This is a genomic window from Propionibacterium cyclohexanicum, assembly GCF_900111365.1.
Classification (GTDB): Bacteria; Actinomycetota; Actinomycetes; order Propionibacteriales; family Propionibacteriaceae; genus Propionibacterium; species Propionibacterium cyclohexanicum.
Genome location: NZ_FOGZ01000001.1, coordinates 171,592 through 228,515, shown reverse-complemented (window position 1 = coordinate 228,515; position 56,924 = coordinate 171,592). Strand labels below are relative to the sequence as shown.

The following is a 56,924-nucleotide window of genomic DNA, read 5'->3' as shown; positions in this document are numbered from 1 at the left end:
GGGCTCGGGCGCCACAGCGCGTAGACCTCGCGGACGGCCTGCGGAATGTCGATGTAGCGCTGTGTGCTCGCCTCCTGGGCGATCAGCCCCATAGGAAACAGCGGTGCCAGATCGGCGGGCGTCACTGGCTCGTCGGTGGCGGGGTTGAGCGCTGGCGCGAGGGGCTCGGGAAAGTCGGCATTGAGGTTGTACCACTGGCGAGGGACGCTCGACGGCACTTCCTCACCAAGGGGGCGGATGGCTTCTTGCGCCTCGGGATATCGAAGCTCGTGGTCGTGGTTCACGGAATCCCTCCACTGCATCATCGGCAGGTGACCGGCCGCCGGTGCCGCCCGATCTCGAGTCGGGAGCCCACGCCGAGAAGCGGGGCCGTTTCGACCCTATGCAAGCAGGCCCCGGCCCACAAACCCATCTCATTGCGGGCACGCCTCGCGCCGCGCGCCGGGGAATCGACCTCGACGGGGTGATGATGGGTTACGGCGGGAAGTGCCCGCCAGCGAATCGCTCGCGCCGAGCCGAGCCGAGGAGACCGTCTCATGGACACCGCCGCCAGCCTTCCGGATCGTTGTGCCGCTGTGGAGGATCCCCCGCTCTACCGGGCGGTCGTGGTGAACACCGGGGGTATTGCGGGACGCGTCGAGGAGACCGAGACCGGCACCCGTGTCCCGACCGGGGCACCAGGCCACCCCGAGGCGGGTGCGAACCCGGAACAGTTCCTCGCGATGGCGTGGAGCACCTGTCTCAACGCGACGGTGATCTCCGTGCTGGAGCGCAATCACGTCGACGCCACCAGCCGGGTGCGCGTGGAGGTGGAGTTGCACCGCGAACCGAATGGCCAGTACTTCTTCACCCCGACTGCCTACGTGGCCATCGAGGGGCTCGACCGAGACCGGGCGCAACGCTTTGTCGCCATGGCCCACAGGCGCTGTCCGGTCTCCAAGCTCCTCGCCGGGGATCGCGGCGTTCGTGTCCTGCTGGAGGACTACTGAGTCGTGGCACAGCCTGGGCGCATGAGTCTCCACCGGCCCGGGCCAGGTTGACTGACCAGCCCTGCCAGTTCCAGACGCACCAGGGCACCCTGGCATGCCGCAACGCCGATTCCCGAGGCGACGGAGATCTCGTCGAAGGTGGCCTCCCCGCGCGCCGGCAGAGCCTCGCGCACCGCGAGCAGAGTGGGGTCGAGGTCATCGAGCTCCCGGGCCCTGCCCACCAGTGGCAACTCGTCCTGCTCGCCGACCGGGGTGATGAGTGCACGGACATCGTCGGCGCCGGTGACGAGCACTGCTTCGGCATCGCGGATGAGTCGATGCGGGGTCTCGCTCAGCGCCGAGCTCACCGGACCGGGGACAGCAGCGAGCACTCGTGACAGCGCCGTCGTCCAATGTGCCGTATTGAGTGCACCGGAGCGTGCTGCGGCCTCCACGACCACCGTCGCCACCCCCAGCGCTGCGATGAGCCGATTGCGTGCCAGGAAGCCTGCCCGGGTGGGCCGAATGCCGGGCGCGAGCTCGCTGATCACCAGCCCTTGGCGGGTGATGCGATCAAGGACCGCGCTGTTGCCCCGCGGATACCAGGCGTCCAGTCCGCCGGCCATGACGGCCACCGTCGTCCCTCCCGCAGCCAGGGCACCCCGGTGGGCCGCGATGTCGATGCCGTAGGCTCCCCCGCTGATCACCGGGAACTCCCCGGACAGCCGCGCCGCGAGCTCGGTGGCCACGGCCTCGCCATAGCGGGTCGAGCTGCGCGCACCGACGATCGCCACCGGCCGATGGACGTCCTCGCACAGCTCGTCCAGGCGAGCTGGGCCCTTGGCCCATAGCGCGATCGCCGACCCGGACATCTCGCCGACCGGCACGAGCCGGTCCAGATCTGCCAGCCGGGAGGGCCACTCCTGGTCCCCGGGCACCACGAGACGCAGCCCGCAGTGCTCGGCCGCCCTCATCAGATCACTGACATCGAGTGCTGCGGCACGCCGGGCCCAGGCGCTGTCGTCTCCCAGGGCCCGCAGGCCCTGGTAGACCTGTTCGGCACCCTGCTCCTCGACCAATCGGGCAAGTCCGGGTTTGGCTGGCTCGCAGATGTGGCTCAGTGCGGCCCTGGCGAGGCGTTCGCGGGACCACTGCTTCATGATGCTGCCCCGCTCAGCCAGGAGCCGCTCCTCAGCCCCATCGCCGCGGCGAGATCATCACTGGCGATGCGATCATGCCCGGCGAGATCGGCCAGCGTCCATGCGACGCGCAGCACCTTGTCGACGCCCCGGGTGCTGAGCAGCCCCCGGTCCACGGCGGCGTCGATGATGCCGATGTCGTGGGGAGCGGGAAGCTCGTTGCGCACGATGGTGCCCGGCAGTTCCGCATTCGTATGCCATGGGCTGCCGCGCAGCCGGCGCGCCTGCCTGTCGCGGGCTTCCAGCACGCGCTGGCGCACCACCTCCGAGGACTCGGCAGTGCACTCCTGGGCCGCCTTCAGCCCGATGGCCCCCTGGGCGCTGAGATGGACATGGATGTCGACCCGGTCGAGGACGGGTCCGGACAGCCGCTGGGCGTAGCGGCGCACGGTCATGGGTGTGCACCGGCAGCTGCGGCCCGCCACGCCATGGTGCCCGCACGGACAGGGATTGGCCGCCAGCACCAGCTGGAAGCGAGCCGGGTAGCGTACCGTGGCGCCGCTGCGGGCGATGGTGACCCATCCCGACTCGAGTGGAGTGCGCAGGGCCTCGAGGACGCGCGGCGAGAACTCAGGGGCCTCGTCGAGGAAGAGAACCCCCCGGTGGGCCAGCGAGATGGCACCAGGGCGGGCGACCCGCGCACCACCGCCGACGATGGCGGCGACCGTGGCATTGTGATGGGGGTCGGCAAAGGGCGGGCGGCGCACCAGGCCATTGCCGAGTTCGAGACCGGCCAGCGAATGGATGGCCGACACCTCCAGTGCCCGCTCGTCGTCCAGATCGGGCAGCAGCCCCGGAAGCCGATGGGCGAGCATCGTCTTGCCAGTTCCGGGCGGGCCATGCATGAACAGATGGTGCGCGCCGGCGGCAGCCACCTCCACCGCCCAGCGGCCTTCGTCCTGACCCGCGACATCGGCCATGTCCGGACACGGGGTCTGCGGATCGGGAGGTCCTGCCTCCTCGGGCGCGGTGGTGCACACGGGACGGCCGTGCAGCACCTCCACGAGCTGAGCCAGATCGCTGACACCCCAGATCGTGAGCCCCTCGACGAGGCTGGCCTCGCGCACCTGCCCGGCAGGCACCACGGCTGTCTCGAAGCCCGCCTGCCGGGCGGCAAGCAGGGCAGGCAGGATCCCACGCACCGGCCGCACCCGCCCGTCGAGGCCCAGTTCGCCGAGCAGCACGGTACGCGCGGCGATCGCCGGCGGCACAATGGCGGCACAGGCGAGCACGGCGGCAACGATGGCCACGTCATAGTGACTGCCGGCCTTGGGAAGGTTGGCAGGAGTCAGATTGATGGTGACCAGGCTCTCGGGCCATTTCAGGCCGGCGCCGAATACCGCTGCCCGGCAACGGTCGCGGGCCTCGTAGAGCGCAGCGTCTGGCAGCCCGACGAGGACGGTGCGGGGCAAGCCCGCGCCCTGGGCTGCTTCCACCTCGACGGGAGTCCCCTGCACCCCGACCAGCGCCACGGACCACGCCGACCCGGTGGTCACGTCAGCCCCCGCACATGACGCATGAGCGGCATCCGGCCCGGGAGCTTCGTGATGCCGATGGCGTCGATCCGGATCGCCGACACCGGTCCGTTGGCCGCCAGCCAGCTCGCGGCGCACCGGCGCAGATGCCTCATCTTCGCCGCCGTGATGGCCTCCAGCGGATCGCCGAAACCCACCCCAGTGCGTAGCTTCACCTCGACGAAGACCACAGTGTCGTCGTGCCCGCCGCCTGGTTCTCGCGCGATGACGTCGAGCTCGCCAGCCGGGCAGCGCCAGTTGCGGGCCAGGATCTGCCAGCCGAGCCCTCGTAGATACCCGACCGCCGCGTCCTCACCCATCCTCCCGGTGACAACTGTGCTCACCGTCGCCATGATCACCACCTCCGCCAGGAGTGTTGGTGAATCCGGCGACTCCACACCATGTGCCCGCTTGCCGGGGACAAGGCTCGGGGCCATCATCCACAGGGCTTGACGCCCTCGATGACGCCTGTTGGTTGGTGGCCGCCGCGGATCAGTCCCCCTCGGGAACCTCCAGGTCGCTGTGCTGGATCTCCTCGATGGAGACATCGCGGAAGGTGAGCACCTTCGCCGACTTCACGAAACGTGTGGGCCGGTACATGTCCCACACCCACGCATCGCGCATCGACACCTCGTAGTACACGTCGCCGCCCTCGGTACGCACCTTGAGATCGACGGCGTTGCACAGGTAGAAGCGCCTCTCGGTCTCCACGGCGTACTTGAAGATGTTGACGACGTCCTTGTACTCGCGGTACAGATCAAGCTCGAGCTTGCTCTCGTAGGCATCCAGATCATCGGCGCTGCTCATGGTTCGACCAGCCTAGCCGCTCTCCGGACGTTCGCGTAGCTGCGCCTGTGCAGCGCGCAGGGCCCCAGGGTTTCCAGCCGACGCTGGTGCTCAGCCGTCGGGTAGCCCTTGTGGATCGCGAAGCCATAACCGGGAAAGTCGCTGTCCGCCGCCACCATGACCCTGTCCCGGGTCACCTTGGCGATGATCGATGCCGCCGCCACGGCGGCGCACACCTGATCCGCCTTCCACATGCCCAGTGCGGGCACCGTGAGCCCTTCCACCCCGAAGCCATCGGTGATGACGAATCCGGGAACCGTGCCGAGACGGCACAGCGCCCGCCGCAAGCCCTGCAGGTCGGCCTCCTGCATACCGAGCCGATCGCACTCACGGGGCTCGACGCTCACGGCAGCCCATGACACGGCCTTCTCGGTGATCTGGCCGTAGAGCCGCTCTCGGGCCGCCGGACGCAGCAGCTTGGAGTCGCGCAGGCCTTCGATTCGACACTCGGGGCGGTCGTCCAAGACAACCGCAGCAGCGACCAGAGGGCCGGCACAGGCCCCGCGCCCAGCCTCGTCAGCGCCCGCCACCGGGCCAAGACCTGCCGCGCACAGCGCGGTCTCGTAGCGGGAGACGAGTGCGGCACCGCTCATCGGTGCAGGTCAGCAGGGCTTCTCGGTGACGACCGGGGTGGCCGGCGCGGGACCCGGGGCAGGCACCGAGGCGAAGCTTGCCGGGATGTGGAAGCGGGTCAGCCGGTCGAAGGGCATCGCAATGCCCACCACTGGCCCCGTGATATCGGACTCGGGCACAAAGGCGTTCTGACCCGGCGTCTGGTTCGCCCCGACAGCATCGCACAGGTGGTATCGCGAGTCCCGCGAGTCACTGCGATTGTCGCCCAGCACGAAGACCTCTCCGGCGGGCACGACGACATCGAAGTTGATGTCGCTGGGTCGCACCTGCACTCCATTGGCCGAGTAGAGATAGGAGCGCTCGTCGAGCGCCACCCCATTGACCGCGATCTGTCCGGTCGCGGTGCAGCAGCGCACGTGGTCACCGGGGACACCGATCACCCGCTTGACCAGATGGTCGGTGGACGACGCGGGTGCGATACCGAGGAACTCGAAGACCTCGCGGACGGGACCCACCGACACTGGGGTGCTCTCCAGCCAGTTGTCGGGATCCTTGAAGACCACCACGTCACCGCGGTGATAGCTTGCGGTCTTCACCACGACGACGCGGTCGCCGATGGCCAAGGTGTTCTCCATCGAGGCCGAGGGAATGATGAACAGCTGCACGAGGAAGCTGCGGATGAGCGCCGAGATCACCAAGGCGATGAGGACGATGAGCGCGAACTCGCCCAGAAAGCCGAAGAAACCCTGCTTGCGCTGGGGTTTCTTCGGCTTGTCGGTGGCACCGTTCGGATCGGGTGCCGCAGCCGGCTGGCTCACGCGTTCTCGCGCTTCTCCTTGATCTTCGCGGCCTTGCCGCGCAGACCGCGCAGGTAGTAGAGCTTGGCGCGTCGCACATCACCGCGACGCTCGACCTCGATGTGGTCGATGATCGGGCTGTGCAAGGGGAAGGTACGCTCCACGCCGCATCCATAGGACACCTTGCGCACCGTGAAGGTCTCCTGCACACCTGCCCCATCGAGGGAGATGACCACACCGGCGAAGACCTGGATGCGGGACTTGTTGCCCTCGACCACCTTCACGTGGACTCGCACCGAATCGCCGACGCGGAAGGCAGGAATGTCATCGCGCAATGATTCCTCGTCGAGCGCGGCAATGAGGCTGTTGGTCATAGTGTTTCCTCGCCGGTGCCACAGGTCACCCGTTGACAGATCACGATTGGTGCTGGGTTCTGGGCAGTCCCCCCGTGGCAGGAGCCATGAACCGCAACGACCAGCCATTCTTGCACACCAGGAGCGCTGACACCAATCACTCGCCGGTGGATGCCCGGGCGCCGACGACTCGCCGTCGAGTGACCGGGCATCACGGCAGGTCAGGAGGCGAGTAGCGAGAACCCGCCTCCTGACCTGCCGGTCGTCCTACTGGGCCTTGCCGACACCGCTGAACAGCGACGCGATGAAGTCGCGGTTCAGCTGGGTGATGCTGTCCAGCGTGATGCCCTTGGGGCACACGGCCGCGCACTCGCCGATATTCGTGCAGTGCCCCAGCCCCTCGGCATCGTGCTGGGCCATCATGTTCTTGACACGCAGCTTGCGCTCGGGCTGCCCCTGGGGAAGGTTGGCCAGATGGGCCACCTTCGCCGAGGTGAACAGCATGGCCGAGCCGTTCGGGCAGGCCGCCACGCAGGCGCCACAGCCGATGCAGGTGGCTGCATCGAAGGCCCGATCCGCCTTGAACTTCGAGATGGGCGTGGCATGCGCGTCCGGCGCGGCGCCGGTGTTCACCGACACGAAGCCGCCGGCTTCGATGATGTGATCGAGGGCGGAGCGGTCCACGACAAGGTCCTTGACGACCGGAAATGCGCCGGCCTTCCAGGGCTCGATGGTGATGGTGTCGCCATCCTTGAACCAGCGCATGTGGAGCTGGCACGTGGTGGTGCGCACCGGAGAGACACCGCGGCCATGGGCTGTGCCGTTGATGACGACGCCGCACATGCCGCAGATGCCCTCACGACAGTCCGAGTCGAAGGCAACCGGCTCCTCGTTCTTCTCGGTGAGATCCTCGTTGAGCTGATCGAGCATCTCCAGGAAGGACATGTCGGGGCTGATGCCGTCGATCTGGTAGGTCTTCATCGCGCCGGTGGACTCCGCGTTCGCCTGGCGCCAGATGTTCAGTGTCAGCTTCACTTGTAACTCCGTTGCTTGAGTTCGATTGCCTTGTAGACCAGGGGCTCCTTGTGAAGCACGGGCTTGACGCCCTCGCCCTTGAACTCCCAGGCCCCGACATAGAGGTACTTGTCGTCGTGGCGCAGCGCCTCGCCCTCGGGTGTCTGGTGCTCGACGCGGAAGTGCCCGCCGCAGCTCTCGCGGCGGTGCAGCGCGTCGACGCACATGAGTTCACCCAGCTCGAAGAAGTCCGCGACCCGCCCGGCGCGCTCGAGGGTCTGGTTGAGATCCTCGTTGACACCGGTGACCTTGACGTTCTCCCAGAACTCCTTGCGCAGCGCCCGGATCTTCCCGATCGCCGTCTTGAGGCCCTCGTCGCTGCGCGCCATGCCGCAGTACTCCCACATGATGTGGCCGAGCTCCTTGTGGAAGGAGTCGACCGAGCGGTTGCCATCCACGGCGAGCAGCTTCTGGATGCGCTCCTTGGCGGACTCGACGGCCTCGAGCACCGCGGGGTCGTCGTCGGCCAACCGGCCAGGATGGTTGTCGGCCAGATAGGAGTTCACGGTATTGGGCAGCACGAAGTAGCCGTCCGCAAGACCCTGCATGAGCGCCGAGGCGCCGAGGCGGTTCGCGCCATGGTCGGAGAAGTTCGCCTCGCCGGCCACGAACAGGCCGGGCACCGAACTCTGCAGGTCGTAGTCGACCCACAGTCCGCCCATGGTGTAATGCACCGCCGGGTAGATGCGCATCGGAACCTCATAGGGATCGTCAGCGGTGATCTGCTTGTACATATCGAACAGGTTCCCGTACTTGGCGGAGACGCCGTCCTTGCCGAGTCGCGAGATGGCTTCGGAGAAGTCGAGGTAGACACCGCGGCGCACCAGGCGCTCCGAGCCGTCGGGTCCGATCTCCTTGACCTCGGGTCCGACACCGCGGCCCTCATCGCACATGTTCTTGGCTTGGCGCGAGGCGATGTCGCGAGGCACCAGATTGCCGAACGAGGGGTAGATGCGCTCCAGGTAGTAGTCGCGGTCCTCCTCGGGAATCTGACGGGGATCCTTCGCGCAGTCCTCGGCCTTCTTCGGCACCCAGATGCGGCCGTCGTTGCGCAGCGATTCGCTCATCAGCGTGAGCTTCGACTGGTTGTCGCCGTGCACCGGGATGCATGTGGGGTGGATCTGCGTGTAGCAGGGGTTGGCGAAATAGGCACCCTTGCGGTGTGCCCGCCAGATGGCCGTAGCATTGCAGCCCATCGCATTGGTCGACAGGAAGAAGACATTGCCGTAGCCACCGGTGGCGAGAACTACTGCGTCGGCCGTCCAGCTCTCGATCTCGCCGGTGATCATGTCGCGGGTGACGATGCCGCGGGCGTGCCCGTCCTTGACGATGATCTCGACCATTTCGTGACGGGTGTGCAGCTCCACCCTGGCCGCCGCGACCTGGCGCGAGAGTGCTTGGTAGGCGCCGATGAGCAGCTGCTGCCCGGTCTGGCCGCGGGCATAGAAGGTGCGCTCCACCTGGACGCCGCCGAACGAACGGTTGTCGAGCAGGCCGCCGTACTCCCGGGCGAAGGGAACGCCCTGGGCGACGCACTGGTCGATGATGTTGGCGCTGACCTCCGCGAGCCGGTAGACATTGGTCTCGCGGGCTCGGTAGTCACCGCCCTTGACCGTGTCGTAGAACAGCCGGTAGACCGAGTCGTTGTCGTTCTTGTAGTTCTTCGCCGCGTTGATGCCGCCCTGGGCGGCAATGGAGTGGGCGCGCCGGGCGCTGTCCTGGTAACAGAAGTTGAGGACCTTGTATCCCGCCTCGCCGAGCGAGGCGGCCGCGGCGCCACCGGCCAGGCCGGTACCGACGACGATGATGGTGCGCTTGCGCCGATTGGCCGGATTCACCAGCTTCGCGTTGAACTTGCGATCCGACCAGATCTTGTCGATCGGCAGATCGGTGTTCGCCTTGGTGTCGTGGATCTCGGCACCGATCTCGTAGTACTGGTCGTCACCGGACGGCGCGAGGCCGCGCGTGCTGGTGGGCGAGGTGTTCTCGGTCACGAGTTGATCACTCCAAACGCGATGAGGGTCGGGACCAACATGAACCCGGCGAAGATGAGAAAGGCGACGATCCAGGAGCATGCCTTGATGACCACCGTCGAGGAGTGCCCCACGCGCCAGCCCAGTGTGCACATGGCCGAGTAGAACCCGTGCCACACGTGCAGGGAGACCGCCGCCATGGCGACGAAGTAGATCGCGTAGATGCCCCAGTTCTGGAAGGCGAAGACCACTCGCAGATGGGACGGCGTCGACGGATCGGAGTAGCCGATCTTGATGATCTGGTCAGTGAACATGAACAGATGGAAGGGGATGAACAGCAAGACGATGAGCCCGCTCCAGATCATCGTGCGTGCCGCGAAGCTGCCCTCGAGGTAGCGGCGCATCGTGTACCGGCGCACGCTCAGACCAGCCGAATGCGCATGCCGAACAGTGTCACGGATCACCAGGTGCAGCGCCATGACGACATGAATGAGGACGGCCGCGGCGATAACCAGCCGGAAGATCGTGAGGAAGAAGTACGGAGGGAGAACCGGCTCGAGAAAGTGCCTCAGGTAATGGGCGTAGGCGTCGAAGTCCGCACCACTGATGAGCAGCTTCAGGTTGCCGAACATGTGCATGAGCAGGAAGGCGACCAAGATCATTCCGGTGATCGACATCGCGAACTTCTTGGTCACCGACGACCGAAGCGCCCTGCTCTGCGGGGTCGTGTCCGCGGAGAGAGTAGTTAGAGTTGCCACGGCAACACACTAGATCACGCCCTCCTCGTTCGAGACACCGCCTCGCGCTGGTGCGCGGCTGCGCGGTTGGCCTTCTCATCTGCTGGTCACCGGGCGTCTCGACGTTGCTAGTCTCAGGGCATGCCCAGATGCGAGGTGAGCTTCCGGATCGACGCCGATCGGGACGCGGACCTGGGTCTGGCAGTGGCGATCGCGCCGGGCGGGGCCTACGAGATGATCGCCGATCACGAGGGGGAGCCGGTGGCCCGCTGGTTCGCCTCGGTGGGAGTCAGCGCAGCAGTGCTGGACTACCCGGTGGGGCAGCGGCATCCGGCGCCTTTCGATGCCGCAATGGAGGCCTTCGACGAGCTGCGCCGCCAGCCGTCCTGGCGTGGCCGCACGGTCGGGATCGCCGGGTTCTCTGCAGGAGGCCACCTTGCAGCGATGTGCTCCACCCCGCAGGCCTACGGCTGCGCCGCCGTGCCCCCGGCCTTCAGCGTACTCGGCTATCCCGTCATCGCGATGGACGCCCAGGGCCATGAGCTGTCGACCGCAAACCTGCTCGGCCCCACGCCGGACGACGCGACGAGAACCCATTTCAGCGTGGACACCGTGGTAGGCGCCGCCACCCCGCCGGCCTTCATATGGCACACCGCCGACGACCCGAGCGTTCCGGTCTCCCACTCACTGCGCTACACCGCTGCCTGCCGGCGCGCGGGAGTGCCGGTGGAGTTGCACGTCTTCGAGCACGGGGCACACGGACTGGGCCTGGCCGAGCATTCGCAAGCCGAGCCCTGGCCCGGGCTGTGCGCCCGCTGGCTCGCGCGTCGTGCCGGCGCATCGCACCCGGGTCGTTGACGCCGGGGCAGCACTCAGCTGCGTGAGGGTGGCTGGCCCAGCAGATCGGGACGGCGCGCCCGAGTGGTCTCCAGGGAGCGGGCCGCCCGCCAGTCGTCAACCGCGCCGTGGTCGCCCGACAGCAGCACTGGCGGCACGTCGAGCCCGCGCCAGCGCGCAGGCTTGGTGTACACCGGGTACTCCAGCATCCCCTCGGTGTGCGGTGAGTACGACTCCTCGACCAGCGACTCCGGGTTCCCGATCACCCCGGGGACCAGCCGCACGATCGCCTCGATCATGGCGAGCGCCGCCACCTCGCCGCCGTTGAGAACGTAGTCGCCCAGGCTCAGCTCGCGCACCTCGAAGTACTCGCGAGCCCAGACCATGACCCGCTTGTCGATGCCCTCGTAGCGTCCGCAGGCGAAGGCGAGTCTGGGGGCACTGGCCAGCTGCCCAGCAACCCGTTGGGTGAAGGGCTCGCCGGAGGGCGTGGTGAAGACGAGGACCGGCCGCTCCGTGCCCGGCGGACAGCTCCCGAGCAGCGCATCGAGCGCCTCACCCCACGGTTCGGGCTTCATGACCATGCCCGCCCCACCGCCATAGGGGGTGTCGTCGACGGTGCGGTGGCGGTCGTGGGTGAACTCGCGCAGATCGTGGGTGTGAAGCTCGATGAGCCCGGCGGCCAGGGCCTTGCCGATGAGGCTGAGCCGCAGCACATCGAAGTACTGCGGGAAGATGCTGATCGTGTCCAGGCGCAGTGCCGGGCGCGCCGCCCGCTCCTCACTCACCGCCACCACTACCGTCGTCGATTGCCCGGTCGTCCACCAGCCCGGGGACATCGGCCAGCTGGACGAAACCCTGCGCGAGGTCGACCAGCGGGACCAGCGCCGAGACGAAGGGCACGAGCCGGGCACCGGCGTCGGTACGCACGCTCAACAGGTCCTGGGCAGGCATATGGAGAACCTCGCCGATGGTGCCCACGGACGTTCCCTGGGCGTCACGCACGTCCAGTCCCACGAGCTGGCGGTCGTAGTACTCGTCGTCGTGCTCGGGAGTCTCCTCGGCGGGTACCTCGGCCAGCAGGACGGCACCGCGCAGCTCTTCTGCACTCGTGCGGTCGCCGACCCCCTCGAAGCTGACAAACAGATGGCCAGCTGACCAGCTCCTCGAGGCGATGCGCAGGGCCCGGCGCGAACCCTCGACGAGAAGGTTCTGGCCGGGCCCCAGACGCCTCTCGGGCTCGTCGGTGCGCAGCGTGAGGCTCACCTCGCCGCGCACGCCGTGGGGCCTGCCCACGACGGCGACGACGATCTCCACCGTGCCCGCCATGGCGCCTCAGCGCCGACGCGGGCCGTGGCGCTCGACGTCGACGAAGTCGATGCGCAACTGCTCGTGTCCGGCCAGGGCAGACATGACCGTGCGCAGCGCCGTCGCAGTGCGCCCCTGCCGACCGATGACCTTGCCGATGTCGTCGGGGTGGACGCGCACCTCGAGCATCCTGCCGCGACGCAACTCCTTGTCCCGGACCACCACGTCGCCGGGATGCGTGACGATCCCCGAGACGAGATGTTCCAAAGCCTGCGACAGCACGCTCAGGCCTCGGTGGCAGCGGGCTCGGAATCGGCGGCCGGGGCGTCCTCGCCGGCGCCCTTGGACCTCTTGGTGCTGATGGCGCTGGCGGTGGGCTCACCATCGGCCTCGGCCAGGGCGGCGTTGAAAGCGGCCAGCTTGTCGGGCTTGGCCGGCTGCTCGTCGACACCCGAGGGGATCGAATCGTCGCCGGTGAACTTCTGCCAGTCCCCCGTGCGCCTGAACAGCGCGACAACGGCCTCGGTGGGTTGGGCGCCGACGCCGAGCCAGTACTGTGCGCGCTCGGAATCGATCTTGATGACCGAGGGATCGCTCTTCGGATGGTACTGGCCGAGCACCTCGATGGCCCGGCCGTCGCGCTTGGCGCGCGAGTCGATGACGATGACGCGGTAGTGCGGCTCGCGGATCTTGCCGAACCTCTTGAGACGAATCTTGGTGGCCACGAGTGTGGTTTCTCCTGTGACGAATGCCCGGGAACTGCCCCGGGACGGGTTTGGTGGCCGCGATCCGGCGCGTGGGGACACGTCGAAGCCGTCCAGTGGTCTCCATGCGCATGGCGTGAGAGGGCACCATGGCACAGATGCATCGTCCATTGTGCCAGATTGTGGGGACGGGCGAGAATTCACCCCGGACCCGCCGTCAGCGCGACCGCAGACGACCTCTCAGCATCACGGCGCACGGACGCCGGCACACCCTCAGGTCGGGGCGCGGGTCAGCGTCGAAGATCACCAGATCGGCACTCTCCCCCACCCCCAGCCCGGGCGCGCCGAGCCAGCCCCGAGAGCGCCAGGACGCCGCACCGAGCGCGAACTGCGCGTCACCCAGCTGTCCGAGCGCGACGATCTCGTCGCCGATCCGGCCGTGATGGATGGTGCCTCCGGCGTCCGTGCCGGCATAGAGGGGCACGCCGGCCTCCCGTGCGGCCCGCATCCGGTCCAGATGCCCGTGATAGAGCTTTCGCATGTGCTGGGCGTATCGCGGATAGCGCGCCTGGCCCGAGTCGGCGATCGCCGGGAAGTTCTCGATGTTGACAAGGGTGGGGACCATAGCCACCTGGCGCCGCGCCATCTCGTCGATGACCGCCGGGCTCACCCCGGTGCCATGTTCGATGCAGTCGATTCCAGCCCCCACCAGTTCGGCCACGGATTGCTCGCCGAAGCAGTGTGCCGTGACCCGGCAGCCCAGCTCGTGGGCCCGCCCGATGGCGCGCGCCGCGATGGCTGGCTCCCACAGCGGCGCCAGGTCGCCCGTGCCGCGGTCGATCCAGTCGCCCACCAGCTTGACCCAGCCGTCCGAGCGGCGGGCCTGGCGGTCCACCTCGTCGATCAGCTGTTCGGGTTCGATCTCGACGGCGAATCCTCGCAGATAGCGGCGCGGCCGGGCGATGTGGCGCCCGGCCCTGATGAGCCGCGGCAGGTCGGGCTCGTTGTCGAACAGATGCGTGTCGATGGGCGATCCGGCATCGCGGACCAGCAGCGTACCGGCGTCGCGGTCGGTGCGGGCCTGCTGGCGGGCGTCGCCGATGCTCACTGCTCCCTGGGGCCCAAGTCCGATGTGACAGTGCGCGTCGACGAAGCCAGGAAGCACCCAGCAGTGCCGGTCAAGCTCCCGCGCTCCCGCGACGGGGCCCTCGACCACCCGCCCGTCGTCGATCCACAGATCACGCGGCTGCTCCTCGGGGAGCACGACGCCGTGCACATGCCACGCACCGCCCACGGATCTGCCGGAACCTGCCGGCGAGGCCGCGATCATCGCATGGAACTCACCTGCCGAGTTGTCTGTCACCAGCCGACGTACCTGTCACTTGTCGAAGTACTTGCGCAGTTCAGGAGGCAGCTCGAAGTCCCCGGCGGCACCGGGCGACGGGGCGCCGAACGGGCCAAGAGCCTGGCCACCGGGCGAGGCCATGCCACCGGCTGGTGCACTGCCCTGGCCGGCATCCGGTGCGTTGCGCTGGGCACCGCGACGCACCGGAGCGCCGTTCTTGCCCTTCTTCTTGCTCTTCTTCTTGCTGGTGCGCGCCTGGTGGCCGCCGCCCATCGCGGAAGGCAGACCGGGCATCGCACCCCGTCCCCCTCCCATCATCGGGCCCATCGACTGCATCATCTTGCGAGCCTCGACGAAGCGGTTGACGAGCTGGTTCACGTCGTGCACCTCGACACCCGCGCCCCTGGCGATCCGTGCGCGTCGCGAGCCGTTGAGGATGGACACATCGGCCCGCTCGGCGGGCGTCATCGACAAGATGATGGCCTCCAGATGGTCGACCTCGCGCTCGTCGAGATTGTCCACCGCATCCTTCATCTGCGCGCCCATGCCCGGCAGCATGCCGAAGATCTTCGACAGCGGACCCATCTTGCGGATCTGCTTGAGCTGGTTGAGGAAGTCCTGCAGGCCGAACTCCCCGCGTCCCCGCATGAGCTTCTCGGCGCTGGCCCGCGACTCCTGCGCGTCGAAGGTCTTCTCGGCCTGCTCGATGAGTGTGAGGACGTCGCCCATGCCGAGGATGCGGCTGGCCATCCGGTCGGGGTGGAAGAGATCGAAATCGCCGAGCTGCTCGCCGTTCGAGGCGAACATGATGGGCTTGTCGATCACCCGGGCAATCGACAGGGCCGCACCACCGCGGGCATCCCCGTCGAGTTTCGAGAGCACGACGGCATCGATGCCGACTCCTTGCTCGAATGCCTTCGCGGTGTTCACGGCATCCTGGCCGATCATCGCGTCGACGACGAACAGCGTCTCGTTCGGACTGACGGCGGCCTTGATCCGGCTGGCCTGGGCCATCATCTCCTCGTCGACGCCCAGTCGGCCTGCGGTGTCGACGACGACGACGTCGTAGAGCTTGTGATGGGCTTCCTCCAGCGACTGCCTGGCCACCTCCACCGGATCGCCCACGCCATTGCCCGGCTGGGGGGCGAAGACCGGGACACCGGCCCGCTTGCCCACCACCTGCAGCTGCTGCACGGCGTTGGGGCGCTGGAGATCGGCCGCGACGAGCAGCGGGCTGTGTCCCTGTTCCTTGAGCCACCGGCCCAGCTTGCCGGCCAGAGTGGTCTTACCGGCACCTTGGAGGCCGGCAAGCAGGATGACGGTGACCTCCGTGCCCTTCGAGAAGCGGATCGTGCGGGTGGAGCCGCCGAGGATGGCGATGAGCTCGTCATTGACAATCTTGATGATCTGCTGACTGGGGTTGAGCGCCTTGGACAGCTGGGCGCCGTGGGCACGCTCCTTGACGCGGGAGACAAACTCCTTGACGACCGGGAGCGCGACATCGGCCTCCAGCAGCGCGATGCGGATCTCGCGCGCGGTGGAGTCGATGTCGGCGTCGGTGAGACGCCCTTTGCCCCGCAATGACTTGAAGGTCTCGGCGAGGCGGTCCTGGAGTGTGTCGAACACAGGCTCATTCCTTGGTCGCAAGTGTGATGACAAGAATACGTGGCGCTGCGGCGCGGCCCCGGCCCCTGGCTGGTCCGCCCGCGCTCCCGCGGTCGGACACCGAGGAGAGGCTCACTGGCCGAGGAGGCCGTCGACGAACTGCTCGGCGTCGAAGGGTGCCAGATCGTCGGGACCCTCGCCCAGACCGATGAACTTGACCGGGACGCCCAGTTCGCGCTGCACCTGGACGACGATGCCACCCTTGGCGGAGCCGTCGAGCTTGGTGAGGACGATGCCGGTGACATTGACGACCTCGGCGAAGATCCGCGCCTGCGTCAGCCCGTTCTGCCCGGTGGTCGCGTCGAGCACCAGGAGCACCTCGCCGACCGGCGCCTTCTTCTCGATGACGCGCTTCACCTTGCCGAGCTCGTCCATGAGACCGACCTTGGTGTGCAGCCGGCCGGCCGTGTCGATGAGCACGACATCGGCGTGCTGCGTGATGGCCTCGTCGACGGCGTTGAATGCCACGGAGGCGGGGTCCGCCCCCTCCTCGCCGCGCACAGTCTGCACCCCGACCCGCTCGCCCCAGGTGCCGAGCTGTTCGGCGGCAGCTGCCCGGAAGGTGTCGGCTGCCCCGAAGAGCACGGATTTGTCCTGGGCCACGAGCATCCGGCCGAGCTTGCCGACGGTGGTGGTCTTACCGGTGCCGTTGACCCCTACGAGCATGATGACGGCGGGCAGCCCCGGTTCGTGATCGAGGGTGAGGCTGCGCTCGAGGGTGGGATCGACGAGGGCGACGAGTTCGGCGCGCAGCACATCGCGGGCCGCCGCAGGTTCGGAGATGCCCTCGACAGCGAGCTCGCTACGCAGCTTCTTGACGAGTTCGGTGCTGGGTCCCACCCCGAGATCGGAGGTGATGAGGGTGGACTCGAAGTCGTCCCAGGTGTCCTCGTCGATCCGGTCGGCACTCAGTAGCTCGGCGAGTGCCCTGGCCAGCGCATTGTTGGAGGTGGCGAGCCGGCGCCGCAGCCTGACCAGCCGCGAGGCGGGCGCCTCGGGGATCTCCCGGACCGGTTCCGGCGGCGCGGGGGTTTCGGATGCGGGGGCGAGCGTGGCGATGCCACCCTCGGGTGCCGCCGGGGACGTACCCGGCCCCGATTCCACCTGCCCGACAGGCGGCTCGGCCTCGACGGCCTTCTTGTCGCGTCCCAGATAGATCGACGCGAGAGAGACGATGACCGCCAAGGCGATCCCGGCCATGATGATCCAGAAGACCCAATCCACCCCCGCAGTCTACGGGACGGGTCGACGGACGAGCCGGAGCCAGGGCCTCAATGCTTCGGCGACGCGTCCTCGAGGCCGGTGCTCACGGGAGGTGGCTCGCCGTTGAGGAGCCGGGCGATGCGATGCAGCAGGCGGGCGAGGCGGGGGTTGCGATCACGGTAGTAGCCCTGGATGCCGATGGCCACGACCGCACCCACGGCCACCGCCAGCGCGAGCGCGGCGATCAGCGCGAGGATGAAAACGGACATGTCAGCTCCCAGGTTTCGATGATGAACCTCACGGTCGAAGGACACTACGCATCAAGTATGAGCCGACACGGAGGGATCTCAGGTGTCCGCCGCCCGCGCCGAGCTGCAAGCCGGCTGCCGGGCACCCTCCCAGCGGCCGTTCAGCCCGCCAGTCGCTGGGAGATGACCGTAGTCACACCGTCACCGCGCATCGTCACGCCGTACAGGGCGTCGGCAATCTCCATGGTCCGCTTCTGATGGGTGATGACGAGAAGCTGAGAATCCTTCCGCAGTTCTTCGTAGATGCCGAGCAGTCGCGAGAGATTCACGTCATCCAGGGCCGCCTCGACCTCATCGAGGATGTAGAAGGGGCTGGGGCGGGCGATGAACAGTGAGAACAGGAAGGCGACCGAGACGAGCGAGCGCTCTCCGCCCGACAGCAGTGACATGCGCCTGACCTTCTTGCCGGCAGGGCGCGCCTCGATGTCGACGCCGGCCTCGAGCAGGTCCCCCGGATCGGTGAGCACGAGGCGGCCCTCGCCCCCGGGGAACAGGCGAGGGAAGATCTGCGCGAAGGTGCGCTCCACATCGGCGTAGGCCTGCGCGAAGACCTGCTGGACGCGCTCGTCGACCTCCTCGATCAGCGACTGGAGGTCCTTGCGGGTGGCTCGCAGATCGGCGAGCTGCTCGGCGAGGAATTGATGACGCTGGTTGAGCGCATCGAATTCCTCGAGTGCCAGCGGGTTGATGCGCCCCAACTGCTCGAGTGTGCGCTGGGCTGCCCGCAGCCTCTTGGTCTGCCTTTCGCGGTCGAAGGGCACCGGGGCGGGGCGCTCCTCGTCAGCTTCGAAGGGGCTCCCGTCGGGCTTCACGAGCACCGGGACGAGCTTGTCGGGTCCGAATTCCGCGATGAGCACGTCGGCCTGAAGGCCCAACTCGTCCATGGCCTTCGCGGTGAGTGCCTCGATCTTCATGCGCTGTTCGAGATGGGCGACTTCCCCGCGATGGGCCTGCGCCACCAATTCCTCGAGCGCAGCCGCACACTCGCGCCGCTGGGTGCGGGCTGCGGCCAGCGCCGCCTCGGCGCCGGCTCGGGCTTGTTCGGCCTGTTCGCGCTGCGCTGCGGCGGCCTCACCGAGACGGGCAAGCTCCTGGCCGAGCCACCCGGTGGCCGTATTGACCGCCCGCGCCACCGCCTGCTCACGGCGGATCCGCTCGGCCCGGGCAGCCGCTTGGGTGCGGGCGGCGCGCTCCTGGGAGGCGGCACGCCGCAGGGCATCGGCGCGTCCGGCGAGCGCCGCGAGGCGTTCCTCGGCGGTGCGCAGTGCGAGCCGTGCGTCCGTCTCGGCCTGACGACAACGGCCGGCCTGCACCGCTGTCTCATCTCGCCCGCTGGGGTCGGGTTCGGCAAAGGCACCGTCCTCGCCGACGCGTTTCAGGCGCTCTCGCACCACCGCCAGTTCCTGCTCATCGTGGACGCGCCGCTCGGCGGCCTTCGCGAGGGCCTCGTCGGCGCGAGCAGCTTCCTGGCGTGCGGCGCGGGCCGTCTGGCCCAGACCGGACAGCTGTTCGGCCAACGAGGAGATGGCGGCATCGGATTCGTTGAGCTGCTCCAGCGCCCGGTCGGCCACGAGGCGTGCCCGGGCCAGCTGCTCGTCGAGGTCGTGAGCCGTGCCACCGAGCTGGGCCGCCTCGCCCTCGGCCTCGTGAAGCTCGCCACGGGTGCGCTCCACATCGGCCTGCAGCTCGATCGAGCTGTGCTCGCGTTCACCGCCCCCGGCCGCGAACCAGCGTGACAGGAGCTCCCCGCGCCGGGTGACGACGCGCAGCTGGGGGTGCGCCGAGATGAGCCGGGTCGCCATGGCGAGATCCTCCACGGCAACGACCTGGTGCAGCAACTGGTGCAGTGCTCCGGACAGCTGGGGTTCGGCGCTCACCAGGTCGAGCAACGGCACCGCCCCGGCTGGCAAGGTCATGGGGTCACGGCCTTCGTCCGGGCCGGGTGGCATGGGCGGGGCTTGGGCGATCACGAGCCCCAGCCGGCCCAGCTCGCGCACAGCGGGATCGTTGACCACCCGAACGGCGGTGCCGGGATCGCGCACCACCAGTGCCTCGCTCGCCGTCCCCAGAGCGGCCGCCAACGCGGCCTCCCAGCCGGGCTCCACTGCGAGGGCCGCCGACAGCTCCCCCGTGATCCCCTCGATTTCGGCGCTCACCAGGCTGCTGGCGCCGTCGGTGCTGTGCAGTCCCAGCTCCAGGGCCTCCAGGCGGGCACGCAGGGCCAACGCCCGGCCCTCGGCCTCGAGGGTCCGCGAACGCACTGCCCCGTGGGCTTCCTCGAGTTCCCGTACAGCAGCACTGGCCTGTTCATGGCGGGCGTCCAGTTCTGATTCGTTGGCCCCCAGCTCGGTGATCCTGGCCTGCAGCGACGTGAAGGAAGCCTCGGCCTGCGCGGCACGCGCCTGTGCCTCGTCGCGACGGCGCGTCAGCCGGCCTGCCTCGTCGCCGCCGGCTGCCAGCCGCGACTCGAGCGAGGCAATCTGGCCGTTGAGCCTGGCGCGTCCCTCCCGGCGGTCGGCAAGTGCCCGCAGCTGCTCGGCGAACTGTTCCTCGGCCAGCTCGTGGGCCCTCTCGGCCGCCAGCCGATCCGCCTGGGCCTGCTCCAGGCGGTGACGGGCCAGGTGCGCCTCCTCGGCCCTGGTCTGTTCCTGGCGCGCCAGCTGCGCCGCTTGGTCCTCGAGCTCGCCAGGGTCCCGCCCCGGGAGTCGCTGGGGCTCGGCATCGCGACGCATCCGTTCGGCGCTCACCGAGGCGGTGGCCCGATTGCGTTCTGAGAGCGTGGCGGCGCGCATCCACTGCTCCTGGGCCCCGGACATCTGCGGTGCGAGCCGTGCGAGTTCCTGCTCGGCGGTGCGCTCGGCCCGCTGCGCCGTGTCCAGCTGCGCCTGGGCCTGCTCGCGGGCCAGGGCGGCCTCGCGCTCACTGCGTCGCTCGCTGTCCAGGGCGAGGGTCTCACGGGTCAGCTCATCGGCCAGCAGGCGTGCCCTCGCATCGCGCAGCTCGGCCTGGACGATTCCGGCCTTGCGGGCCACGGCCGCCTGACGCCCCAGCGGTTTCAATTGACGACGGATCTCGCCGATGAGGTCGTTGAGCCGCTCCAGATTCGCCCCGGTCGACTCGAGTTTGCGCAGCGCCTTCTCCCGCCGGCGACGGTGCTTGAGCACCCCGGCGGCCTCCTCGATGTAGCCGCGCCGCATCCGGGGGTCGGAGGCGAGGATCTGCTCGAGTTGGCCCTGGCCGACGATGACATGCATCTCGCGGCCCATACCGGTGTCCGAGAGCAGTTCCTGCACGTCGAGCAAGCGGGCCGGGTGTCCGTTGATGGCGTACTCGGACCCGCCGGTGCGGAACAGGGTGCGGGAGATGGTGACCTCGGTGTAGTCGATCGGCAGCGCGCCATCGGTGTTGTCGATGGTCAAGGTGACCTCGGCGCGGCCCAGCGCCGCCCGCCCGGTCGTACCGGCGAAGATCACGTCGTCCATCTTGGCGCCGCGCAGGTGCTTGGCGCCCTGTTCGCCCATCACCCAGGCAAGCGCATCCACGATGTTCGACTTGCCGGAGCCATTCGGCCCGACAATGGCAGTAATGCCCGGCTCGAAGGCCAGGGTGGTCGCCGAGGCGAAGGACTTGAATCCTCGCAGCGTCAGGCTCTTGAGATACATGGCGCGTCCTGCGTCGTCACCAGGACCCTCATGATGTGGTGACCGGCTCGCGGCGACGCGCCGGCGTGCGGGTACGGAAGGTGATGAGTTTGTTGACGATGAAGTTGATGGGCATTGTCACCACGATCGCCACTGCCTGGCTGACGTATTCGCGCGAGTGGAATGCGTCCTCGATCTGATCGACCAGCGCCCCACCGGGGCGGAACTGCCAGCCATCGAACCATGGTCCGCGCAATGCCAGCCCGGACGCGGGGCTCATCATCATGGCCTTGAGGATCAGCCCGACGAAGGCCGCGACGGCGCCGATGAGCATGAACTGCAAGAAGCCGAGCCACCATCCCCGCGTGGTGCCCCGGAAGGTCCACGTGCGGTTGAGCTGGTAGTTGTAGGTGTTGGCGATGAGGAAGCTGACAATCCAGACCAGGGAGCTGAATCGGAAGTTGAAGGATGTCCCGGGGATGGGGAACAGCACCTCGACGGCATGGGCCGAACCGCCATTCAGCTTGTTCATGACCACGGCCACCGCCATGTTCACGACCACTCCTGAACCGCCGACGAGCCCGAACCTGATGAACTGCACGAGCAGGCGTCGCCACCGCTGCGGGGCCGAGTGGACAGGCTCAGAACTCATGGAAGATCAACCTACCTCTTGGGACCCGATTGGGCCGGTGCGGGGACGTGGGCTGCCGGCAGGGGCTGACAGACCGGGCACAGATAGCTCGACCTGTTCATGAAGGATTCGCGGACGATCGTCGATCCGCACCGGCGGCAGGGCCGGCCGGCGCGTCCGTAGACCTCCAGATGACGCGAGAAATACCCGCTCGAACCATTGACGTTGACGTACAGGGCATCGAAGCTCGTGCCGCCCTGGGCCAGGGCGGCAGCCATCACGGTCCGCGCGGCGCGCAGCACGCGCCGTGCCCGGCGAGTCGAGAGGGTCTGGCTGGGATGCTCGTAGTGGGTGCGCGAGAGCCACAGCGCCTCGTCGGCGTAGATATTGCCGATACCGGACACCAAGGTCTGGTCGAGCAGGCATCTCTTGACCGTGCTGTGCCGGGCGATCATCCGATCCGCCACGGCAGCCAGGTCGAAGCCCGGCTCGAAGGGATCGGCGCCGATATGGGCGATCTCAGCCGGCAGCGCCACCGGTCCCTTCGACAGCGCGAGCCCCCCGAACAGCCGCTGGTCGACGAAGCGCAGCTGTGAACCATCGTCGAGGTCGATGAGCAGGCGGGCGTGCGCCTCCAGGATGTCGCCGGGAGAATCGAGGCGGAACTGGCCGCTCATGCCCAGATGCGCGAGCACGACATCGCCCGCGACGGTCGGGATCCACAGATACTTGCCTCGTCGGCGCACGTCTGCAAGCCGCTGTCCCCGTAGCCGCTGGCAGAAATCCGCGGCGCCTGCGCTGTGGCGGCGCAGGCAGCGCGCGTCGAGCACGTGAACGGCGCTCACCGTTCTCCCCACGACCAGCGGTTCGAGACCGGCGCGCACCGTCTCGACCTCGGGCAGCTCGGGCATCCGGCCTCAGACGGCGGTGCCCGGTGCGAGCGGGCGGACCGGCGCAGCGTGTGTCTCGGGCTCCAGGACGGCGAAGGCATGGGCGGCGGCGCGCTGCTCGGCCTGCTTCTTGTTGTGTCCCTCGGCAGGATCGAAACGGCGCTGGCCCACTACGGCGGTGGCGACGAAGCGCTTGTCGTGGTCGGGCCCGGACTCAGTGATCTCGTACTCCGGAGGTTTCTCGCCCAAGGTGGCGCACACCTCCTGCAGCGAGGTCTTCCAGTCCAGTCCGGCGCCCGTGTGCTCTGCCAGGTCGACGAGCGGGTCGAACAGGTGATGGACGAATCGGGCGGCGCCGGACGGATCGGTGAGATACATCGCACCGATGAGCGCCTCGGTGGTGTCGGCGAGGATGCTCGTCTTGCGGCGTCCTCCGGTGCTCAGCTCACCATGGCCCAGCTTGACCATCTCGCCGATACCGAGCCGGCGGGCCACGCGGGCCAGGCTCACCGAACTCACCACGGCAGCGCGCATCTTCGCCAGCTGTCCCTCGGGATGATCGGGGAAGCGTCGATAGAGATAGTCGGTGACAGCGATCCCCAGGACCGAGTCGCCCAGGAACTCCAGCCGCTCGTTGGTGGGGATCTGCCCGTTCTCGTAGGCGAATGAGCGGTGGGTCAACGCGAGATCGAGGAGCCCTGCGTCCATCGGGACGCCGAGCTCCTCGATCAGCTGTACGAAATCAGGCGAAGTGGGCTCACTCGAATTCACGAGTGTTCAGGCTCCCGGTGACTTCACGGAAGGCGCCGCGAGCGCCATACTGATGGCACTTCGGGCACGCCGTGTGCGGCAGGTGCTGCGCGCGGCAGGCAGGATTCGGGCAGGTCACAAGCGTCACTGGCGCAGCCTTCCACTGCGAGCGGCGCGACCGCGTGTTGCTGCGGGACATCTTCCGCTTCGGGACAGCCACGTTAGTTCTCCTCGATCATGAATGGGATGGCGCGCCCATAGGAACACGCGACGCACCATGGTACGCCAGTCCTTGAGCTCACGCCAGTCGCCGACGTGCCTCGGCTTGTTTGAGCGCGTGGGTGGTGTTGGTGCCTCATGTTCTTTGAACGCGAAGCTTGCCTGTGTGGCTCGGGTCTGCTGGACGCCTTGGTGACGGATTGGGTTAGGTGGCCTGGAGGGCCGTTGTGGTCATGATGGTCTCGTACTCGAGGGGGTCAACCGGGCGAGTCGGGTTTGTCTGCGGCGGCGGTGGTAGGTCCGTTCGATCCAGGTGATGATCGCCAGCCTCAGGTCTTGCCGGGTGGCCCAGCGGCGTCGGTTCAAGACGTTCTTCTGCAGCAGGGCGACGAAGGATTCCATGGCGGCGTTATCGCCGGCAGACCCGACTTGGCCCATCGATCCGCCCAGCTGGTGGTGCCAGATCGCAGCGAGGAACGTCCGCGACCGGAATTGCGACCCGCGGTCGCAATGCACGATGCAGCCGGCCACGTCACCGCGGCGGGCCACTGCCATGGTCAACGCGTCGACCGGGATCTGGGCCTGCATCCGGTCGCTGAGGGAGTAGCCCACGATGCGGTTGGAGAACACGTCCTTGATCGCACACAGGTAGAGCTTTCCCTCTGCGGTCGGGTGTTCGGTGATGTCGGTGAGCCACAACCGGTTCGGGGTCGCGGAGCTGAACTACCGCTCGACCAGGTCGTCATGGGCGGCAGGGCCGGGCCTCTTACCGTTCGCGCCGCGTTTCTTCCCGACCATCGACCACCACCGGTTCTCCGCGCAGATCCGCCACACCGTCGGGTCACAACACTGGTGACCTAGGCTGCGGACCTCGTCGGTCAACAGCCGATATCCGAACTCAGGATCATCGTGGTGAGCATCGAACAAGGCGTTGACCACACAGGCGTCGGCGAGTTCACGCTCACTGACCGGGGCCGCCAGCCAACGGTAGTAGGACTGGCGGGCGAGCTTGAGGACCCGACACGTGACCGTGCCGGGGATCCCGTCGACGGCCAGCTCACGCACGAGCGGGTACATCATTGTCCCGGCAGGTTCGCCTGCGACAGATACGCAGCCGCCCTCCACAGGACCTCGTTCTCCTGCTCCGCCAGCCGGTTACGGCGCCTCAGATCACCCACCTCGACCGATCCCGCTGTCGTTGTTGCGGGCCGCCGTCCGTCTTCCACGTCGGCCTTGGCGAGCCAGTTCCGAAGACAGGACCCGCTGACGCCGAAGTCCTTGACGATCTGCACGACCCGAGCATCACCACGACGAGCAACAGCCACCACGACATCTCGGAACTCCCTGGGACGGGCTTTGGACATGGTCCACATCCTCCCAGCAGGACCTCACGACCCCACACAACAGATGCCACCAACCCATACAGCAGTCCCCGTCCAGTGCCGGTGGTTCGCAGCCGATCTCGAGCACACACTCGGCATCGCGCCACTGGGTGGAGATCACGTCGAGGCCGCCGCTGCGCAGGGCGGACTCGTGTCGCCCGGCACTGACGGCGGGCAGGTGGACCGCGAGCACCACGAGGTGGATGCGTTGAACCAGTCGTGCGCGGTCGAGTGCTGCCGAGACGATGCCGCCATAGGCGCGGACCAGTCCCCCTGCCCCGAGTTTGATGCCACCGAAGTAGCGGACGACGACGGCTAGCACGTCGCTGAGTTCGGCGCGGCCGGTCGGGCAGACGTGGTTGCTCAGCGCATGGAGGATCGGGACGCCTGAGGTGCCAGCTGGCTCACCGTCGTCGCTGGTGCGCTGCTCGCTGCGCCGAGGCCCAAGGACGAACGCGCTGGGCAGGTGGCGGGCATCGTGGAACTCGTGTCGCAGCTGCACGATGTGCTCGCGCGCCTCGGATTCGCTGCCGACCCGGCTCAGGCAGGCGATGAAGCGGGAGCGGTTGATCTCGACCTCGTGGCGCAGCGGTGCGCCGACGGTCACATAGTGCTCGCCGCTTGCCGGACCGGCATGAGCCGCAGTCAGCAACTCGTCGGTTTCTGGATCCACAGCCTCGATGTTCCCACCACCGCGAAAGTGCGGTAGGTGCGGATGGCGATCGTTTCGAGGCCCGGGAGTGGCGAAGCGGAGACGACATAGCAGGCGCGGGTGTCGTGGAAGAGCGTGGTGAGACCTCCCGCTCCCTTGGGTCCCGAGCCGTAGCGTGCCGGCCCATCCGAGTGCCAGCCGAGCCATTCCAGGCCCGCGTCGATGTCGGTCGCCCGGACTCCCTGGGACTGCAGACCCGACGCCGTGTGCCAGCGAGCCGCGTCGTAGCTCAAGGCATTCGATGTCAGCGCCACGGTGAGAGCAAGCATGAATGCCAGCCCCGTCGTGCCGAGAACTCGCCGGGGCCCGACCCGGGTGGCGAGCAGCACGCTGCACAGCAGGGGAACCGCCGGGATGAGATAGCGGCTGAATGGAAGCTGGCCAGCAGCGGCCTGGCCGAGGACGCCCAGACCGAAAAGGATGCCGGTCGTCGCCGTCAGCCGATCCCAGCGGGTGCCGTGTTCCACCAGGATACCAACGAGCAGGCCGGCCGAAATGCTTGTGGCGATGAGAATGAGAGTCCACACCGGAGCCGAGAACACGACCCGATGGCCGAGGAAGACGTCGCTGTAGGAACCCGAGGGGTCAATGTAATTCCTGCTGAAAGGTCGTGGGAGGACCTGGGTCAGCGCGAAGATGACGAGAGCGCTCACCGCCCCCGCCCACCGGGCCCGCACGGACCAAGCAATGGGCCGCGCCAGCAGGAGGGCCACCGGCAGCAGATACAGAGCGAGCGCTGTCAGGGCCTCAAGCAGGGTGGTGGACGCGTTGGTGAGGTCCAGCCTGAGTAACGGGCTGTCCCCCAGCGGCAAGGAGCGTCGCCACTGCTCGAAGACCGCCAGAACCACGACGAGAGCCACAGCCTGGAGACCGGCGAGCAGCCGGGGACGGCCTTTCCATTCCCGCACCGCAATGATGAGAATGCTGACCGGCACGACGAGGACCTGCTCCCGAATGGTGACTCCCCACATTCCGACGGCCAGCGATGCCGCCAGCAGAAGCTGGCTGTGGCGCCTCAGCGCCCGATCTCCGAGGACAAGGCTCGCCATGAAGGCTGCGAAGGCGGGCATGTCGGACATATAGGAGGTGGCAAGCAGCCCGAACTCCGGCACCAGCCCCGCCACGGCTGTTCCGAACAGCGCACGGTTGCGGCCCACCCGCGGTGCAAGGAACAGGTAGCTTGCCAGGAGGGCAACGACCGCCAGACATGCCACGAATACCTGCTGGATCACCACGGATCGGCCGAGCGGACCGAGAACGACGATCTGCCCGACAAGGGCTGTCCGGTTCCAGCCCAAAAGTTCCAGGTGACCGGTCATGGCGAACACACGGGCGATCTTGGAGTGCGACCAAGCGTCATTGTGGGGGATGGCGAGGCTGCCTGTTGCAGCAGCCAGCGCAAGAGGAAACCCCACGCAGATCGAGACAATGAGGGCGAGGCCGCGTTGTGTGCCGGATCGGGAGGGCCGGTGATGCACGGGGTCGTTGCTGCGGAGCGCTCGTTTCGGCATCGTCACATCGCCCGCAACCGCTTCTTCTGCGTATCCACGGGAAACAGGTCGGCTGTTGTCGGTGAACCAGATCATTGCGTGCACACTCATCACCACATGCCATGTTGATCGGATGGGGGTTGGTCGTATGAGGGTTGATCGTGTGGGGGCCCGGCCAGCCGGGAGTGGGCCAATTGGCTGAACCTGCCGAGTCCGGAGAGTTTGGCCGAATCGGGTCGTGCTCGTGGCGCAGATGGGCAGCGGCCAGGATACTCACGATTGCTGCCGCCACAGTCGTGAGGAAGACGCGGAGATACGCGTGGGTCGTCATCGGAAGCGGGCCGAAGATTCCCCTGGGCGCAATCACCTGGGCGAGTATCCACCAGATCAGGAGAACGCAGGTGACCAGCAGGGGGGTGCGCTTCCTGGTGCGCAGGGCTTCGACAGCCCACAGCCACAGGACCGGCAGGGTGAAGGACCAGATAGGTGTTGTGCGAGACCGGCAGACTCAGCAAGAGCAAGGACAGCAGATTGAACAAGGAGAGGGCCCTCGACCCTGGGCGCAACAAGACCATGGCAGCGAGCAAAGCCAACATGAGGTAGCCGACAACGAGCGTCGACCGATGGAGCAGGACCCTTGCTGCCCCCGGCACCGAGTAGGCGCTGGCATTCTGGTCGGCTGCCCCGGTGGCAGCGGCAAGCATGTCCCAAGGACCACGGGAACCACCGACTCCGATGGCCATGAGAACGGTCAGGCAGCCAGCGGCGAGAAAGCCGGTGAGGCGATGGATGCGATGTGGCTTGCCGATGAGAAGCCAGAGGACCGAGACTACTGGCCACGTCTTGAACGCTGCGCTCAGCCCGAGCGCGAAACCGGATTTGAACCGGGCGGTGAATCCGGCGATGACCAAACACAGCAGAACGAGGAACTGCGGATTGAGCTGGAGGAGCGTCGACCGTGTGTTGGCGTTCCACAAGAGGCTCACAACCGCCAGGTCAACCACCAGACCGCGTTTCCACAGAGGGAGGCCTCGTGTCGAGGCGAAGCCGGCGATCCAGCAGGCGAGGATGCCTGCGATGATCGTCGCCGCGGTTGCAATGGCGGCCGCCTGGGGATGGCGGACGAGGGGCGCGAGCAGAATCGCGTAGAGCGGCGAATAGACGTAGCCGGCCACCTCGTAGGGAGAGTGCCCTTCGGCGATTTTCCTGGCCGCTGGGAAGAAAGAGGAATCCATGTCGTAGCGTCCGTGAAAGTTCATCGCGAAGCGATAGTCCTGCGCGCCGAGCACTGCCCCGAGCACCACAGCCACCCCGGTCGTCCGAAATCCGGTGGTGGGGGCGCGAGGGGTCATTACGCTCACGCTAGACGGCTTGGATGAGGCTGTCCAGAACAGCCCGCGACGTGCCTCGGCTTGTTTGAGCGCGTGGGTGGTGTTGGTGCCTCATGTTCTTTGAGCGCGAAGCTTGCCTGTGTGGAAGGCACGATTCCGATGGCCGCGAGGCGTCACGTGACGAACAAGCCCGGACTGCGTACCGGAAAGGGTCGAAGGCGGAGAAAGCGCTGATCCTTGACGAGGTGATGACCACGACCGGGATGGGCCGGTCGACTGCTCGGCGGATGTTGACCGGCCCGCCCCTGCCCGATCCGGCCGATCAGGTCGACCGGAGGCGGCTGCGCCCGAAGACCTACAGCGACGACGCGAGGACACTGCTGGAGCACGTGTGGGCGTTGATGGGTATGCCGTGCGGGAAGTACCTGACCGTGATGCTCCCGCTGTGGCTGCCGCTGCTGCAGGAAGCAGGCGACCTGGACAAGCCCTTCGCGACCGGGGAGTCACTGATCGAGTTGGAAGCGATGAGCCCGGCGACCATCGACCGGTATCTCGCCCCGGCACGCCGGGCCATGCAGTTGCGGGGCATCTCGACGACCCCGTCGCCCTTGCTGCGCAACTCGATCGGCCTGTCAAAGGTCGGCGACGCCCCGCCGACGACCCCTGGGGTGATCGAGGCGGACACCGTCGCGCACTGTGGACCCACGTTCGCCGGGGAGTTCGCCCGCACGGTGACGATGACGCACCTGGTCACCGGGTGGACCGAGAACGCAAGCCCCACGCTCACAAAACGCGAGGCACCACCCCACGCGCTCACTTTTCAATGAGGCACCTCGGTCGCCCAGCTCGCACCTATCGCCCAGCTCACGCCAATCGGTCAGCTCACACCGGGTCATCGCCCGGCTGGCCGGAGTCCTCCTCGACACCCAGCTCGCCGAGCCGGCTCCACCGCGGATCGGCCGGCTCGGCGTGAACGTGTTCTGGCTCGTCGTTGAGCCGTGCACCGCACACCGGGCACAGGCCGGCGCAGTCAGGCCGACACAGTGGCGTGAAAGGCATGTCCAGAACGACGGCGGCGCGCAGCACGGGCTCGAGGTCGAGCAGTTCCCCGTCGAGGAAGAACTCGTCATCGCCGGCATCGCGGCCCGGGTAGTTGTACAGCTCGGTGATGGTGAAGTGCCCGTTCTCATGGACCGGGTCGAGGCACCGGGCGCATTCCCCCTCCAGCGGGGCATCGATCGTCCCGGTGACCAGGACACCCTCGACAACGGCCTCCAGGGTGAGGTCGAGGCAGACATCGGCGCCCTCGGGAACCCCGATGAGCTCGACGTGCAGGTCGGCGGGAGCGGGGACGGTACGGGTCAGCGCCCGCACCGAACCAGGGCTGCGGGTCAGCTCGTGCGTGTCGACAACCAGCGGCGCTCGGGCGTCAAGATGGCTACTCACACCAGCCAGACTAGGCGCCCTCAGTAGCCCAGCTTTGCGTGAACCGCCGCATTGGTGCGCTCGGTGACGAAGGGACCGATGTCGCCGTGGTTCGCGGCGACCTCGCGCAGCATTGTGGAGGAGATGGTTCCGTACTCGCGCCCCGCGGGCAGCAGGACCGTCTCGATGCCCGAGAGAATCCGGTTGAGCTGGCCCATCTGCAGCTCGTAGTCGAAGTCCGATCCGAACCGCACTCCCTTGACGATGACCGAGGCTTCGTGGCGCAGGCAGAAGTCGGTGAGCAGGCCGTCGATCGGCTCGACGACCACCCCGGCGAGGTGGCCCACCGCGTCGCGCGTCAAGTCCAGGCGCTCCTCGAAGTCGAACAGATAGTTCTTGGTGGAATTGCGCCCCACTGCCACGATGACCTCGCCGAAGATGCTGCAGGCACGCTCGATGATGTCGAGATGGCCCCTCGTGATGGGATCGAAGGAACCGGGGCAGACAGCCCTCACTGACTCAGGCATCGTGCTCACTCTCAGATTCGGCGCCGCGCGGGCAGAAATACAGACAGCTCTCACCGTAGCGGCGCGACCATCCGAGGCTCAGGCCGGGCGGCCACCGTGGTGCCGGAGTGCGGGCATCGCGCTCCACGACCACAAGGCCATCGGGCGCCATGTGCCCGTTGCCCACTGCCGCTGCCAGCAGGGCCGTGATCTCGTCGTTGGCGAGGCCGTAGGGAGGATCGAGCAGCGCCACGTCGAAGAGCTCGGACGCCGGGCGGGCCAGGAAGGTCGCGACCGATTCGGTGACCACGCGGCCCGTGAGCCGGGCGACCGTCAGGTTCTTGGCGATGACTCCGGCGGCTCCCCGGTCCTTCTCGACCCACACCACCCGGCGTGCTCCCCGGCTGGCGGCCTCCAGGCCCAGCGCTCCCGAGCCGGCGAACAGATCGAGGAAGGCCAATCCCGCGAGCTGTTGTCCGGCACCCTCAGCGGCACCGCCGGCCCACACGGCGAGGGAAGCGAACAACGCTTCTCGCACCCGGTCGGTGGTCGGGCGCGTGGTGGTGCCCCGCGGCACCGCCAGGCGCACTCCCCCGGCCGTCCCTGCGATGATCCTGGCCATCCCACAAGGCTAGCGATGCTTCGCAGGGGTATGGAAAGCCGATGGCGGCCACTCCCTGCTCCCGGCCTGACATCGGCGGTGGCCTGCTGTTAGATGAGTGCATGGCTGATACAACGAGTCCGGTTTCCGAGATCCCCGAAGACAGCGCCTGGGGCTACCTCGCCAGCGTCGAGGTCGGACGCATTGCGGTGTCCGCCGGCGATCTCCCAGAGATCTTCCCGGTCAACTTCTGCCTCGACGGCGAGAGCATCGTCTTCCGCAGCGCCCCGGGCACCAAGCTGGAGAAGCTGGCGATCAATGAACATGTCGTCTTCGAGGCCGACGGCTGGAACGAGGAGGGCGGCTGGAGCGTCGTGGTCAAGGGGCTGGGTGCGCTCATCACCGACGAGGAGGAGCTGGCCCGGGTGAAGCGTGCACCGCTGCTGCCCTGGATACCGACCGTGAAGAGGAACTGGGTGCGCATCACGCCCAACAGGATCACCGGGCGGGCTTTCTTCTTCGGCCCCGAGCCCGCGCAGGACTGAACGCCGGCCCGGTCAGTCACGCTCGAGCCAGCTGGCCTCGCTGCGCCGGTGAACTGCGGCAACCATGTCGCGCAGGCCGTCGTCGGTCTCGAGCGTGCCCTCGGCATGGAGCCGCTGGGCCACGACCTTGGCGCGTTCGACGATGTCTTCGTCATCGATCACCCTGAGCAGGCGCAAGGTGCTGTGCCCGCCGGATTGTTCGGCGCCGAGCACGTCGCCCTCGCGACGCTGGGCCAGGTCGAGTTCGGCCAGCTCGAAGCCGTCACTGCTCGATTCCAGGGCGGCGAGCCGCTCGGCAGCCGGGGACTGGGGGTCGGCCCCGCTGACCAGCAGGCAGATGGCGGGTTGTCCGCCTCGCCCGATGCGGCCGCGCAGCTGGTGCAGCGCCGAGACGCCGAAGCGATCGGCATCGAGCACGACCATGGCGCTGGCATCTGCGATATCGACGCCCACCTCGACGACGCTGGTGGCGACGAGCACCCGGGGTGAGCCTTGGGCGAAGCCGCGCATCACCTCGCGTTTGGCGGTGGCGCTCAGCCGCCCGTGCATGAGCCCCACTTCGATTCCCGACAGTTCGTGACCACGCAGTCGCTCGTAGACCTCCTCGGCATTGGCTGCGCTGATGTCCGCCCTCTCACCGATCTCGTCCTTGGGGCCGATCCTGGGGCAGATCACGAAGCACTGGTGACCTGCCAGGGCCTCCTCTCGCAGTCGCTGCCACACCCGCGACAACCACCCGGGATGGACGGCGGTGAGCACGGCAGTGGTCTGCACCTGCCCGGCACCGCGCGGCCGCTCGGCGAGGGTGGAGACATCGAGGTCACCGAAGATGGTCATGGCCACCGACCTGGGGATCGGGGTTGCGGTGAGCACCAACTCGTGGGGCTGTCGATCGGCACGGTCGGCCAGCACGGCCCGCTGCTCGACCCCGAAGCGGTGCTGCTCGTCGATCACGAGCAGCGCCAGATCGGCGAAGCGAACGTCGGCGCCGAACAGGGCATGGGTGCCCACCACGATGCCGGCGCGTCCCGACGAGATCTCGGACAGCGCATGGCTTCGCGCCTTGCCATTCACCGAGCCGGTGAGCAGGGTCAGTGCAGTGGCCTGGGCCGGGGCGCCGAGCGTGCCGGCCTGCGCCAAGGGGCCCATCAGCGTCCTGAAGGTTGCCGCATGCTGTTCGGCGAGCACCTCGGTTGGCGCCACGAGGACCGCCTGATGGCCGGCATCGACTGCCGCGAGCATGGCGCGTAGCGCGACGACTGTCTTGCCCGAGCCCACCTCGCCCTGCAGAAGACGCTGCATGGGCGTACCGCGGGCCATATCGGCGGCGATCTCCTCGCCGACCCGGCGCTGGCCATCGGTGAGGCTGAACGGAAGCCCGGCGTCGAAGCCGTGGAGCAGCCCATCGGGCACTACGGTAATGGCAGCGGCATGATGCTTCGAGGCCTCGCTGCGGCGCAGCACCATGGCCAGCTGCAGGGCCAGGGCCTCGTCGAACTTGAGGCGGCGCCGCCCCCGTTCGATGTCCTCGGCATTGTCGGGCCGGTGCACCAGGCAGTACGCCTGCCATAGCCCGGCCAGCTGCTCGCCGGATCGCACCGCCTCGGGAAGGGGGTCGGCGATGCCCTTGAGAAGGTCGAGCCCGATGCCGACGCATTCGGCGATCTGCCAGGTGGGCAGCGCTGCGCGGGCCGGATAGATGCCGATCATGGACGACTTGCTCACCACCCGGGCGATCTGCTGGCGCTCGTCGGAGGCCTGTCCGACAACCTGCCCCTGGGCGTCGAGCATGATGAAGGTGGGGTGGGTCATCTGAAGTGCGCCCCGGAACTCGCCGATACGGCCCACGAAGATGCCGTGGTCCCCCATACCGAGCTGACGCAGCCAGTAGTCGACGATGTGCTTGCGCCCGAAAAAGGTGAGCCCGAGGAAACCCGTGCCGTCGGTAAGGCTGGCCTCCAGCCGCCAGCGGTTCTGGTCGCCGCGGATGGCCTCGGCCCCCCTGGCACCGACCTCGGCCACCACCGCAGCGCGCTCCCCCACCGTGAGGGTGCTCAGATCGGTGCGCTGGGTGCCCGACAGATAGTCCCTGGGCACGTAGTACATGAGGTCGTCGAGATCGTGCAGGCCCACGGCGGCGAGCACTTTCGCCGTTTTCGCACCGAAGACCTCGGCCAGCGGAGTGGCCAGCCTGGCAAATGTCTCGGTGCGGTAGGTGCTGACCCGTGAGCTCTCGGTGCCCCGGCGCCTGGCCGGCGCACCGGGTCCCCCCTGTGACTGCTCGGAGCTGGCTGCCATGGGCTCGAGCCTAGCCAGCAGAACGGACACTGAGGCGCGCAGGGCTTCCCCGCGCCAGCCCACCAGACACGCAGGGCTTCCCCGCGCCAGCGCTGCACAGCCGAAGGTGTGCCTGCGCACCGCATCGCCCATTCACAGCATCGGATGGCAGGGTCGGCCTAGCGGCACTATCGGGCCGCACATCTCTCCCGAGGAGGGAACGGTATGAACACAGCAATGCCAGTTCTCATGCTGGACAGCTGGCAGGATCTCCTGGTCCTGCTGATCCTTGCGGTCTTCTTGTTCGGCGGCTCAAAGCTCGCAGGTCTCGGCAAGTCCGCAGGCCAGGCGCTGCGAGAATTCAGGCAAGAGACCCAGCATCTCCAGACCAGTGCCTCGGCCACGACGAGCTCACCCGGTCTCAGCTCGCCGGACCAGACCACTGACGCGGAAGCGACTGCCGCCCCAGCGCCGGCCAGTACTGCAGCGCCGGCCAGTACTGCAGCGCAGACAAGCACCGGGGTGTCGGAGCGCGCTGGGATGCCGGCTTCCGCCGCTCCAGGGATCACCTCGCTGGGCAATTAGTCGCCCAGCGGCTGCACACGTAGGTCCTTGCGCCTGCCGCCGCGGGCGGGCACGTGTACACCCCGATGGGCAACTGCGCGCATCGCCACAGGGCGAGGGGCACTTCAGCGCCCGCACGCTCGCACCATGCCAGGGGCAGGGGCGGCCCCGTGCCACGCTCGAGGCTGCGCGGTCCTGCGAAGTCGGCGGGTCACGGCACAGAACACCGGGAGCCCATCCAGTCAGAACTGGATGGGCTCCCGGTGTTCGTGATCGCGCTGGGCTGCGCTGGCTACCCGCCGGTGCCAACTATTCGACGGTATTGGCTACCTGCCGGTGCTGGCTACCCAATGGGCTGGGTCAGCGGCTGACCTTGCCGGCCTTCAAGCAGGAGACGCACACGTTGAGGCGCTGGGGAGTGCCGTTGACAACGGCATGAACACGCTGAATGTTCGGATCCCAGCGACGATTCGTCTTCTTCTTCGACCACGGCACGTTGTGCCCGAAGCCGGGACCCTTGCCGCAGATCTCGCACACGGCTGCCATGGTGACTCCTTGACTCTTCGTGAATCTGCTGATGTGTGATGAATAGGACAGCGTCCTGGAGACGCAACCGGGCAAGTTTATCGTCTCGGGCCGCCGCCAGCCAAATCTTCCTGCCCCGAATCCGCCTCGATGTGCGTCCCGCTCATACCGGGATGACGACGGGGACGATCATCGGGCGTCGCCGATAGGTCGTGTTCACCCACTGCCCGACCACCCGCCGCTCGATCTGCTGGAGCCGGTGCACGTCGTCGACCCCCTCCCCCAGTGCCTGGCTCAGCGCGTCCTTGATGCGGACGGTGACCTCGTCGAAGATCGTCGGATCCTCCAGGAAACCCCGTGCCGACACGTCCGGGCCGGCCACGACGGTACCCGAACGCATATCGACCGCGCTGACAACCGAGATGAAGCCCTCCTCGCCGAGGATCCGCCGATCGGTGAGGCTGCTCTCGGAGACGTCACCCACGGTCGAGCCGTCGACGAAGATATAGGAGGCGTCCACCCGCCCCACAAGATGCGCCAGGCCCCCGCGCAGGTCGACGACATCGCCATCCTGGGCGACGATCGCCTGTGGACGAGGGACGCCGGTGGCGATGGCCAGCTCGGCGTTGGCCACCAGATGACGAGGCTCGCCGTGAATGGGCATCGCATTGCGCGGCTGGACGATGTTGTAGACATAGAGCAGCTCCCCGGCACTGGAATGCCCCGAGACATGCACGAAGGCGTTGCCTCGATGCACGACCCTCGCCCCGATCCTGGTGAGCGAGTTGACCACCCGGTAGACGGAATTCTCGTTTCCCGGGATGAGCGAGGAGGCGAACAGCACCGTGTCGCCCGGCACCACCGAGATCGCCGGATGCTCCCGGTTGGCGATCCTCGACAGGGCGGCCAGAGGCTCGCCCTGGGAGCCGGTGCAGATGATGACGACCTTCTCGGGCGGGAAGTCCGGCAGTTTCGACAACTCGATGAGCGTGTTCTCCGGCACCGTGAGATAGCCAAGATCTCGAGCGATGCCCATATTGCGCAGCATGGAGCGTCCGACATAGCAGACCTTGCGGTCGTGTTTGACGGCCAGATTGAGGATCTGCTGGACACGGTGCACGTGGGAGGAGAAACAGGCCACCACGATCTTCTGCTTCGACTCGGAGAAGACGCGCTCCAGCGAGGGCAGGATGTCGCGCTCAAGGGGCGTGAAGCCGGGCACCTCGGCATTGGTGGAGTCGGCCATGAGCAGGTCCACGCCCTCCTGCCCCACCCGGGCAAAACCGCGCAGATCGGTGATCCGGCGATCGAGCGGCAGCTGGTCCATCTTGAAATCGCCGGTGTGCAGCACTGTGCCGGCACTCGTGCGGATGCACACGGCCATGGCGTCGGGAATGGAGTGCGTCACGGCGAAGAACTCCAGCCCGAAGCCGCCCAGCTCGACTCGGTCGCCCTCCCGCACGGTGTGCAGCATGGCGTCGCGCAGCCGGTGCTCACGCAGCTTGCCCTCGACCAGAGCCAGGGTCAGCTTGCTGCCGTACAGCGGTATGTCCACCCGTTGACGCAGCAGATAGGGAACCGCGCCGATGTGATCCTCGTGGCCGTGGGTGAGGACGAGCCCGACGACGTCGTCGAGCCTCTCGCTCAGGTAGTCGAGGCCGGGCAGGATGAGGTCGACACCGGGCTGGTTGTCCTCGGGGAAGAGCACGCCGCAGTCCACCAGCAGCAGTTTCCCGTTCAGCTCGAAGCAGGTCATGTTTCGCCCCACATCGCCCAGGCCTCCCAGCGGAATGATCCGCAGGGTGTCCGGCTTGAGCTTGGGTGGGGTCTTGAGTCCGTCAAGTGGCACGGAACAACCCTAGCCGCCCTCGTCCTGCGCGCGGGCGCGCGGCACGGCGGCCCGGACCCTCGGAACTATCCTGGGCCGGTGAACGAACAGCCGGATTCCGATGCGGGCTTCGTGCGCCTCGCCATGCCCGCCGAGGCCACCCGGCTCGCGGCCCTGCAGCGAGAGGCCTGGTCACAGGGGGGCCTGGCCGAGTTCCTGCCCAGCCCATCGCAGGTGGCGAACAGCTGGAGGGAGGCCATCGTGCATCCTCCGCTCGCCAGTTACCGGCTGCTCGTGGCAGTGGACGCGATGAAGACCGAGCCCATCGGCTTCGTCGCCGTGGGGCCCAGCGACGATCCGGATGCGGGGCCGCGCGATGGGCTGGTGGGCGAGTTCGTGGTGAGTCCCCGCCATCGGGGCGCGGGCCACGGTTCGCGCCTGCTGCACGCCGCGGTGGACACCCTCGCGGCTGACGGTTTCGTCCGCGCCACCTGGTGGCTGTTGAGCAACGACGACGCGCTGCGTGGTTTCCTCACCAGTGCGGGCTGGGGTCCCGACGGCGCTCACCGGGAGATCGGGACGCCCGATGGCAGCATTCGGCTCAGGCAGATCAGAATGCACACGGGGATCGCCTGATCGGGCAGAACCCGGATCGGACGATCCCCGTCGTGGGCCGGAGCCGGAACTCAGGGCCTCGGAATATTGCGCATATTCGAGGTGGCCATGCTCACCACCTCGCCGGCTCCGCGATTCAGCACGACCTTGCTCATGGCGGTGGCGAAGCCGATGAGCATCTCGCCCGTGATGGTGGGCGGCAGGCTCAGGGCATTCGGGTCGGTGATGAACTCGACGAGCGCCGGACCATCGGCAGCCAGGGCATCGGTGATGGCGCCGCGCACGCGCTTGGGATCCTCCACCCGCTCACCATGGAATCCCATGGCGGCAGCAACCCCTGCATAGTTGACGTCGTGCACATCGGTGCCGAAGTCGGGCAGGCCGGCGACGAGCATCTCCAGCTTGACCATGCCCAGCGTGGAGTTGTTGAAGACCATCACCTTGATCGGCAGGTTGTGCATGCGGGCAGTGACCAGCTCGCCGAGCAGCATCGACAGTCCACCGTCGCCGCTGACCGAGATGACCTGACGCCCGGGGTGCGAGGCCTGGGCGCCGATCGCCATCGGCAGGGCATTGGCCATCGAGCCGTGCAAGAAGGAGCCGATGAGACGGCGGGTGCCGAGCGGATCGATATAGCGCGCCGTCCAGACATTGCACATACCGGTGTCGGCGGTGAAGACGGCGTCCTGGTCGGCGACCTCATTGAGCACGTGGGCCACGAACTCGGGATGGATCGGCTTGAGGTTCTCCGCATTGCGGGTGTAGGAGCCGACCGGGGCCTTCATGATCTTGGCATGGCGCTTGAGCGTGGCCTGCAGGAAGTGATCGTCGCGACCCTTGTCGATCTTGGGCGTCACCGCCGTGACGAGCGCCTTGACATCCGCCTGGATGGGGAAACTGACGTCAGTGCGCCGGCCGAGCTTCTCGGCCTCCCTGTCGACCTGGACAGTCAGCGTGTCGGGAAGGAACTGGTTGTAGGGGAAGTCGGTGCCCAACATGAGCAGGACATCGGCGTCGTTCATGCCCTCGGCTGCAGCCCCGTAGCCCAGCAGGCCGGTCATGCCGACATCGAAGGGATTGTCGTACTGGATGAAATCCTTGCCGCGCAGGCTGTGACCGATCGGGGCATTGAGCGCCTGCGCCAAGGCGATGACCTCATCATGAGCGCCCTGCACGCCGTAGCCGGCGAAGATCGCCACCTTCTTGGCCTTGTTGAGCAGCGCGGCAAGGTTCTCCACGTCCTCGGGTGCGGGCTCGAGCACGGGATGGCGCGCCTCGCGGTAGATGGGCGTGGGGGCAGAGGCCTGTTCAGCGGAGATGTCACCGGGAATGGTGAGTACCGAGACGCCGTTGAGCGAGATGGCGTGACGGATCGCGGAGTTGACCACGCGCGGCGCCTGGGCAGGATCGGAGATCATCTCGCGGTAGACCGAGCACTCGAGGAACAGCCGGTCGGGGTGGGTCTCCTGGAAATAGCTCGACCCGATCTGAACGCTGGGAATGTGCGAGGCGATGGCCAGCACGGGGGCACCCGAACGCTGGGCGTCGTACAAGCCGTTGATGAGATGCAGGTTGCCCGGGCCGCAGGAGCCGGCACAGACGGCGAGCTTGCCGGTGAGCTGTGCATCGGCCGAGGCGGCGAATGCGGCTGCTTCCTCGTGACGCACATGCACCCAGTCGATGCCGCCCTTTCTCGAGCCGCCCGTCTTCCGCACCGCATCGACAATGGGATTGAGGGAATCACCCACGATTCCGTAGATCCGAGTGACACCGGCATCGACGAGTTGCTGGACGATTTGCTCGGCTACATTCATGTGCTTCTCCTGGCCACGGATTCCGTTGACAATGAGCCCACCCCCACAGGCGAGACCGCCCGTACAACCATGTGAGGATCGGCGGTATTCCAGCCCTCGTCACGCACTCGGCGAATCGGCAGCGGCTGATCCACGCGATCTGGCTCAGCGAAGCTGCGAAAGCGACAGATGCTCGCCGTGCACGTCCACCGTGACGCCCCGGGCATCCACCGAAAGACCGGAATAACCCAGACCCGTCGGCAAGGCCGGCAGCACGAGCCGCGATCTCAACCGGTTCACCGCCCCGGAGACGATCTGCGGGGGAACCTGCACGCCCGCCACCTGCGCGCCGGGGCCGTCAAGAACAAGCTGGCCTGCGGCATCGCCCAGCCGCAGGCCGGCCACGATCCTGGCCTGCACCTCGGTGCCGAGCACGCTGAGCGTCGTCTGGGCAGCCACCTGGCCCTCACCTGCCAGCGAGAGCTGCACCCCGGTCAGCCGGGTGAGCGTGTCCCAGCTGATCACCACCTGGGCATCGGCCACCCCGATGCTGGCGGACGACAGATTGCGGATCGGTGCCACCCCGCGCACGCGCACCGAGCCCTCGCGCACCGCGACCTCGCGCGAGCCCACCGGCAGCGTGGCCGAACCGATCGACAGCCGGGCAGAGCCCAGCTCGTTGCGGGCCACCGAGACCAGGAAGGGCCAGCCTCCCAGGTGCACGGTGACCGGTGTGGACGATCCGATCTGGCTGGTCACCTGGGTGGAGATCCGGGACTCGGCCCGGATCCGCACGACCTGGTCCGCCGCGAGGAAGGCGATGATCGCGGCAACAAGAGCCACCACGAGCACGCGTGGTCGGCGACGCCGAGTTCGCACGGACATCGGCTCAGGACAGCCCGAGGATCTCGTCCATGCCCACCGTCAGGCCAGGACGATCCGCGACGGCGCGGACCGCGGCGAGTACGCCCGGCATGAAGGAAACCCGATCGTAGGAGTCGTCGCGCACCGTGAGGGTCTCGCCGCTCGTGCCCAGCAACACTTCCTGATGGGCGACCAGCCCCTGCAGGCGCACCGAATGAACGGGAACTCCGTCGACGCGGGCCCCGCGGGCCCCGTCCAGGGCATGGGCGGTGGCATCGGGCATGGCCGGGCAGCCGGCCTCCCGACGAGCGGCAGCTATCCGCTGGGCGGTGCTCGCAGCAGTCCCCGAGGGCGCATCGAGCTTGCGGGGATGGTGCAGTTCGACGATCTCGACGGAGTCGAAGAAGGGAGCTGCCTTGGCGGCGAATGCCATCATGAGCACTGCCCCGATCGAGAAGTTGGAGGCGATGACGATCCCGACACCCGGTGCGTCGGCGAGCCAGCCACGTACCTGGACCAGCCGTTCATCGGTGAACCCGGTGGTGCCCACCACGGCGTGGACCCCGTGCTCGGTGCACCAGCGGATGTTGTCCATCACCGCATCGGGTTGGGTGAAATCAACCATCACCTCGGCCTGCTCGGCGGGTGCGCGATCATCGCCCAGCCCCAGCCGCGCCACCAAGTCCATGTCCTGGGCATCCTGCACCGCCTGGCAGACGGTGGCCCCCATTCGACCGCTGGCCCCGAAGACACCGACCTTCACTTTTCCCCCTCGACTCGCCACGGGCAGACACCCGGCGCCGCCAGATTACCCGGATCGGCTGGCTGTTCGGGTCATGCCCCCTGTCACTGCGGGCCGGGCACCCGAGGTGCCCGGCCCGCAGTGACAGGGACAGGGGGAAGGAGCTCAGGCCTGTTCGGCGAGTTGCTCGCTCTCCACCACCGGGGCGAGCGAGAGCTTGCCTCGGTCGTCGACATCGCTGATCTCGACCTGGAGCTTCTGCCCCACCGAGAGCACGTCCTCGACGTTCTCGACGCGCTTGCCGTCATTGAGGCCGCGCAGCTTGCTGATGTGCAGCAGGCCGTCCTTGCCGGGAAGCAGCGACACGAAGGCGCCGAAGCTCATGAGCTTGACCACCGTGCCGAGATAGCGCTCGCCCTTCTCGGGCATCGTCGGATTGGCGATGCCGTTGATCATCTGGCGGGCGGACTCGGCGGCCTCGCCGGTGTCGGCACCGACGTAGATGGTGCCGTCCTCCTCGATGGAGATGTTGGCGCCGGTGTCGTCCTGGATCTGGTTGATCACCTTGCCCTTGGGCCCGATGACCTCGCCGATCTTGTCGGTGGGGATGTGCAGGGTGAGGATGCGCGGCGCGAAGGGGCTCATCTCGTCGGGCGTGTCGATGGCCTCGTGGATCACCCCGAGGATCGTATGGCGGGCCTCGCGGGCCTGCAGCAGGGCGGATGCCAGGACATCGGCGGGGATGCCGTCGAGCTTCGTGTCAAGCTGCAGGGCGGTGACGAATTCGCTGGTCCCGGCGACCTTGAAGTCCATATCGCCCAGCGCGTCCTCAGCTCCCAGGATGTCGGTGAGTGCCAGATAGGTGGTCTGGCCATCCTCGCCGGTCTGCGACATGAGGCCCATGGCGATGCCCGCCACCGGAGCCTTGAGCGGCACGCCAGCGTTGAGCAGGGCCAGGGTGGAGGCGCAGACCGAACCCATCGAGGTGGACCCGTTCGAACCGATCGCCTCGCTCACCTGGCGGATCGCGTAGGGGAATTCGTCGCGAGTAGGCAGGACCGGGACGATGGCACGCTCTGCGAGGGCGCCATGGCCGACCTCACGCCGCTTGGGCGAGCCGATCCGGCCGGTCTCACCGGTGGAGTAGGGAGGCATCTCGTACTGGTGCATGTAGCGCTTCGTGTGGGTGGACCCGAGCGTGTCGAGCTTCTGCTCCATGTCGAGCATATTGAGCGTGGTGATGCCCAGCACCTGGGTTTCGCCGCGCTGGAACAGGCCCGAACCGTGCACGCGCGGGATCACGCCGACCTCGGCGGACAGCGCCCGGATGTCCTTGGGACCACGCCCATCGATGCGCACGCCCTCGCGCAGCACCCGGGTACGCACGATCTTCTTCTCCAGTGCCTTGAAGGCAGCAGAGATCTCGCCCTCTCGCCCCGCGAAGCGCTCGTCGGCCACCAGCTCGTCGCGGATGGCATGCTTCAACTCGCTCTCGGCCTCCTGGCGTTCGAGCTTCGCAGCAATCTGTTCGATCCTGTCGAGCTTCTCGGCGCCGAGCTCGTTCACCTTCTGCCAGACATCGTCCTCGTACTCCTTGAAGATCGGGAAGTCGTAGGTCTGCTTGTTGATCTTGGCGGCCAGCTCGGCCTGCGCATCGCACAGCGTCTTGATGAAGGGCTTGGCGGCCTCGATACCGCCGGCCACGACTTCCTCGGTCGGGGCGGTGCGCCCGGCGCGCACGAGTTCCCAGGTGGCCTCGGTGCTGCCGGCCTCGACCATCATGATCGCGACGTCGCCACTGGTCAGGACGCGCCCGGCCACGACCATCGAGAAGGTTGCCTCGGCCTCCTGCTCCACGCTCGGGAAAGCGACCCACTGGTCGCCGATGAGGCTCACGCGGGTGGCGCCGACCGGGCCGCTGAACGGCAGCCCGGAGATCTGGGTGGACATCGAGGCCGCATTGATGGCCACGACGTCGTACTCGGCCTGCGGGTTGAGCGCAAGCACGGTGATGATGATCTGGACCTCGTTGCGCAGGCCCTTGCGGAAGGCCGGGCGCAAAGGACGGTCGATGAGACGGCAGGTGAGGATGGCGGACTCGCCCGGACGCCCCTCGCGGCGGAAGAAGGAGCCGGGAATACGCCCGGCGGCATACATCTTCTCGTCGACGTCGACGGTCAGCGGGAAGAAGTCGATCGCTTCGCGAGGGGTCTTCTGGGCCGTGGTGGTGGACAACAGCATGGTGTCACCGTCAAGGTAGACGGCTGCGGAGCCGTCGGCCTGACGAGCGAGCTTGCCCGACTCGAATCGGACGACGTGCTTGCCGAACGAGCCATTGTCGATGACGGCCTCGGAGTACATGAGGTCTGGTCCCTCCATGGGATTCCTTTCGTGAGGGAATCGCCTCTGGCATCAACGTCCGCAGAACCGGTCTTCGATCGAGGTCAGCGGGCGGATCCCGCAAACCACCACCGAGGACCGAGGCCTGAGCAGGCGTTCATGACAGCGGCGTCTGAACTGTGCGCCTGTCGGCACACCCGGACAAGACTAACCGAGGTGCGCCGGAAATCCCACGCCGCACCCGGCCTGGGCGGTTCGCGGGACCATCTGCCGGGCCGGTGAATCCGGCGAAGAACAGCCGTGGACCACCCACCGCGACGGCATAGCGCAAGAGTGGGCCGCCCCTACCGGGACGGACAACGCAAGAGTGGGCCGCCCCTACCGGGACGGACAACGCAAGAGTGGGCCGCCCCTACCGGGACGGCCCACGGACGGACGACGACTGTGCCAGGCTCAGCGGCGCAGACCCAGGCGGCTCACGAGAGCGCGGTAGTGGTCGATGTCTTCCTTGGCCACGTAGTTGAGCAAGCGGCGACGCTGGCCGACCATGAGCAGCAGGCCGCGGCGGCTGTGATGATCGCCCTTGTGCTCCTTGAGGTGCTCGGTCAAGTGCGAGATGCGCTTGGTGAGCAGCGCGATCTGGACATCGGGGGAGCCGGTGTCACCCGGATGCGTCGCGTAGTCCTCGATGATCTTCTTCTTCTCGGCGGCGTCCATGCTGGTCGCTCCCCTTTCCGTTCCCGCTGCGCGGCGCTGTCCCGCCCTGGATGTGAACAGCTCTTGGTACTCCGCGGCCGATCGACGGCAACTTCGGAATTCTATCAGCAGTCGCTCCGACGAAGGGAATCGACCGGCCGTGCCGTCACCGGCGTCACACCGAGCCCAGCTGCGCCCCCGACAGTACGGCGCGGGTCTGCTCGACATCGCGGTCCATCTGGGCAACGAGCTCCTGGACGTCGCCGAAGCGCAGCTGGCCTCGCAGCTGGCTCACGAAGTCCACTGCGATGCGCACGCCATACAACTGGAGATCGGTCCGGTCCAGCACATAGGACTCGACCCGGCGCTCCACTCCGTCGAAGGTGGGATTGGTTCCCACGCTCACCGCGGCCGGAAGAGGCTGGGCAGGGGTGTCCTCGAGAACGGTGAGCCAGCCCGCGTAGACGCCGTCGGCGGGGCAGGCGAGGTCGTGGAAGACCGGCAGGTTCGCGGTGGGGAATCCCAGCGAGCGCCCTCGCTGGTCGCCGAGCAGGACGACTCCGCTGAGCCGGAACCACCGGCCCAGATGCCTGGCGGCCAGGCCAACGTCGCCTTCGTCCAGAGCCGTGCGGATGAGGCTGGACGAGCTCGGGCGTTCGCTGATCTCCAGCAGGTCGAGATCGATCACCGGGATCTGGGGGCCCAGCAGTTCGCGAAGCACGGCGGGGTTGCCGCGCGCGCCGCGTCCGAAGGTGAAGTTGGAGCCCACGACGACGGCCGCCGGGTCGAGCGGGCGCAGCACGGTGTCGACGAAATGGGCGGGCGACCACGCGGTGACCTCGCGGTTGAACTGCACGACCCGTACCTGGTTCGCGCCATAGCGCTTGAGCAGCTCGATGCGCTCCTCCAGGGTGCACAGCAGCCGAGGTGCCCGATCCGGGGCGAGCACGGTCATCGGATGCGGCCACAGTGTCACCGCGATGACCGGCAGCGCCGGGCCGGCTTCACCCAGCTCCTCGGCCAGCCCGACGGCCTTCGCCAGGAGCACCTGGTGGCCCCGGTGGACTCCGTCGAAATTGCCGATGACTACCACTGATCGCGGCATCGTGTTCCTTCCTGCCCGCTGGCGCAGTGAAGTCTATCCTCTGCGCCGGGCCAGGCACCGCCGCCGCCCGGCACGCCGATGGCCTGCCCGCGGGCGGCGGACAGGCCATCGGATTCATCGATCGGCGGGGACGCGCATCACTCGATCACGTCGTCGTCCACCCAGTCGAAGGTCTTCGTCACGGCCTTCTTCCAGTTACGGAACAGCCGATCGCGCTCGGCATTCTCGACGGCAGGTTCCCAGCGCTTGTCCTCGGCCCAGTTGTCGATGACATCCTGCTCGCCCTGCCAGTAGCCGACCGCGATGCCCGCCGCATAGGCAGCACCCAGTGCGGTGGTTTCGGCGACCTTCGGGCGGATCACCGGGACGCCCACCTGGTCGGCCTGGAACTGCATGAGCAGATCATTCGAGGTCATGCCACCATCGACCTTCAGCTGGGTGAGCGGCACCCCGGCATCGGCATCCATGGCCTCCAGCACCTCGCGTGTCTGGTAGGCGGTGGCCTCCAGAACCGCCCTGGCAATGTGCCCGCGGTTCACATAGCGGGTCAGCCCTACGAGAGCGCCGCGGGCATCGGGACGCCAGTAGGGGGCGAACAGGCCGGAGAAGGCCGGCACGAAATAGGCCCCGCCATTGTCCTTCACCGAGGCGGCCAGGGCCTCGGACTCCGGAGCGGAATCGAACATCCGCAGGTTGTCGCGCAACCACTGCACGAGTGAGCCGGCAACGGCGATCGAGCCCTCCAGGGCATAGACAGCCGGCTGGTCGCCGATCTTGTAGCAGACAGTGGTGAGCAACCCGTTCTTGCTGAAGACCGGATCGGTGCCGGTGTTCTGCAGCATGAAGCAGCCGGTGCCATAGGTGTTCTTCGCCATGCCCTTCTCGAAACAGGCCTGCCCGAAGGTGGCGGCCTGCTGGTCGCCGAGAATCCCGGTGATCGGAGTGTCGATGAGCAGACCCTCCTTGCGCCCGTAGCCGTACAGCTCGGAGCTGGACCGGATCTCGGGCAGCATGGACCGCGGGATGCCCAGTGCCTCGATCATCGTGTCGTCCCAGTCGAGGGTTCGGATGTTCATGAGCATGGTCCGCGAGGCGTTCGTGACATCGGTGATGTGGACACCGCCGCCGACACCACCGGTCAGATTCCACAGCACCCAGCTGTCCATGGTTCCCATGGCGAGGCGACCGGCCTCGGCCTTCTCGCGAGCGCCTTCGACATTGTCGAGGATCCAGCGCACCTTGGGTCCGGAGAAGTAGGTGGCCAGTGGCAGGCCACAGATCTCCTTGAAACGGTCCGCACCCTCGCCACCGGCGAGTTCCTCGCAGATCTTCTGGGTGCGGGTGTCCTGCCAGACGATGGCGTTGTAGACCGGCTCGCCGGTGATGCGGTCCCACACCACTGCCGTCTCGCGCTGGTTCGTGATGCCCACCGCGGCGAGCTGGTGACGATTGATGGAGGCCTTGGACAGGGCCTGGCCGACCACGGCGCGCACCGCGTCCCAGACCTCGACGGGATCGTGCTCCACCCAGCCGGCCCGCGGGAAATGCTGGGTGAACTCCTGCTGTCCCACGGCGACGATCTGGCCGGCGTGGTTGAAGATGATTGCCCTGGCCGAGGTGGTGCCCTCGTCGATCGCCAGGATGAAGTTCTCGTCGGTGCTCATCTGGATGTGCTCCTCACGTGGTGCAGTCAAGTAGTGCAGTCAATACGTTGTGTGGTGGTTGGCGGGCCCGGTCCCGCGGTGTGGTGCACGGCGCCGGGCCTGGCGCCACACCGCGCCGGGGCTCACCAGAAGATGAGATAGGTCAGGCCGGCCAGCACGCCGCCCAGGATCGGACCGAGGATCGGCACCCAGGAGTAGGCCCAGTCCGACGAACCCTTGCCCTTGATGGGCAGCAGGGCATGGACGATACGGGGTCCGAGGTCTCGTGCCGGGTTGATGGCGTATCCGGTGGGACCACCAAGCGAGTTGCCGATGCCCATGATGAGGAAGGTGACGCCGAGCGGGCCGATCAGGCTGCCGGAGATCTCCTGGATGTTGTCTGCCGTGGTGATCTTCGCCACATTGGTGTAGCCGGACAGCAGGACCCAGATGACCAGGACATAGGTGGCGATGGTCTCGGTCAGCAGGTTCCATCCGTAGTTGCGGATCTGGGGGCCGGTCGCGAAGGTGCCGAGTTTGAGCGAGGGATCGCACTCCAGGTCGTAGTGCTGCTTGTAGACCAGCCAGGCCAGCACGGCGCCGGCCATGGCGCCGAGCAGCTGGGCGCCGATGTACAGCGAGACATTCGCAAAGGTGGCCGGGATACCGGGGGCGAGATCGACCCCTGCCACCGTCAGGCCGAGCGTCACGGCGGGATTGAGGTGGCCGCCGGTGCGGTAGGCGGCGAACACGCCCACCATGACGCCGATGCCCCATCCCCAGTCGATCATCTGCCAGCCACCGTCGTGGCCCTTGGTCTTCGGCAGCAGGGCATTGGCGACGACGCCAACGCCGAGCACGATGAGGAGCATCGTGCCGAGAAACTCCGAGCCGAAGATGCCGGCCGGGGAAACAGCGAGAACATTCATCAGATCACTTCCTCGTGAAGAGACTTCTGTCATCGGCACGTCATCGTGCCGTTGTCAACGGATCGCGAGACCCGTTCGATCGATGCGATCCCACATCGGACCACATGTCACATCGGACCACATGCCACATTGCCACGTTCTGGCGCTTCGTCGCGCTGCCAGCTTTGCGGCACCCTGCCACGCTGCCACATCTGTGGCACTCCTGCCTCCTGGCCAGCCACAATTCGGCTGAAAGGCGCCAAGTGTGCACCGACGGAGAGGTCTGACGAGACATCTGTGCATACACCTGACGCGCAAGGACCGCGGCGTGCGAGCCCGGCACCCGATGGCCGGGAGCGGTCGCCGGACCGCTGCGTGATCAGGCAAGCACCGCCAAAGGGCGGGCAGTGTGGTCACCGACCGGCGTGTAGAGCGCGATGAGTTCGCCATCCGGATCGATGATCCCGGTAGGCGCGGCGCTCAGGGCAAGGTCGAGTCCGCGCCCGACGAGGACATCGGCGCGCTGCTCCTCGCTCACCTCGACCACCTCGAAGCTCAGCCTCGCCGCCTGCGCCATGCTCATGAGCGCCGGTGCGGTATCGCCCAGCTCGATCGCATCGTCGAGGGTGTACCTGCCGATGCGGGTGCGGCGCAGCGTCACGAGATGACCCCCGACACCCAGCGCTGCGCCCAGATCGCGCGCCAGCGCCCTGATATAGGTGCCCTTCGTGCAGTCCACCTCGACGTCCACATCGACGAAACCGTCGTGCCGTCGCCGGGCGAGAACCTCGAATCGGCTCACCGTGACGGGCCTCGCCGCCAGATGCACCTCCTCGCCGCCGCGCACCCGAGCATAGGAACGCTTCCCGCCGACCTTGATCGCCGAGACCGAGCTGGGCACCTGCATGATCTCGCCGGTCAAGGTGGCGACGCCCTGCCCGATCTGCTCGTCGGTGACCGCCGAGGCGTCGCGGACCATCGTCACCTCACCCTCGGCGTCATCGGTGATCGTCGCGGCACCCAGCCGGATGGTGGCCCGATAGCTCTTGTCGTGCAGGGCCAGATGCCCCAGCAGCCGGGTGGCGCGGTTGATGCCGATGATGAGCACGCCGGTGGCCATTGGATCGAGAGTGCCGGCATGGCCGACCTTTCTGGTGCCCAACAGACGCCGGCACCGGCCCACCACCTGCGAGGAGGTGAGCCCGGCCGGCTTGTCGACGACGAGCAGGCCGGACTCACCGCTGCCCGGGCAGCGGCTCATTCGTCCTCGTGGGGCTGCGCCTGCTCGTCGGCGTCCTCGTCCGATGCCCCTGCCCCCTGGGCGACATGGGGATCGGCCTCCCGGACGACATAGGGATCGGCCTCGCCGGCATACTGATCGCCCCGCTGGGCGCCCAGCTCCTCGTCGTGGCGTCTGGCCCGTACGATGAGTTCCTCCATCTGCTGTGCCGTCTGCAAGGTGGCATCGGGGACGAAGGACAAGGTGGGCGCGAAACGCAGGCCGAGCCGCTTACCCACAGTGGAGCGCAGCAGGCCCTTGGCCGATTCCAGCGCCGCGGCCGTGGCGGCCAGATCGGCCTCCTGCCCCATCACCGTGTAGAAGACCGTGGCCTCCCGGGCATCGCCGGTGAGCCGGACCTCGGTGACGGTGACGAAACCGAGCCGCGGGTCCTTGATCTTGTGCTGGAGCATCTGGGCGACGACAAACTGGATCTGCTCCTGGAGCTTGCCGATACGTGGATTGGGCACTACTTCTCCCTCACCTTCTCGACCATCTCGTAGCTCTCGATCTGATCGCCGACGTGGATATCGGAGTAGTTCACCAAGGTGAGGCCGCATTCGAAGCCCTCGCGCACCTCGGAGACGTCGTCCTTGCCACGGCGCAGCGAGGCGATGCTCGTCTCGCTCAGTACGACGCCGTCGCGGATCAGCCGGGCCTTGCCGTTGCGATGGATGGTGCCGTCGAGGATCATGCAGCCGGCGATATTGCCCACCTTGGAACTGCGGAAGATCTCACGGATCTCCGCCGTCCCGAGCCTCTTCTCCTCGAAGACCGGCTTGAGCATGCCCTTGAGCGCAGCCTCGATCTCGTCGATCGCATCGTAGATGACGGTGTAGTAGCGCACATCGACGTTGTTCTGGTCGGCCAGCCGGGTGGCCTGGACAGTGGGACGCACATTGAAGCCGATGATGACGGCGTGCGGCTCGCTGGCGGCGGCCAGTGAGACATTCGTCTCGGTGATGGCACCTACACCCCGGTCGATGACGCGCAGATCGACCTCGTCGCCAACGTCGATCTTCGAGAGGGCATCTTCCAGAGCCTCGACCGAGCCGGCCGAATCGCCCTTGAGGATGAGCAGCAGCTCTCCGGTCTCGCCCTTCTCCATCTGCTCGAACAGCTCGTCGAGCGTCCGGCGCCTGCTGGACGCCGCCTGCTGGGCGGCCCGCATCCGCGCCTCGCGCTTCTCGGCGATCTGGCGCGCCATCCGATCGTCGTCGACGACCAGGAAGTTGTCGCCGGCGCCCGGCACGCTGGTGAGCCCGATCACCTGGACAGGCATCGAGGGTGGTGCCTCGTCGATCTGCTGGCCGTGGTCGTTCACCAGGGCACGGACCCGGCCATAGGCCGAGCCCGCGACGACCGAGTCGCCCTTGCGCAGCGTTCCACGTTGCACCAAGGCGGTGGCCACCGGACCGCGGCCCTTGTCGAGATGAGCCTCGATGGCCACACCTTGGGCAGGCATATCGGGATTGGCACGCAGGTCCAGCGCCGCATCGGCGGTGAGGATGATGGCCGCGAGCAGCTTGTCCAAGCCCTCGTGGGTGACGGCAGAGACATCGACGAACATCGTGTCACCGCCGTACTCCTCGGGCACCAGGTCGAACTCGGTGAGCTGGCCTCGCACCTTGGTGGGATCGGCACCGGGCTTGTCGATCTTGTTGACCGCCACGACAATCGGCACATCTGCCGCCTTCGCGTGGTTCATGGCCTCGATGGTCTGGGGCATCACGCCGTCATCGGCGGCCACGACGAGCACCGCGATATCGGTGGACTTCGCGCCACGCGCACGCATGGCGGTGAAGGCCTCGTGGCCGGGGGTGTCGATGAAGGTGATGGCGCGTTCCTCGCCCTCCACCTCCGCCTTCACCTGGTAGGCGCCGATCGACTGGGTGATGCCGCCGGCCTCGCCCTCGACCACATGGGTATGGCGCAGGGCGTCCAGCAGCTTGGTCTTGCCATGATCGACATGGCCCATGACGGTGACGACCGGGGGACGCGGCGCAAGATCGTCGTCGCCGCCCTCGTTCTCGCCGAACTCCAGGTCGAAGCTCTCCAGCAGCTCGCGGTCCTCGTCCTCGGGCGAGACGACCTCGATCTTGAAGTTGAGCTCGGCCCCCAGCACCTCGAGGGTCTCGTCGGGAACCGACTGGGTGGCTGTGATCATCTCGCCCAGGTTGAACAGCACCTGGACGAGCTGCGCGGCGTCCACGCCGATCTTCTCGGCAAGATCGGTGAGCGAGGAGCCGCGGCGCAGCCGGATGGTGCTGCCGTTGCCCTTCCTGATGTGCAGGCCGCCCATTGAGGGCGCTTGCATCTCATCGAACTCTTGCCTGCGCTGCTTACGGCTCTTGCGTCCACGCCGACCTGCGCCACCGCGGCCAAAGGCACCCTGGGTGCCCGACCCGCCGCGGCCGCCACGGCCACCGCGGCCGCCACCGACCGGGGCGCCCACACCGGGGGCACCGCCGTGGAATCCGCCACCGGCCCCGCGGTTCGGGCCGCCGAAGCCACCACGGCCGCGGCCGCCGCGATTGGCGGTGCCGCCGCGCTGTCCCGCCGGGGCGAGCTGGGAGTTGTGCCGCTTGGGCATCATCGCGGGATTGGGACGGGGCAGGCCACTGGTGCCGCCTGGACGAGGCAGGCCACTGGTGCCGGCGCCGGGGCGGGGGCCGCGCCGGGAATCGCCGCCACCGGGGTTGGCCCCACCGTGGGTGTGCTCCGGGGAGCGCCGCTGCTGGCCCATGCCCTGGGACGAGCTGAACGGGTTGTTACCCGGACGAGGAGTTCCACTGCGCCGCGTCGGTGCACCGGGCAGGCCGCCGGTGGCTCCCGGGCGCGCCGCAGGACGTCCCGGATGCGGGACCGGGCGGGGACCGGGGCGTGCCGAGGTGGCATGCTCTCCGCCCGGATGTCCCGGGGTGCGCGGCTGGGACGCCGGCCCGTGGGACTGGGGGCTGTGAGGCACCCCGGCGGGCGCATGCGGCGACGGTGCCGCCGTACCCCCCGGGCGATGGCCGGTGGACGGCTGGGACGGGCTCGCAGAGGGACGCGGTGTGCCCCCCGGACGCGCCGAACCGGGCCGCGTGGCGGCACCGGGACGAGGCGTGGGGCTGGAGACCGGGCCGGACTGCGGCGTAGGTGCCTTGGGGGTCACCCGTGGCTGGCGCGATGCGCGCACATCGCCGGGCGTGGGGCCGTTGTGGTGCGGCGCGGCGGCCCTGCCGCTCGAGGGCGCCGCCGGCGCCGGCTGCGCCGCAGCGGGCTGGGTGCCGTGTGCCGCCGGTTCGGCCGGTGTCTGCCCATCGTGCCCGGCCGCGGGAGCATCCGTGGTGTGCGGTGCCGAGGCGTGCTGAACGCTGGCCTGCCCGGCGTGGGGAGCGGCCGGACCGCGTCCACCAGCGGGATGGGGCTTGGGGACCGGGCGGGAACCGGATGTCTTGGCGGCGCTCTTGCCCGAGCCCTGCTCGGAGTGCACCTTGTCTGTTACCCGGCGAACCACCGGGGCTTCAATGGTCGAGGACGCCGAACGGACGAACTCTCCCATGTCATTCAGCTTCGCCAGAAGCTCTTTGCTTTCGAGTCCGAGCTCTTTGGCGAGCTCATAGACGCGGACCTTGGCCACTACTCTCCTTCAGGTCCGGGCCTTGCGCCAGGACCAGTTAGTCGTCGGTTGTGCTCATTGCTTCGTACTCATCGAGTAGTCATGAGCGCTAGCCCACTTTCTGGATCAACGATCTGGTGCATACCGTACGGACACGGCTTTGACCTGCACGCTGGACACATGCGCTTGCCAGGATACCTCCCGGCACACCTCATTCACCAAACGCGTCGTCGTGGCCGAACATCTCGGCAGGCAGGCCCGCGGTCTGCACCGCGGTGCGGAAACTCCGTGCGAAGCCTCCTCGGCTCACGGCGCGCTGCCAGCAGGCCGGGTCGGGATGAACCCACGCGCCCCTGCCGGGGGCCGTTGCCCCCGGATCGGCGAGGGGGATCATCTGGCGCAGCACATAGCGGACCATCGCGGCCGGGTCGTCGCGGCGCCGGCAGCCCACGCAGGTGCGCTCGCGGCCAGAAGTGCTCACCGCGCCATGGTAGCCATCGCGGCCAGCCCGGGTGCAGCGTCAGCCACGGCCCGGCGGACGTCATGAGGAGACGGTGGAGCCGGGCACCCCACCCCCTGGGTTCCCGGCTCCACGAATCAATCAACCGCATCCCGCTGTCGCAGGACCAAGAGCAGGCTGTCAGTTCGCTGTGGGTTTCACGCCGGCGCCTCGCCCTCGGCGCCGGCCAGCTCGGTATCGGGCCGGATGTCGATGCGCCAGCCGGTGAGCCGGGCCGCCAGGCGGACATTCTGGCCCTCGCGTCCGATGGCCAGGCTGAGCTGGTAATCGGGCACGATCACCCGGGCAGAGCGCGTAGCCAGGTCGACGATGCTGACCTTGACGGTCTTGGCCGGGCTCAGCGCATTGGCCACGAACCGCGCCGGATCGTCCGACCAGTCGATGATGTCGATCTTCTCGTCGTTCAGCTCGTGCATCACGGCCCGCACGCGCTGGCCCATCGGCCCGATGCAGGCGCCCTTGGCCGAGACATCGGCATTGTGCGAGACCACGGCGATCTTGGAGCGGTGCCCCGATTCACGGGCTATCTGGGTCACCTCGACAATTCCCTGCTCGATCTCGGGCACCTCGAGCGCGAAAAGCTTCTTGACGAGATTCGGATGGGTCCGGCTCACCACGACCTGGGTGCCGCGCGCCTCCTTGCGCACGCTGACAACGTAGACCCTCAGCCGCTTGCCGTGGGTGTAGACCTCGCCGGGTACCTGCTCGGACAGCGGCATGATGGCCTCGATGTCGCCGAGGTCGACGTGCACGGTGCGCGAATCGCCGGCCTGCTGGACGACGCCGGTGACGACGTCGCCCTCCACTCCGCTGAACTTGCCATAGCGGTGCTCGTCCTCCACCTCGTGGAGGCGCTGCAGGATGACCTGGCGAGCAGTCGATGCGGCCACCCGGCCGAAATCGGCCGGGGTGTCGTCGAACTGGCCGATGACAGTGCCCTGCTCGTCGCGCTCGGGCACCAGGACCGATACCCGCCCGGTCCGGCGATCCAGGCTGACGTGGGCATCCGGCTTGGCCTGGTCCGTCTTGCGATAGGCGTCGAGAAGGGCCTGTTCGAGCGTATCGACGAGATAGTCGACAGGGATGTCCTTCTCGTGCTCCAGCGCACGCAGCGCTGTGAGGTCGATGTCCACGTCAGTCCTCCTGGTCCTTGCGGTTCATCTCAATCTGGACGACTGCCTTGCGGACCTGCGAGTAGTCGATCCGGCGAGACCGGCCATCCACAGCGAGGTTTGCAGCTGTGTCGTCACTGTCGGTGATCCGCCCGGTGAACTGCTCGCCGTCGGTGGTGTGCACCGTCACGAGGCGACCCGCGTTACGGCGCCAATGGGCTGGCCTGGCGAGCGGGGCAGAAACGCCACGGCTGCTCACCTCCAAGGTGTAGGGAGCCTGACCGGCCGCATCCGATTCGTCGAGGGCAGCCGAGATGGCCCGGGTCGCCTCCGCGATCTCGTCGAGATCGGGGCCGTGGCCGCTCGGCCCGTCGCCATCGAGGGTGATACGCACCACGTGGCGGGCGCCGGCGCGCACCACCGTGAGCTTGTCCAGTTCCAGCCCGCAGGCTGTAATGACCGGCTCCACCACGTCGATCAGTGCCGATTGCTTCACGAGTGTCCTCGTCCTCTTGTCTGTTCGGTTGTGCACCCGAAGGCCCGCGCAGTGGTCATGGCCCTGGCGTGCCGCCGGGTAATGCTCGCGCGTCAAGCATAGGCGTTCGTGACCAGACGCCACCGCGGACCACCGGGGATCTGCACGAGGCAGCATGCGCGGTGCACGCTAGTGTCGTGCCCGTGATCTCGCGAAGGGCGGTGCTCCTCATCGGTGGAATCGGCGCACTGTCCGGATGTGCACCCTCGCCCGTCGTCGTCGGCTCCCCGGCCGCCGGCTCGGCGTCGCCGGCACAGCTGGACGCTCATCGCCGCGAGGCCGTTCGCGAGGAGACATCGCTGGCGGCACTGAACTCGTCGTGCGCCTCGGGGGCCGCCGCATGGTCGGCTCCGGCCGGTTTCGGCGAGTGGTGCGCAGCCGCCGCAAAGGCTCACGCGCACCACGCCACCGTGCTGGCCCAGGCCGATCCGCTCGGCGGTGTGAACGCCGACCACAGCCCCCTCATGGCGAGTCCCTCACCGAGTGCCCCGGCCGGTGGGCCCTCAGGACTGGCCGAGGCACTCGTGGCCCTGAGAACCGGCTACGAGACGCTGGCCGCATCGCATCTGGGCGTCGCGCTCGCCCAGACCGAACCGGTCACCGCCATGTTGTGGGCCTCGCTGTACTGCTACGCCGACGCCGGCCGCCAGCTGGTGACGGCCCACGGCGACGGCGCCTCCTTCGCGGTACCGACCGGCGAGGGCAGCGCAGTACCTGCGCGGATCGTGCTCGGCTCGCGCGACGAGACCCTTCAGGTGCTGCTGAGCCGGGTGGACGCGCTGCGCTTCGGGCTACAGGCCATGATCGGACGTTCGGGCGACACGCAGACGCAGATGGTGGACCGGGTGGCGGCGGTAGAGGAACTGCGCAACAGCATCGCGACCCAGCTGGCCTCGGCATCGGCCCGGCCGTCGGCTCCCGCCATCGCCTATACGCTGCCGGGTGATGTCAACGACCCGAGCAGCTGGCCGCAGATCTGGGGCAAGCTCGAGTCGGGTGTCCTGGCGGCGTGGGTTCCCGTGGCTGCCACCTCCACCGGAACCGAGCGTTCGAAGGCCCTGGCATCGATGGCCGCCCAGAGCCTTCAGGCACCCTCGCACGGCGTTGCACTGAGCTGGTGGCCCGGCTGGGTCTGAGCACCCCCAGGCCATGCTCTCCACGGATCCCCCAGGGCATCTCGGATCACCGCACCCGAGATGGATTCGAACATGTGTATGAATGAATGTCTATGCTGTCGGTCATGTCAGGTGGGATTGATCGCGGGCCCCACAAGGGACCCTCGCTGGGTGAGCGGGCCTGCGGGGAGCGGGCACGCGACAGGGGAATGCCGCAACGCGGCAGGGCGCCCGCGGTCTCGGTGGTCCTGGTCGACGGCGCCACGCCGGGCCTCATCGCGCGGTGGCGCCGCACCACAGACGGCTGGGAAGGCTTGGTCGCCACCGTGGGAGGGGCCGACGACTTCACCGCCCGATGGCTGCCCGCCGCCCGTATTGCCCCGATGCGCCTGGCTCCCTGAATTCATCGCGCCCCCCGGGATTCATCGCGCCCCTGGGATCCGGTGCTGAGCCGCCGGCGACCCTCAATGCGCGAACTGCTCGACCACCTGCCAGCCCAGTCGGACGCCGATCACCACGACGACGACGAGGAAGACCTTGCGCACGAAGGCACTGCCGTAGCGGATGGCGGTCCGCGAGCCCAACCAACCTCCCACGAGATTCGCCAGGGCCATCGGTAGCCCGACCGACCACAGGATGTGCCCGCTGCCGAAGAAGACGACGAGCGCAGCGAGATTGGTTGCCAGGTTGGCGATCTTGGCGAGCGCGGAGGCCTGCAGGAAGCCATAGCCGAGCAGCGCCACCAGAGCGATGATGAGGAAGGAGCCGGTGCCGGGTCCCATAAGCCCGTCCCACAGGCCGATCACCAGCCCGATCGTCACGAGCAACAACCAGGACACCGCCCCCTCGCGTCGCGGTGCGTGGCGCAGGCCGAGCTCGGGACGGCGCACGGTGTAGATGCCGATGCCGACCAGAACGACCAGGACGACAGGGGTGAACCATTTCCTGGGCACGAAGTGCACCAACTGCGCGCCTGCCGAGGAACCGATCCAGGCGGTCACCACCAAGGGCAGTGCGGCCCGCCAGCGCACCGGGACCGAGCGCAGATAGCTGGCCGCCGCCATCGCAGTGCCCGCCACCGAACTCAACTTGTTGGTGGCCGAGACGCTGGCCACTGCCAACTCAGCGGGCAAGCCTATGAGCAGCGCGGGCAGCTGGATGATTCCACCGCCACCCACGACAGCATCCACCCAGCCGGCCACCAGGGCTGCGAGGACGAGACCGGCCAGCACCCAGCCGCTCAATGCGACCATGGACATGCCTTCTGCGGGCTTCCCGATCTGTGCTCGGGCTGCCCCACCACGAGGGCCCGCCGGGGCTTCACCGCCCGAT

The 56,924-nt window shown here is 67.7% G+C and carries 57 protein-coding genes and 1 pseudogene (2 of these 58 only partly in view); 8 read left to right on the top strand and 50 right to left on the bottom strand.

All coding sequences use genetic code 11. From position 1 onward, the window contains the following. Positions 1-284 carry the 5' portion of a TrpB-like pyridoxal phosphate-dependent enzyme gene (locus tag BMX93_RS01075; protein WP_245725650.1) on the bottom strand. 1,045 nt of this gene lie to the left of the window's left edge, so the window shows 284 of its 1,329 coding nt (coding positions 1-284); its start codon is at positions 282-284; its stop codon lies beyond the left edge, outside the window. Positions 285-536: 252 nt separating this feature from the next. On the opposite strand from BMX93_RS01075, the gene BMX93_RS01070 reads away from it, so the two are divergent. Continuing rightward, entirely contained in the window at positions 537-989 is a 453-nt protein-coding gene (locus BMX93_RS01070) for an OsmC family protein (RefSeq protein WP_091966777.1), read from the top strand. Here BMX93_RS01070 and BMX93_RS01065 read toward each other — a convergent pair. The 10 genes from BMX93_RS01065 to BMX93_RS01020 all read right to left on the bottom strand — a co-directional run bounded on the left by BMX93_RS01065 (position 983) and on the right by BMX93_RS01020 (position 10,055). Next, entirely contained in the window at positions 983-2,128 is a 1,146-nt protein-coding gene (locus BMX93_RS01065; protein ID WP_091966775.1) for a DNA-processing protein DprA, read from the bottom strand. The genes BMX93_RS01070 and BMX93_RS01065 overlap by 7 nt on opposite strands. Further along, on the bottom strand, positions 2,125-3,663 hold the full coding sequence (locus BMX93_RS01060; RefSeq protein WP_091966773.1) for a YifB family Mg chelatase-like AAA ATPase: 1,539 nt from the start codon (positions 3,661-3,663) through the stop codon (positions 2,125-2,127). Before BMX93_RS01060 ends, BMX93_RS01065 begins: the two co-directional genes overlap by 4 nt. Further along, entirely contained in the window at positions 3,660-4,025 is a 366-nt protein-coding gene (locus tag BMX93_RS01055) for a YraN family protein (RefSeq protein WP_091966871.1), read from the bottom strand. The genes BMX93_RS01060 and BMX93_RS01055 overlap by 4 nt, the downstream gene beginning before the upstream one ends. Positions 4,026-4,173: 148 nt before the next feature. Continuing rightward, complete coding sequence (locus tag BMX93_RS01050) at positions 4,174-4,488, bottom strand: DUF2469 domain-containing protein (RefSeq protein ID WP_091966771.1); 315 nt, start codon at positions 4,486-4,488, stop codon at positions 4,174-4,176. Further along, positions 4,485-5,120 (bottom strand): ribonuclease HII, encoded by a 636-nt coding sequence (locus BMX93_RS01045; protein WP_091966769.1) that lies wholly within the window; start codon positions 5,118-5,120, stop codon positions 4,485-4,487. The genes BMX93_RS01050 and BMX93_RS01045 overlap by 4 nt, the downstream gene beginning before the upstream one ends. Before the next feature lie 9 nt (positions 5,121-5,129). Further along, positions 5,130-5,918: a signal peptidase I gene (gene lepB, locus BMX93_RS01040; RefSeq protein WP_091966767.1), complete on the bottom strand. Its 789-nt coding sequence runs from the start codon at positions 5,916-5,918 to the stop codon at positions 5,130-5,132. After that, positions 5,915-6,271 (bottom strand): 50S ribosomal protein L19, encoded by a 357-nt coding sequence (gene rplS / locus BMX93_RS01035; RefSeq protein WP_091966765.1) that lies wholly within the window; start codon positions 6,269-6,271, stop codon positions 5,915-5,917. Before rplS ends, lepB begins: the two co-directional genes overlap by 4 nt. Positions 6,272-6,517: 246 nt before the next feature. Next, on the bottom strand, positions 6,518-7,285 hold the full coding sequence (locus BMX93_RS01030; protein ID WP_091966763.1) for a succinate dehydrogenase/fumarate reductase iron-sulfur subunit: 768 nt from the start codon (positions 7,283-7,285) through the stop codon (positions 6,518-6,520). Continuing rightward, the gene (locus BMX93_RS01025; protein WP_245725649.1) at positions 7,282-9,318 is read right to left on the bottom strand and encodes a fumarate reductase/succinate dehydrogenase flavoprotein subunit; all 2,037 of its coding nucleotides are present in this window, start codon (positions 9,316-9,318) and stop codon (positions 7,282-7,284) included. The genes BMX93_RS01030 and BMX93_RS01025 overlap by 4 nt, the downstream gene beginning before the upstream one ends. Continuing rightward, positions 9,315-10,055, bottom strand: a complete 741-nt coding sequence (locus BMX93_RS01020; RefSeq protein ID WP_091966759.1) for a succinate dehydrogenase cytochrome b subunit — start codon at positions 10,053-10,055, stop codon at positions 9,315-9,317. Before BMX93_RS01020 ends, BMX93_RS01025 begins: the two co-directional genes overlap by 4 nt. A 120-nt stretch (positions 10,056-10,175) precedes the next feature. On the opposite strand from BMX93_RS01020, the gene BMX93_RS01015 reads away from it, so the two are divergent. After that, positions 10,176-10,892 carry an alpha/beta hydrolase gene (locus BMX93_RS01015; RefSeq protein ID WP_091966757.1) on the top strand — a complete coding sequence of 239 codons (717 nt, stop codon included), beginning with the start codon at positions 10,176-10,178 and terminating at the stop codon, positions 10,890-10,892. Between the two features lie 14 nt (positions 10,893-10,906). Here the strand turns inward: BMX93_RS01015 and trmD are convergent, their stop codons facing one another. The 17 genes and pseudogenes from trmD to BMX93_RS00935 form a co-directional block, all read right to left on the bottom strand. Further along, positions 10,907-11,629, bottom strand: a complete 723-nt coding sequence (gene trmD / locus BMX93_RS01010) for a tRNA (guanosine(37)-N1)-methyltransferase TrmD (protein ID WP_091966869.1) — start codon at positions 11,627-11,629, stop codon at positions 10,907-10,909. Between the two features lie 22 nt (positions 11,630-11,651). After that, a complete protein-coding gene (gene rimM / locus BMX93_RS01005; RefSeq protein ID WP_091966755.1) occupies positions 11,652-12,200 on the bottom strand; it encodes a ribosome maturation factor RimM in 549 nt (182 codons plus the stop codon). Between the two features lie 6 nt (positions 12,201-12,206). Next, positions 12,207-12,461: an RNA-binding protein gene (locus BMX93_RS01000; protein ID WP_091966753.1), complete on the bottom strand. Its 255-nt coding sequence runs from the start codon at positions 12,459-12,461 to the stop codon at positions 12,207-12,209. A gap of 2 nt (positions 12,462-12,463) precedes the next feature. Further along, positions 12,464-12,904 carry a 30S ribosomal protein S16 gene (rpsP, locus tag BMX93_RS00995; RefSeq protein WP_091966752.1) on the bottom strand — a complete coding sequence of 147 codons (441 nt, stop codon included), beginning with the start codon at positions 12,902-12,904 and terminating at the stop codon, positions 12,464-12,466. A gap of 196 nt (positions 12,905-13,100) precedes the next feature. Beyond that, positions 13,101-14,246: an amidohydrolase family protein gene (locus BMX93_RS00990; RefSeq protein WP_245725648.1), complete on the bottom strand. Its 1,146-nt coding sequence runs from the start codon at positions 14,244-14,246 to the stop codon at positions 13,101-13,103. A gap of 15 nt (positions 14,247-14,261) precedes the next feature. After that, a complete protein-coding gene (ffh, locus tag BMX93_RS00985) occupies positions 14,262-15,854 on the bottom strand; it encodes a signal recognition particle protein (RefSeq protein ID WP_091966748.1) in 1,593 nt (530 codons plus the stop codon). 111 nt (positions 15,855-15,965) lie between these two features. Beyond that, positions 15,966-17,093: a signal recognition particle-docking protein FtsY gene (gene ftsY / locus BMX93_RS00980; RefSeq protein ID WP_091966867.1), complete on the bottom strand. Its 1,128-nt coding sequence runs from the start codon at positions 17,091-17,093 to the stop codon at positions 15,966-15,968. Positions 17,094-17,164: 71 nt separating this feature from the next. Next, positions 17,165-17,365, bottom strand: coding sequence for a hypothetical protein (locus BMX93_RS00975; RefSeq protein WP_143052767.1), 201 nt, complete (start codon positions 17,363-17,365; stop codon positions 17,165-17,167). A 140-nt stretch (positions 17,366-17,505) separates the two neighbouring features. Next, positions 17,506-21,066, bottom strand: a complete 3,561-nt coding sequence (gene smc, locus BMX93_RS00970; protein WP_091966744.1) for a chromosome segregation protein SMC — start codon at positions 21,064-21,066, stop codon at positions 17,506-17,508. A gap of 28 nt (positions 21,067-21,094) precedes the next feature. Next, the gene (locus tag BMX93_RS00965) at positions 21,095-21,697 is read right to left on the bottom strand and encodes a GtrA family protein (RefSeq protein WP_091966743.1); all 603 of its coding nucleotides are present in this window, start codon (positions 21,695-21,697) and stop codon (positions 21,095-21,097) included. A gap of 11 nt (positions 21,698-21,708) precedes the next feature. Then, the gene (mutM, locus tag BMX93_RS00960; protein WP_091966741.1) at positions 21,709-22,587 is read right to left on the bottom strand and encodes a bifunctional DNA-formamidopyrimidine glycosylase/DNA-(apurinic or apyrimidinic site) lyase; all 879 of its coding nucleotides are present in this window, start codon (positions 22,585-22,587) and stop codon (positions 21,709-21,711) included. 6 nt (positions 22,588-22,593) lie between these two features. Next, entirely contained in the window at positions 22,594-23,337 is a 744-nt protein-coding gene (rnc, locus tag BMX93_RS00955) for a ribonuclease III (RefSeq protein WP_091966739.1), read from the bottom strand. Then, on the bottom strand, positions 23,324-23,536 hold the full coding sequence (rpmF, locus tag BMX93_RS00950; protein ID WP_091966737.1) for a 50S ribosomal protein L32: 213 nt from the start codon (positions 23,534-23,536) through the stop codon (positions 23,324-23,326). Before rpmF ends, rnc begins: the two co-directional genes overlap by 14 nt. A gap of 204 nt (positions 23,537-23,740) precedes the next feature. Then, positions 23,741-24,899, bottom strand: a pseudogene (locus tag BMX93_RS00945) (IS3 family transposase). Next, a complete protein-coding gene (locus tag BMX93_RS00940; protein WP_218139163.1) occupies positions 24,838-25,590 on the bottom strand; it encodes an IMPACT family protein in 753 nt (250 codons plus the stop codon). Before BMX93_RS00940 ends, BMX93_RS00945 begins: the two are co-directional and overlap by 62 nt. After that, on the bottom strand, positions 25,563-27,230 hold the full coding sequence (locus BMX93_RS13025) for a hypothetical protein (protein ID WP_143052766.1): 1,668 nt from the start codon (positions 27,228-27,230) through the stop codon (positions 25,563-25,565). Before BMX93_RS13025 ends, BMX93_RS00940 begins: the two co-directional genes overlap by 28 nt. Further along, positions 27,230-28,471, bottom strand: coding sequence for a glycosyltransferase family 87 protein (locus BMX93_RS00935; RefSeq protein ID WP_091966733.1), 1,242 nt, complete (start codon positions 28,469-28,471; stop codon positions 27,230-27,232). Before BMX93_RS00935 ends, BMX93_RS13025 begins: the two co-directional genes overlap by 1 nt. Positions 28,472-28,695: 224 nt before the next feature. Between BMX93_RS00935 and BMX93_RS00930 the strand changes: the two genes are divergently transcribed. Next, positions 28,696-29,277 (top strand): hypothetical protein, encoded by a 582-nt coding sequence (locus tag BMX93_RS00930; RefSeq protein WP_218139162.1) that lies wholly within the window; start codon positions 28,696-28,698, stop codon positions 29,275-29,277. Between the two features lie 55 nt (positions 29,278-29,332). Here BMX93_RS00930 and BMX93_RS00925 read toward each other — a convergent pair whose 3' ends face one another. Genes BMX93_RS00925 through rsmD form a run of 3 tightly spaced genes read right to left on the bottom strand, consistent with a single transcriptional unit; the run spans position 29,333 to position 31,003 of the window. Beyond that, complete coding sequence (locus BMX93_RS00925) at positions 29,333-29,896, bottom strand: YceD family protein (RefSeq protein WP_091966722.1); 564 nt, start codon at positions 29,894-29,896, stop codon at positions 29,333-29,335. 20 nt (positions 29,897-29,916) lie between these two features. Next, positions 29,917-30,390 (bottom strand): pantetheine-phosphate adenylyltransferase, encoded by a 474-nt coding sequence (gene coaD / locus BMX93_RS00920; protein WP_091966720.1) that lies wholly within the window; start codon positions 30,388-30,390, stop codon positions 29,917-29,919. Positions 30,391-30,394: 4 nt separating this feature from the next. Continuing rightward, a complete protein-coding gene (gene rsmD, locus BMX93_RS00915) occupies positions 30,395-31,003 on the bottom strand; it encodes a 16S rRNA (guanine(966)-N(2))-methyltransferase RsmD (protein WP_091966718.1) in 609 nt (202 codons plus the stop codon). A gap of 101 nt (positions 31,004-31,104) precedes the next feature. On the opposite strand from rsmD, the gene BMX93_RS00910 reads away from it, so the two are divergent. Next, positions 31,105-31,527, top strand: a complete 423-nt coding sequence (locus BMX93_RS00910) for a pyridoxamine 5'-phosphate oxidase family protein (RefSeq protein ID WP_091966716.1) — start codon at positions 31,105-31,107, stop codon at positions 31,525-31,527. 12 nt (positions 31,528-31,539) lie between these two features. Here BMX93_RS00910 and BMX93_RS00905 read toward each other — a convergent pair whose 3' ends face one another. Next, entirely contained in the window at positions 31,540-33,825 is a 2,286-nt protein-coding gene (locus BMX93_RS00905) for an ATP-dependent DNA helicase RecG (protein ID WP_091966714.1), read from the bottom strand. Between the two features lie 204 nt (positions 33,826-34,029). On the opposite strand from BMX93_RS00905, the gene BMX93_RS00900 reads away from it, so the two are divergent. Then, positions 34,030-34,389: a Sec-independent protein translocase subunit TatA/TatB gene (locus tag BMX93_RS00900; RefSeq protein WP_245725647.1), complete on the top strand. Its 360-nt coding sequence runs from the start codon at positions 34,030-34,032 to the stop codon at positions 34,387-34,389. Between the two features lie 339 nt (positions 34,390-34,728). Here the strand turns inward: BMX93_RS00900 and rpmB are convergent, their stop codons facing one another. Further along, a complete protein-coding gene (rpmB, locus tag BMX93_RS00895; RefSeq protein WP_091966712.1) occupies positions 34,729-34,914 on the bottom strand; it encodes a 50S ribosomal protein L28 in 186 nt (61 codons plus the stop codon). Positions 34,915-35,056: 142 nt separating this feature from the next. Further along, positions 35,057-36,742, bottom strand: a complete 1,686-nt coding sequence (locus BMX93_RS00890; RefSeq protein ID WP_091966711.1) for a ribonuclease J — start codon at positions 36,740-36,742, stop codon at positions 35,057-35,059. Between the two features lie 78 nt (positions 36,743-36,820). Here BMX93_RS00890 and BMX93_RS00885 point away from each other — a divergent pair, with 78 nt between their 5' ends. Further along, on the top strand, positions 36,821-37,357 hold the full coding sequence (locus tag BMX93_RS00885) for a GNAT family N-acetyltransferase (protein WP_245725646.1): 537 nt from the start codon (positions 36,821-36,823) through the stop codon (positions 37,355-37,357). A gap of 50 nt (positions 37,358-37,407) precedes the next feature. Here BMX93_RS00885 and BMX93_RS00880 read toward each other — a convergent pair whose 3' ends face one another. The 14 genes from BMX93_RS00880 to rimP form a co-directional block, all read right to left on the bottom strand. Beyond that, positions 37,408-39,150: a pyruvate dehydrogenase gene (locus BMX93_RS00880; RefSeq protein ID WP_091966709.1), complete on the bottom strand. Its 1,743-nt coding sequence runs from the start codon at positions 39,148-39,150 to the stop codon at positions 37,408-37,410. Between the two features lie 144 nt (positions 39,151-39,294). After that, complete coding sequence (locus BMX93_RS00875) at positions 39,295-40,014, bottom strand: LmeA family phospholipid-binding protein (protein ID WP_091966699.1); 720 nt, start codon at positions 40,012-40,014, stop codon at positions 39,295-39,297. Between the two features lie 4 nt (positions 40,015-40,018). Next, positions 40,019-40,756: a 4-hydroxy-tetrahydrodipicolinate reductase gene (gene dapB / locus BMX93_RS00870; RefSeq protein ID WP_091966697.1), complete on the bottom strand. Its 738-nt coding sequence runs from the start codon at positions 40,754-40,756 to the stop codon at positions 40,019-40,021. A 144-nt stretch (positions 40,757-40,900) separates the two neighbouring features. Continuing rightward, positions 40,901-43,114, bottom strand: coding sequence for a polyribonucleotide nucleotidyltransferase (locus BMX93_RS00865; protein WP_091966695.1), 2,214 nt, complete (start codon positions 43,112-43,114; stop codon positions 40,901-40,903). A 414-nt stretch (positions 43,115-43,528) separates the two neighbouring features. Continuing rightward, positions 43,529-43,792, bottom strand: coding sequence for a 30S ribosomal protein S15 (gene rpsO / locus BMX93_RS00860; protein WP_091966693.1), 264 nt, complete (start codon positions 43,790-43,792; stop codon positions 43,529-43,531). A gap of 154 nt (positions 43,793-43,946) precedes the next feature. Then, complete coding sequence (locus BMX93_RS00855) at positions 43,947-44,876, bottom strand: bifunctional riboflavin kinase/FAD synthetase (RefSeq protein ID WP_091966691.1); 930 nt, start codon at positions 44,874-44,876, stop codon at positions 43,947-43,949. Between the two features lie 137 nt (positions 44,877-45,013). Further along, positions 45,014-46,540 carry a glycerol kinase GlpK gene (glpK, locus tag BMX93_RS00850; RefSeq protein ID WP_091966690.1) on the bottom strand — a complete coding sequence of 509 codons (1,527 nt, stop codon included), beginning with the start codon at positions 46,538-46,540 and terminating at the stop codon, positions 45,014-45,016. Between the two features lie 122 nt (positions 46,541-46,662). Continuing rightward, positions 46,663-47,451, bottom strand: coding sequence for an MIP/aquaporin family protein (locus tag BMX93_RS00845; RefSeq protein ID WP_091966862.1), 789 nt, complete (start codon positions 47,449-47,451; stop codon positions 46,663-46,665). 355 nt (positions 47,452-47,806) lie between these two features. Beyond that, entirely contained in the window at positions 47,807-48,688 is an 882-nt protein-coding gene (truB, locus tag BMX93_RS00840) for a tRNA pseudouridine(55) synthase TruB (protein ID WP_091966688.1), read from the bottom strand. Further along, positions 48,685-49,176 (bottom strand): 30S ribosome-binding factor RbfA, encoded by a 492-nt coding sequence (gene rbfA, locus BMX93_RS00835; protein ID WP_281245626.1) that lies wholly within the window; start codon positions 49,174-49,176, stop codon positions 48,685-48,687. Before rbfA ends, truB begins: the two co-directional genes overlap by 4 nt. Next, the gene (gene infB / locus BMX93_RS00830; RefSeq protein ID WP_091966684.1) at positions 49,176-52,331 is read right to left on the bottom strand and encodes a translation initiation factor IF-2; all 3,156 of its coding nucleotides are present in this window, start codon (positions 52,329-52,331) and stop codon (positions 49,176-49,178) included. The genes rbfA and infB overlap by 1 nt, the downstream gene beginning before the upstream one ends. 190 nt (positions 52,332-52,521) lie before the next feature. Continuing rightward, positions 52,522-52,791, bottom strand: a complete 270-nt coding sequence (locus BMX93_RS00825; RefSeq protein WP_281245625.1) for a YlxR family protein — start codon at positions 52,789-52,791, stop codon at positions 52,522-52,524. 176 nt (positions 52,792-52,967) lie between these two features. Then, positions 52,968-53,963, bottom strand: coding sequence for a transcription termination factor NusA (gene nusA, locus BMX93_RS00820; protein ID WP_091966680.1), 996 nt, complete (start codon positions 53,961-53,963; stop codon positions 52,968-52,970). A gap of 1 nt (position 53,964) precedes the next feature. After that, positions 53,965-54,438, bottom strand: coding sequence for a ribosome maturation factor RimP (gene rimP, locus BMX93_RS00815; RefSeq protein ID WP_245725645.1), 474 nt, complete (start codon positions 54,436-54,438; stop codon positions 53,965-53,967). Positions 54,439-54,620: 182 nt separating this feature from the next. Here rimP and BMX93_RS00810 point away from each other — a divergent pair, with 182 nt between their 5' ends. Together BMX93_RS00810 and BMX93_RS00805 are read left to right on the top strand one after the other, a co-directional pair. Beyond that, positions 54,621-55,613, top strand: a complete 993-nt coding sequence (locus tag BMX93_RS00810; protein ID WP_143052765.1) for a DUF4439 domain-containing protein — start codon at positions 54,621-54,623, stop codon at positions 55,611-55,613. A 104-nt stretch (positions 55,614-55,717) separates the two neighbouring features. Next, positions 55,718-55,993 carry a hypothetical protein gene (locus BMX93_RS00805; RefSeq protein WP_143052764.1) on the top strand — a complete coding sequence of 92 codons (276 nt, stop codon included), beginning with the start codon at positions 55,718-55,720 and terminating at the stop codon, positions 55,991-55,993. A gap of 63 nt (positions 55,994-56,056) precedes the next feature. Here the strand turns inward: BMX93_RS00805 and BMX93_RS00800 are convergent, their stop codons facing one another. Together BMX93_RS00800 and BMX93_RS00795 are read right to left on the bottom strand one after the other, a co-directional pair. Next, on the bottom strand, positions 56,057-56,851 hold the full coding sequence (locus tag BMX93_RS00800; protein WP_091966672.1) for a sulfite exporter TauE/SafE family protein: 795 nt from the start codon (positions 56,849-56,851) through the stop codon (positions 56,057-56,059). Positions 56,852-56,912: 61 nt separating this feature from the next. Continuing rightward, positions 56,913-56,924, bottom strand: the 3' end of a protein-coding gene (locus BMX93_RS00795; RefSeq protein WP_091966670.1) for a proline--tRNA ligase. It continues 1,749 nt past the right edge of the window; the window shows 12 of its 1,761 coding nt (coding positions 1,750-1,761); its start codon lies beyond the right edge, outside the window — the gene reads right to left on this strand; its stop codon occupies positions 56,913-56,915.

Excerpts from the sequence above, each read along its gene's own strand:
- BMX93_RS01070 (WP_091966777.1), top strand. The coding sequence starts at position 537 with ATGGACACCGCCGCCAGCCTTCCGGATCGTTGTGCCGCTGTGGAGGAT.
- BMX93_RS01065 (WP_091966775.1), bottom strand. The coding sequence starts at position 2,128 with ATGAAGCAGTGGTCCCGCGAACGCCTCGCCAGGGCCGCACTGAGCCAC.
- BMX93_RS01050 (WP_091966771.1), bottom strand. The coding sequence starts at position 4,488 with ATGAGCAGCGCCGATGATCTGGATGCCTACGAGAGCAAGCTCGAGCTT.
- BMX93_RS01045 (WP_091966769.1), bottom strand. The coding sequence starts at position 5,120 with ATGAGCGGTGCCGCACTCGTCTCCCGCTACGAGACCGCGCTGTGCGCG.
- rplS (WP_091966765.1), bottom strand. The coding sequence starts at position 6,271 with ATGACCAACAGCCTCATTGCCGCGCTCGACGAGGAATCATTGCGCGAT.
- BMX93_RS01015 (WP_091966757.1), top strand. The coding sequence starts at position 10,176 with ATGCCCAGATGCGAGGTGAGCTTCCGGATCGACGCCGATCGGGACGCG.
- rimM (WP_091966755.1), bottom strand. The coding sequence starts at position 12,200 with ATGGCGGGCACGGTGGAGATCGTCGTCGCCGTCGTGGGCAGGCCCCAC.
- ftsY (WP_091966867.1), bottom strand. The coding sequence starts at position 17,093 with ATGGCCGGGATCGCCTTGGCGGTCATCGTCTCTCTCGCGTCGATCTAT.
- BMX93_RS00975 (WP_143052767.1), bottom strand. The coding sequence starts at position 17,365 with ATGTCCGTTTTCATCCTCGCGCTGATCGCCGCGCTCGCGCTGGCGGTG.
- smc (WP_091966744.1), bottom strand. The coding sequence starts at position 21,066 with ATGTATCTCAAGAGCCTGACGCTGCGAGGATTCAAGTCCTTCGCCTCG.
- BMX93_RS00965 (WP_091966743.1), bottom strand. The coding sequence starts at position 21,697 with ATGAGTTCTGAGCCTGTCCACTCGGCCCCGCAGCGGTGGCGACGCCTG.
- mutM (WP_091966741.1), bottom strand. The coding sequence starts at position 22,587 with ATGCCCGAGCTGCCCGAGGTCGAGACGGTGCGCGCCGGTCTCGAACCG.
- BMX93_RS13025 (WP_143052766.1), bottom strand. The coding sequence starts at position 27,230 with ATGAGTGTGCACGCAATGATCTGGTTCACCGACAACAGCCGACCTGTT.
- BMX93_RS00935 (WP_091966733.1), bottom strand. The coding sequence starts at position 28,471 with ATGACCCCTCGCGCCCCCACCACCGGATTTCGGACGACCGGGGTGGCT.
- rsmD (WP_091966718.1), bottom strand. The coding sequence starts at position 31,003 with ATGGCCAGGATCATCGCAGGGACGGCCGGGGGAGTGCGCCTGGCGGTG.
- BMX93_RS00910 (WP_091966716.1), top strand. The coding sequence starts at position 31,105 with ATGGCTGATACAACGAGTCCGGTTTCCGAGATCCCCGAAGACAGCGCC.
- BMX93_RS00905 (WP_091966714.1), bottom strand. The coding sequence starts at position 33,825 with ATGGCAGCCAGCTCCGAGCAGTCACAGGGGGGACCCGGTGCGCCGGCC.
- BMX93_RS00900 (WP_245725647.1), top strand. The coding sequence starts at position 34,030 with ATGAACACAGCAATGCCAGTTCTCATGCTGGACAGCTGGCAGGATCTC.
- rpmB (WP_091966712.1), bottom strand. The coding sequence starts at position 34,914 with ATGGCAGCCGTGTGCGAGATCTGCGGCAAGGGTCCCGGCTTCGGGCAC.
- BMX93_RS00880 (WP_091966709.1), bottom strand. The coding sequence starts at position 39,150 with ATGAATGTAGCCGAGCAAATCGTCCAGCAACTCGTCGATGCCGGTGTC.
- BMX93_RS00875 (WP_091966699.1), bottom strand. The coding sequence starts at position 40,014 with ATGTCCGTGCGAACTCGGCGTCGCCGACCACGCGTGCTCGTGGTGGCT.
- BMX93_RS00865 (WP_091966695.1), bottom strand. The coding sequence starts at position 43,114 with ATGGAGGGACCAGACCTCATGTACTCCGAGGCCGTCATCGACAATGGC.
- rpsO (WP_091966693.1), bottom strand. The coding sequence starts at position 43,792 with ATGGACGCCGCCGAGAAGAAGAAGATCATCGAGGACTACGCGACGCAT.
- BMX93_RS00855 (WP_091966691.1), bottom strand. The coding sequence starts at position 44,876 with ATGCCGCGATCAGTGGTAGTCATCGGCAATTTCGACGGAGTCCACCGG.
- glpK (WP_091966690.1), bottom strand. The coding sequence starts at position 46,540 with ATGAGCACCGACGAGAACTTCATCCTGGCGATCGACGAGGGCACCACC.
- truB (WP_091966688.1), bottom strand. The coding sequence starts at position 48,688 with ATGAGCCGCTGCCCGGGCAGCGGTGAGTCCGGCCTGCTCGTCGTCGAC.
- BMX93_RS00805 (WP_143052764.1), top strand. The coding sequence starts at position 55,718 with ATGTCAGGTGGGATTGATCGCGGGCCCCACAAGGGACCCTCGCTGGGT.
- BMX93_RS00800 (WP_091966672.1), bottom strand. The coding sequence starts at position 56,851 with ATGTCCATGGTCGCATTGAGCGGCTGGGTGCTGGCCGGTCTCGTCCTC.